Origin of the sequence: Kitasatospora sp. NPDC059673 (assembly GCF_042734215.1) — a bacterium.
Lineage (GTDB): Bacteria > Actinomycetota > Actinomycetes > Streptomycetales > Streptomycetaceae > Kitasatospora.
In genome coordinates this window covers 1-56,761 of sequence record NZ_JBHWEN010000013.1, presented here as the reverse complement: position 1 = coordinate 56,761, position 56,761 = coordinate 1, and the positions used below count along the sequence as shown (strand labels likewise).

The following is a 56,761-nucleotide window of genomic DNA, read 5'->3' as shown; positions in this document are numbered from 1 at the left end:
CGTCCTGACCTTACGCGGAAGGCGGATCCGTTGGGGCACTTTCTCGCCACAGAACCGCCAAAAGTTCATCGGAAAGCGGCAGTCCGGCGAGCGCTCCCCGCACAGCGGCCCGGTTGCGCATCAGGAGTCTCCCTCCGTCACGGGGTACCAGCAGTCTGGCCTCGCCCGCGGAGGCCGGTTCGCCCCAGCCGAGTTGGCCCTCGATGGCGGGTTGGAGGTCGAGCGGGCCGACGGCGGCGGGCGCGCCGGGCACGCCGTACTCCAGCACCCGGCCGAGCGCCCAGCTGAACGAGCCCTCCGCGCCGGGCAGTACGCCGTCACGCCCCCGCCGCCCGGCGCTCCAGCGCCCGATCCGGCCCCACAGCGGCACCCGGGAGTGGCCGAGCAGTTCGCCCGCGCCGTCCTCGCGCAGCAGCGCGGCCCAGGTGTCGCGGTCGGCGACCGCGTCCACGATCAGGAGGGTCTCCTCCTGTTCTCCGTGCACCATGGCGCTGGTGATCCAGTCCCAGGCGAGGCCGCGCCGGTAGGCGTTGTCGGGGGTGGAGCCGGCGGTGACCAGCGCGACCCGGCGCCCGCGCGGGTCGGCGATCAGCTGGCCGAGCAGGCACACCACCAGCCAGCGGGCCGGGCGCTGGGCGGCCTGGCGCAGGGCGGTGAGCAGGGTGTTGGCGTCGCCGTCGGCCGGCGGCCGGGTGACGGTGCTGCCGCGGGTGCCGGCGTCGAAGGTGCGGCCGGGCAGGGCGGCGGCGAGGGTGCGGGCGCCGTCGGCGGCGCGGGCGGAGCCGCCGTGGCCGCGTTCGGGGCCGCCGTCCGCGCCGATCACCACCAGTTCGATGCCACCGCTCACCGTGTACCCCCTCGCCTGCCATTTTCGGCCACCAGTGAGTGCTGCGGCCGGAGCCAAGGTATCGCCGAGCGGTGTCGGCGCGGAACCAAATAGGCCCGATGAGCCCCAGCTCAGGGACCATGGGCCCTGTTCGTGGGCGGTACGGGCGGGGCATCATCGGCCTCATGGACCGTGACGACCGGGTGGAGACCCTGAGCGAGGCCGAGTGCCTGCGCCTGCTCGGCGCCGTGCCGTTGGGACGGGTGGTGTACACCGAGCACGCGCTGCCGGCGGTGCTGCCCGTGGCCTTCCGGCTGGCCGAGGACGGCCGGGTGATCCTGGCGCTGCGCACCGGCACCCGGGTGGCGCGGGCCCTGGACGGGACGGTGGCGGCGTTCCAGGTGGACGATTTCGACCCGGAGGGCCGCTGCGGCTGGAGCGTGCTGGTGCACGGGCGCGCCGAGGTGGTGCGCGACGCGGAGGAACGCGCCGCACTGGAGTCGGACGGCCTGCGCCCGTGGATCCCGGAGCCGGGCCCGGAGTACGTGGCGATCACCCCGGAGCTGGTCTCCGGCCGCCGCCTGGTGCCCGACCTCGCGCTCTGACCGCACGGCCGGACCCCACTGACAGGTGACCGGCGAGTAGGCATACTCTGCGGGGCGGCCCGGACGGGCCGTCCCCTGCCCCGTCGCACCTGTGGAGCGCCCCGTGACGACCTTCGCCTCGCTCGCCGACCTGACCGCCGCCGTCGGTACCGAACTCGGTACCAGCGCCTGGCACACCGTCGACCAGGAGCGGGTGAACCTGTTCGCGGAGGCGACCGGCGACCACCAGTGGATCCATGTGGACCCGGAGCGCGCCAAGGACTCCCCGTTCGGCGGGACGATCGCGCACGGCTACCTGACGCTGTCGCTGCTGCCGGTGCTGGCGAAGGAGTGCTACGCGGTGGAGAACATCGCGATGGCTCTCAACTACGGCTCGGACAAGGTCCGTTTCCCGGCCCCGCTGCCGGTGGGCACGGCGGTCCGGGCGACGGCGGTGCTGGTGTCGGCCGACGAGGTGCCGGGCGGGGTGCAGGCGGTGGTCCGCTTCACCATCTCCAGTGAGGCGAGCACCAAGCCGCACTGCGTCGCGGAGACCATCACCCGCTTCTACCCGGCCTGATCAGCGCCTTTCCGCACTTCTCCGACGGACCGCCCCGCCTGCCGGGACGGTCCGTTCCCATGCCCCCCGACCGGCGCGCCGCCGACCCGTTCGGCTGGTTGCGTCCGGTTTGCGACGGTAATGTCCAGATTCGACACGCGTTGTCCCCGCCGGGGTCCCCGGCCGTCCGGACGGCGCCGTCCGGCCTGCCGTCGACCCGTCCGGGGCACCACCCGCGCCCCATCCCGTCCCGGCAGCGCCCCCGTTCAACTGCTCGACCGTGGAGGTGCCTTGTCTCGTCCCGTCTCCTGGCTGTTCCGCGCCGGCGAGCTGGCCGCCGAGGCCGGGCTCGCCCTGCGCGACGCGAAGCGCTCGTACCGGACGCTGCCCCGGGAGAGCTGGCACCGGATGCGCACCGAGGCGTTCGGCGCCGACCCGCAGGGCGGCCGCTGGCACCAGGTGCGCAACTCACCGCATTTCGTGGACGGTTCGTTCCGCAACCCGGTCCCGACCCGCCGGCTCAGGTACGCGCACACCCCGCTCGCGCTGATGCGCACCAAGCTGGCGGCGGACGGCGGCCGCCGCAGCCCGGCCGCCGCGGTACCGGTGCACCGGCTGCTGCCCGTCGAACTGGCCACCCCGCCCGCGTCCGGCCTGCGCCTGACCTGGCTCGGCCACGCCACCGTCCTGGCCGAACTGGACGGCGTACGGGTGCTGTTCGACCCGGTGTGGAGCGAACGCGTCTCGCCCTTCGGCTGGATCGGCCCCAAGCGGCTGCACCCGGTGCCCCTGCCGCTGGCCGAACTCGGGCCGGTGGACGTGGTGGTGATCTCGCACGACCACTACGACCACCTGGACATGACCACCATCCGCACCCTGGCCGCCGGTGACGCGGTGTTCGCGGTGCCGCTGGGCATCGGCGCGCACCTGGAGCACTGGGGTGTCGAGCCGTACCGGATCGTCGACCTCGACTGGTGGGAGTCCGCCGAACTGGACGGCCTGCGGCTGACGGCCACCCCCGCCCGCCACTACTGCTCGCGCGGCCCGCGCCCCAGCGGCAAGTTCCTCTGGTCGTCCTGGGTGGTGGAGGGCAAGCGGCACCGGCTCTTCCACAGCGGCGACACCGGCTGGTTCCCGGGCTTCGCCGACATCGGCCACCGATTCGGGCCGTTCGACGCCACCATGCTGCAGGTCGGCGCGTACTCCGAGCACTGGCCGGAGGTCCACCTGACGCCCGAGGAGGCGGTGCAGGCGCACCGCGACCTGGGCGGCCAGGTGCTGCTCCCGATGCACTGGGGCACCTTCGACCTCGCCCCGCACCCCTGGGAGGAGCCCGCCGAACGCACGCTGGCCGCCGCGCACGCCGCCGGCGTCACGTTGGTCGTCCCCCGCCCCGGCAAGCCCTTCGAACCGGCCGACCCGCCGCCCGTCAAGCTCTGGTGGCGCGCCGTCGCGGCCACCCCGTCCGGCGCCGACGTCCTCGCCCCCGAGGGCCTCACCCCGCCCACCACCGCCGCCCCGGACACCCCGGCGGTCCTCGCCCCCACTCCGCGCCCGGACGCACCGCTGGCCGACGCCAGGCCCGCCGCGAAGCCTGCCGTCAGGCCCCGCGCCACCGGGCCCCGCGCCGCCAAGTCCGCACCGCCTCCCGGCGGCCCGGACAGCGGCGAGGTCCCGCTCTTCTGAACCCGGCTCGCTCTTCCGAACCCGACCCGCGCTCAGTGCCGCAGTGCGCCCTCGATCAGGGCCACTGCGGCCCGCGGGTCCTCCACCTCGACGATCACCCGGGCGTACTGCTCGTCGGCGAGTTCGATCACCACGGCCTTCGCCGGATTCTTCACGTCCCAGAACACCAGCTCGCCGTGGCGGCGGAACCGCCCGGCCGTGATCAGCCCCGGCCACTGGGTGCCGCCGACCTTGAGCCCCTTGGGCTCCGCGGCGACTCCGGGGTCCGCGGTCGCCCCGCGAACATTGGCGAGCGGTATCTCGATCCGGCTCTTGATCGCCCAGAGCTTGTCCAGGCCCTCGATCTCCACGATCAGCGTTCCGTTGTCGACAGCCACCTTGGCCATGTCGGTGAACCCTCCCTCGTACGGTGAGAAACAGTGATGTGACGGCCGGTCAGCCGACCAGCCGGTCGGTCAGCGCACGGACCGCCAGTGCGGACGACCCCGGCCCGAGCGCCCGGTCGCGCAACCGCAGCCCGAGAACGCTCGCACCCAGCGCGCCGACCAGCGGACTGTCGGCGGGCTCGCCGAGCACCACCGCGAGCGCCCGTTCGAGCGCGTGCAGGGCCTCGGCCACCAGCGCCGCGACGTCCGGATCCTCCGGGGCCTGCTCGACCGCCGCAGACAACAACAACCCGGCCGCCGCCCCGCCGTCGAACCCGCCCGCCGCCTGACCGAGAGCCGCCGCCGGCCCACCGGCGACGGTCAGCGCGGCCACGGTCGGCAGCACCTCGTCCTGCAAGTGGTGCCGCAGCGCAGCCAGGTAGAGCCCGCGCTTGCTGCCGAACACCTTGTACAAACTGCCCCGGTGCACACCGAGCCGCTGCACCAGATCGTCGACCGAGGTGCCCTCGTACCCGCGCTCGGCAAACAACACCGCCGCCGCCCGAACCGCCTCGGCCTCGTCGAAGGCCCGTGGTCTTCCCATGACCACGACCCTAAGGATTCGAGAACGCCCAGTCAAGAACGACCGTTCCAAAACCCTGCGCGAGCACTCCGGGGCAGCGAAGGGATGACCGCTGGCGGGATCCCGAGCCCGGCGGTGGTCGTCAGACCTGGCCCCGCAGTCCGACCAGCGCCCGCGCCTCCGCAACCAGCTCGCTGCCCCCACCACTTGACGCCGCCAGCACCGCCCACGCGAGCCTCGGCGCACCCGCGTCGGCCAGTTCGGCACACGCCGCAGCCAGGCGACCCGGCCTGACCGCACCGACCCGCAACAACTTCCCGGCCTCCCGCCCGAGCAACCCCACCTCGAACGCACCCTGCGCCGCCAACGACAACAGCGCGTCAACGACCGCCGCACAGCCCTCCGCGAAGGCCGCGCCCAGCCCGCAGGCGAGGGCCTGGTGCACGGCGGACCCGGCCGGACCTCCCATCTCGGCGAGCAGCGGAAGCAGTTGGGGATTGCCCCGGACGGGCTCCGAACCGGCCACCGCCGCGCACCAGCCGGGCGAACCCGCGGGCGATCAACTCGCCCCGGTCAATGCCCCGTTCAGCGGCAAGCCGAGCGAGAACGGCGGGCCAGCGCCGAGAATCCGCCTTGGCGGCCCACGGGCCGTAGAGCTGCCCGGCAGTGTCGGCGTCGAAGATCAGCGGAGCGAGGACGGGCATGAAGCTGTCCTGCGCGAGCCGCGCGTACAGGTCGGCGCCCGGCAACCAGCAGCGCGGTCCAGGCCTCGGCCGGGGAGTGCGTGCCATCGCGCAGCTCCCGCCGCAAGGCCTTCAGCCCGGGCACCTCGCCCCGCCGCTCCTGCGCCGTCAAGGCACCGACCAGCCGGGCGACTTCGCCGAAGTCGGCACGGCGTACCGCCACCACCAGGTCCCGCTCCGACCGCGTCACTGCCGCCCCTCCCCGCCGTCATCCGCACCGCCACCATCCGGCTGCACTTCCCCCGATCGCCCCGAGCCGGTGCGGGCGCAGCGCGGAGGGCCTCGGGTACCGGAAGGTGTGGACGGCCGTGGTCATGGGGCGAACGCCAACGATCACCACCGACAGCCGACGCGGCCCCGACGCGGCCCCGACGTGACCCGTTCCACATCCGTCCTGTACTGCAACGTGTTCTAGCATGTGCCGCGTGACCGCTTCCGCCGCTCTGTCGCCAGTTTCCCTACCCGAACCGCCGTCCTTCGTCGATCTGCTCGGCATTGAGGAGCTGGACGAGAACCTGTTCCGCGGCCACTGCCACGCGGGTGCGCCACTGCGCGCGTTCGGTGGGCAGGTGGCGGCGCAGGCGCTGACGGCGGCGGGGCGGACGGTGGAGGCGGCGCGGCGGGTGCACAGCCTGCACGGGTACTTCCTGCGGCCGGGCGATCCGCGGCGGCCGATCGTCTACCAGGTGGACCGGGCCCGGGACGGGAGGTCGTACGCGACGCGGCGGGTGACGGCGGTGCAGCGCGGTGAGGCGATCTTCACCATGGCGGCCTCGTTCAAGCGCCCGGAGGCCTCGGGCGACCGCCAGCGCACCATGCCGCCGGTGCCGGGCCCGGAGGACCTGCCGGACCCGTACCCGGCCTGGCAGCGCGACGCGCCCGAGGAGTACGAACGGTCCGCGATCTTCCACGCCCTGCAGATGCGCTTCGTCCCGGCCGGCGCCCCGGGCCTGCCGCCCGAACTGCCGGGCGTGCCGCAGCAGTTCGTCTGGCTGAGGACGGCTGCCCGGCTCCCGGCGGACGACCCGCTGCTGCAGGTGTGCGCGCTCACCTACCTCTCCGACCTGACGCTGGCGTCCACCACCGCGCTGCACCTCCAGCCGCACCCGGTGCACCGGGTGGCGGAATCACGGGTGGCGCTGGCCTCGCTCGACCACGCGATGTGGTTCCACCGGCCGTTCCGCGCCGACGAGTGGCTGCTGTTCGCACAGCGCAGCCCGTCGGCGGCGGACGGGCGGGGGCTGGCGATGGGCGAGTTCTACGACCGCGACGGGGCGCTGGTGGCGTCAGCCGTCCAGGAGACCCTGCTGCGCGAGCTGCCCGCCAAACCCCAAGCCCCATCGCCCCGCTGACCCCGCCGGCCCCGCTGACCCCATCGCCCCGCTGACCCCGCCGGCCCCGTCGGCCCTGCCGCCCCCGGTGATCAACCGTCACTGAGCGGTGACCTGTCGCGTCATACCGCGGCGAGGGCCCGCCCCCTATCATGGTTCGGGTGACCAAGGTTGACCTGTCACCTCGTCCGGTGGAGGCGATGTCCCCCCGTCAGCTCGAACGCCGCGGCTCCCTCCTGTCCGCCGCCCTGGCTCTGGTGACCGAGATCGGCGTGGAGCGGCTCCAGATGAAGCAGGTGTCGGAGCGTTCGGGGGTGGCTCTCGGCACCGCCTACCGCTACTTCTCGTCCAAGGACCACCTGTTGGCCGCCGCGATGGCGGACTGGCACCGTCTGCTGCTCGCCGACCTGGTGGGCGAGGTGGGGGCGGCGCGCAGCGCCTCGCCGACCGAGCGGGCGGTGCGGTTCGTGCGCCGGGGGATGCGGGCGTACCAGCGGCAGCCCGAACTGGCCCGGCTGCGGGTGGCGGTGGCGACGTCCACCGATCCGTTCGCCAGTGAGGCCTTGCAGGGGCTGGCCCGGGCGGACCGGGCGGCGCTGGGCGCGGTGCTGCCGGAGGTTCCGCCGGCTTCCGCGGAGTTGGTGCGGCACATGGTGGGGCACGCCTGGCAGGGCGAGTTGACGGCCTGGGTGACGGGCCGGTCCACCCTGGACGACGCCCGCACCCGGCTGGAGGAGATGGTCCGCCTGGTGCTGGCGCCGTACGAGCCACCGACCGTCTGACGCCACCGCCCGCCCGGCGCCACCGACCGCCCGACGCCACCGCCCCCCGGCGCCACCGACCGCCCGACGCCACCGGCTGCCTGACGCCATCGCCCGACGCCCGGCACCCCTGCCGGCTCTCGGCGTGCCGCCCCCGGCGGTCGGACGTTTGTGGACATAGTGCCTCGTATGCCCACGCCTTCGGAGCCGTCGCCGGATCGTCAGCCGTCGCCGGACCGTCCGTCCTCGCCGAATCGTCAGTTCTCGCCGGACGGCCGGTCCGCGCCGCCGGACGCCTTCCCCGTGGACCGGGTGGTGTTCGGCATCGGCGCGGCCGCCGTACTGGGGGTGGTCGCCTGGGGGGTGTTCGCGAAGGACTCGCTGGGCCGGACGTCCAGCACCGCGCTGTCCTGGGTGCTGCACTCCTTCGGCTGGCTGTTCGTGGTGGCCGCGGACGTGTTCCTGGTGCTGGCGGTGGTGATCGCGGTGAGCCGCTTCGGCCGGGTGCCGCTGGGGCGGGACGGCGAGCGGCCGGAGTTCTCCACGCTGGCCTGGGTGGCGATGATGTTCAGCGCCGGCATGGGCATCGGCCTGCTGTTCTACGGCGTCGGCGAGCCGCTCCAGTTGTACGCGCAGCCGCAGCCGGGTTCGGACATCGCGCCGCAGACGCCGGCGGCGGCGCAGCGGGCGCTGGAGTTCTCGCTGTTCCACTGGACGCTGCACCCGTGGGCGATCTACGCGGTGGGCGGCCTGGCGCTGGCGTACACCACGTTCCGCAAGGGCCGGGGCAACCGGATGTCGGAGGCGTTCGTGCCGCTGCTGGGCGAGCGCCGGGCGCGCGGCTGGGCGGGGCGGTCGATCGACCTGCTGGCGGTGTTCGCGACGGTGTTCGGCTCGGCGACGAGTCTGGGCCTGGGCGCGATCCAGGTGGCGGGCGGTCTGGGGTACGTGACGGACATCCGGGCCACCCAGGGCGTGGAGTTGGTGGTCATCGCGGCGCTCGGCGGCGCCTTCGTGCTGTCGGCGATGTCGGGTGTGCACCGGGGCGTGAAGTGGCTGTCCACCACCAGCGTGGTGCTGGCGGCGGCGCTGATGGCCTTCGTGTTCGTGGTCGGCCCGACGGTGTTCGTGCTGGACGCGCTGCCGTCCACGGTCGGCGGCTATCTGTCGGACCTGGCGGTGCTGGCCACCCAGACGGGGGCGTTCACCAATGAGGACTGGCTGGGCTCCTGGACGATCTTCTACTGGGCGTGGTGGCTGTCCTGGGCGCCGTTCGTCGGCACGTTCATCGCCCGGATTTCGCGCGGCCGGACGGTGCGTCAGTTCCTGGTCGGGGTGCTGCTGGTGCCGAGCGGCGCGACCACGGTGTGGTTCGTGGTGATGGGCGCCTCGGCGATCCGCCTGCAGTCCACCGGTGCGGCCGACCTGGTGGCGACCATTCCGCGCGGCGCGGACGCCGGGCTGTTCGAGATGCTGAAGGCGCTGCCACTGGGCTCGCTGACCTCGGTGATCGCGGTACTGCTGGTGATGCTGTACTTCGTCACGTCCGCCGACTCGGCGTCGCTGGTGCTGGGTTCGCTCTCCTCGGGCGGCTCGCTGCACCCGCGGACCTGGCTGGTGGTGGTGTGGGGGGCGCTGATGGCGGCGGTGGCGGCGGCGCTGCTGCTGGCGGGCGGGCTGACGGCGCTGCAGAACGCGACGATCCTGGTGGCGCTGCCGTTCGTGCTGGTGATGCTGGCGCTGTGCGTGGCGCTGGTGCGCGAGCTGCGCACCGACCCGGCGGCGGGGCCCCCGCGGGCGCATGCCGCGCACGGGCTGCGCGAGGCGGTCGGCACGGCCGTCGGCGAGGAATACCACGGGCGGTCTCGCCCGCAGGAGTGAAACGGCCGCGCCGCGAGCTCCCGGCCGTGCGGCCCGGGCCCCGTGCGGCGTCTGGGCGGGGCGGCAACTCGCCTGCCTTTACCAAGAGTTCGTAATGTTCGGGGCCGCCCCCTGAGGGTGGCAAGGTGGGCCGGGTCGGACTCCACGCCGAGCGGCGGCCGGGCGGCCGTCATCCGCCCGCGCCCGCCGGAGCCGGTCCGACAGACCGCCGGCCCGCCGCAACGGCCGGTCCCTCCTCCTCCCGCGCCGCCCGAAAGCCCGACCCCCGATGCACCCACCACCCTGACCACCACCTGACCACCTGACCACCTGACCACCTGCCCGCCTCCGCCGCACCGGGCCCGCCGTCCGCGCCCACTGATCCCCCTCGCGCCCGTCCGAAAGCCCCGCCCCCATGCGCCCGTTCTGCACCGCCCTCGACCGCGCCCTGCGCCGCCGTCTCGCCACCGCCACCCTCGCCGCCTGCCTGCTCGGCGCCCTGCTGCCGGACCCGGCGGGGGCGATTCGGCACTGCCGGGCGGACGGGGTGACGGTGCCGATGCTGATGCTGCTGGCGGCGATGTTCATCGGCGGGTTCGAGACCCGCGCGGCGGACGTCGGCCGGGCGCTGCTGCGGCCGGGGCTGCTGCTGGCCGGTCTGGGGGTGGCGCTCGTGCTGCGGGCGGTGGTGCTGCTCGGCGCGGAGCGGGCCGCCGCCGGCTGCTGGCCGGACGTCGGGGAGGCGCGCTGGCTGGTGGTCGGGCTGGCGGTGACCGCCGCGATGCCGGTGGCGGGCGCCGCGCAGACCTGGGGCGCCCGGGTCGGCGGGGACGCACCGCTCGGACTCGGCCTGGTCCTGTCCACCACGCTGCTCAGCCCGCTCACCACCCCGCTCGGCCTGGCCCTCGCCGAGGGCCCGGAGAGCGGCGGCCCGCGCCGGATCCTCGACACGCTCGCCCACTCCGACGCCACCTGCCGGTTCATGGCCCTGTGGGTGGCGCTGCCCTGCCTGGCCGGCCTGCTCGCCCGCCGCATCACCCGCCGCCCGCTGCGCGGCCGCCTGCGCGCCGCGCTGCTGCCCCGGCTTCGGCTGGCGGGCCTGCTGATCGCGCTCGCCCTCACCTACCTGAACGCGGCCGGCGTGGCCCGGGAGATCGAGCTGCGGCCGGAGCCCCGGCTGGTCGCGGTCGCCGCCGGGTGCGGCGCGCTGGTCTGCGCGGGGCCGTTCCTGGCGGGCTGGCTGGCCGTCCGCCGCTCCCCCACCGCGCCGGCCGCCCGCACCACACTCACCCTCGCCTCCGGGCTGAACAACACCAGCGCGGCGGCCGCCCTGGCCGGCACCCAGTTCGGCGCTCACCCCGCCGTACTGCTGCCGATCTTCTTCTACGGCGCGGCCCAGCAGGTGCTGGCCTCCTTCCTGCCGCGCCTGCTGCGTACCCCACGTATCACCCGCCCGACCTGCGGCGATGCCGTCATGGAGGTTCCGATGCCAAGATCCCGTCGGGATTTCACCCGCGTTTCGTGACCGCGTAACGCCAAGCTGTCAGGCTCCCTGCCATGAACGCCCGCACTGCCGCGTCCGCCTCGGGTCCGCGCTTCCCCCTGCCCAAGCGCCACCGCCGGATGCTCGCCTGCGCCGCCGTCGCGGCCTCCGTCGCCCTGGGTTCCTTCGGCGTCGCCGCCACCGTGGAGACCGTCCGGCAGGGCCATGCCGTGAGCGCCGCACAGCGCTGACACTGGGCCGAACGAGTGGTGGGCCCCCGGGCCACGTCCGATACTGAGGGCGGCACTGAGGGCGACCGGCCCGAAGGGAGTCCTGCCATGGAGACCGGCACTGTGCGCTGGTTCGACATCCACCACGCCTACGGCTACATCGCCCCGGACGCCGGCGGCCCCGACGTCGCCGTCTACTACGACTCCGTCCTCGCCCCCGAGGACAACCGCTTCCTCCACGAGGGTCAGCGCGTCCAGTACGACAGCACGATCCAGGAATTCCGCCCGGTCGCCGAACACGTCCGCCCGCTGACGCCCTGACCGGCTAGACCGCCTGCCGGTCGCGGCCCTTCGCCGGGCGGGAGTGGCGGCCGGAGCCCTCGGCGGGCTGGAGTTCGGCGCGGGGGGCGTAGCGGGCGGCGGGGGCCCGGAGCAGCCAGTTGCGGCCGGCGGGGGCGGCGAGGCCCATCCGGTGGAGCAGGTCGAGCGCGTCGCGGCGGAAGGCGGCGAGGTCGGCGAGGTAACCGGCGTCCCAGCCGGCGCTCATGCCGTAGTCGTCGGTGATGTCGCCGAGGGTGCCGTCGATGAGGGCGTCGGGGATGAGGACGGCGGGCGGGGCGCCGTCGGCCTCGACCGGGCGGAGGTCCTCGACCAGGCGTTCGGCGAGGAGCAGCGCGGCCTGGGCGAGGGTGCCGGTGCCGGGGAGGGCGAGGTCGGTGAGTTCGTCGGCGGGGTCGAACAGGGCGATGCCTTCGGCGCGGATCTCGGCGGTGAGGCCGAGTACCTCGGCGAATCGTTCCGTCTCCGTGGGGGCGGCCTCGCGCAGGTGGGCGCGTTCGGCGGGCGCGAGGTCGTCGAGCAGCACGACGGGGGTTTCGGCGAGCAGCCGGCGGACGGTCAATTCGGGCCCGGCGGGTGGCAGTTCGGGTGCGGTGAGCAGGTCCGCGGCAAGTTCGGCGGGCAGCCGCCACTGGTCCAGCAGCGCCCGTACCGGCCCGGGCGGCTGGGACGGTTCCTCGCCGCGGGCGGTCGCGGCAAGCGCGTGGACGAGTGCCGCGTACCCGGCGGGGTCGAGGCCGGGCAGGCCCCGGCCGGGCAGGGCGGCCTTGTGCAGGCGGGCGTGGGCGGGGCCGAGGGTGAGCCGGTAGCCGAGCAGGGTGTGGAAGCGTTCCGCGAGGGTGCCGGCGTGACGGCGGATCAGCGGGAGCGCGGCGCCGTGCGGGCCGTCGGCGGTGACCAGGGGGTGGGCGAGCAGCAGCCGGGCGGCGATGCGCAGTTCGGTGGTGGGGCGTTCGGGTTTGCGATGTCGGCCGCCGCCGGTGGGGCGGGGGTCGGGCCGTGCGGGGGCTTCGCGCCGGATCCGGCGGTAGCCGGGCGGCCGGAACAGCGGCGAGGTGCTGTGGTGGACGCTCGGGCCGTGCCACCAGCTGGTGCCGGGCGCGGGTTCGGCCTGCTGGGGTGCGCCGCCGAGGTGCCGCGCGCCGTGCACGCCGAAGGCGGCGGAGGCCAGCAGCTCGGCCCCGGCGGGTTCGGCGGCGGCGAAGCGTTCGGCCAACTTCCGGGCGGAATCGGCGAGTTCGGTTCCGGTACCGGCGTATCCGGGGTACTGCCGTGCCGGGGCCGCAGGCCTGTTCGCCCCGCCCGTGCGTCCGATCCCCGTACCGCCGGTGGCCGCGAGGGCGCCGGTGGCTGCTTCGTGCCGCTCCATGTCGCCCCCAAGCCTAGACGCCGCCGCAAACACTACGCGTCGGTAACTACCTCTTCCGTCGCCCGCCACCGTCCCTTATGGTTCCGGGCATGCCTGACCTACCCAATGTCGTGCTCTGGTCGATACCGGCCTTTGTGCTGCTCACCGTTCTGGAGATCGTGTCCTACCGGTTCCACCCGGACGAGGACGAGCAGGGCTATGCCGCGAAGGACACCGCGACCAGCCTGTCGATGGGCGTGGGCTCGCTGCTGTTCGACGCCGGGTGGAAGATCCCGATCGTGTGGATCTACTCGTTCCTGTACGAGTTGACGCCGCTTCGAGTGCCGGTGCTGTGGTGGACGGTGCCGCTGATGGTGCTCGCCTACGACTTCTTCTACTACTGGTCGCACCGCGGCCACCACGTGATCCGGGTGCTGTGGGCCTGCCACGTGGTGCACCACTCCAGCAAGCACTACAACCTGTCGACGGCGCTGCGTCAGCCGTGGACGTCCGCCACCACCTGGATCTTCTACCTGCCGATGATCCTGGCGGGCGTGCACCCGGCGGCGGTGGCGTTCTGCGGCTCGGTGAACCTGGTGTACCAGTTCTGGATCCACACCGAGCGGATCGGCAAGCTGCCCCGCCCGATCGAGTACGTCTTCAACACCCCGTCCCACCACCGGGTGCACCACGCCTCGCAGGGCGGCTACCTGGACCGCAACTTCGGCGGCATCCTGATCGTCTTCGACCGGTGGTTCGGTTCCTTCGCGGCGGAGGCCGAGCAGCCGGTGTACGGCCTGACCAAGAACATCACCACCTACAATCCGTTGAGGGTCGCCACCCACGAGTACGCGGCGATCGCCCGGGACGTGGCCCGTGCCACCACGTGGGGCGACCGGCTGCGCCACCTGACGAAGGGCCCGGGCTGGCAGCCCGCGCCGCGTCCCGAGTCCCCCGCCGCCTCACCGGAGAGTGCCACCGCATGAGCCCCGCCCGAGACCCGCGCATCACGCGGGCCCTGCTGATCGCCTTCGTCGTCGTCTCGGTGGCGCACCTGACGGCGATCGCCGTTCACCTGCCGGTCCTGCGGTACTCCACCAAGCCGCTGCTGATGCCGCTGCTGGCGGCCTGGGTGTGGGCGTCGGCGCGGCCCGGCACGCCGAAGCTGCTGATACCGGCGCTGCTGTTCGGCGCGGGCGGGGACATCCTGCTGCAGGTCGGCGGCACCGTCGGGTTCCTGGCGGGCATGGGCTCGTTCGCGGCGGGCCACGCCTGCTACGTGACGATGTTCGTGAAGCTCGGCGCGCTCGCCGACCGCCGCCGCACCGCGATCACCGCGGCCTGCTACGCGGTGGCCTGGGCGACGCTGATCTCGCTGCTGCTGCCCGACCTGGAGGCCGGCATGCGGATCCCGATGGCCTGCTACAGCCTGCTGCTGGCCGCCACCGCGGTGACGTCCTCCCGGATCGACTGGCGGGCGGGCATCGGCGGCGCGCTGTTCCTGCTCTCGGACACCCTGATCGCCACCGACCTGGCGCACTGGAAGCTGCTGCCCGCGCACGGCTTCCTGATCATGCTCACCTACATCGTCGGCCAGTACCTGCTGACCATCGGCACCCTGGGGCGCACCGACGCCGCGCCCGCTCCGCAGACCGCGCCCGTCGCGGCCTGAGCACCCGAGAGGGCGGCTCCCACCTCGCCGGTGGAAGCCGCCCTCGGTCGTACCCGGGGCCCGCTCAGAGCTCCCGGCCGGTGCCCGCCCCGCGCCGGCGCAGCAGCCAGAACCCGGTCACGCCGGCCGCCACCAGCCCGGCCCCGGCGACCAGCCGGCCGGCGTCCATGCCGACCGAGCCGCCCACGCCGGTCTCCACCCCGCCGTGCGGGAGCTGCGCGCCCTCCCACTCGCCGCCGGTGCCGGTGCCGGTGCCGGTGCTGCTGCTGGTGCTGGTGCTGGTGCTGGTGCCGCCACCGGCCGAGGCAGCCGCGATGGCGACCGCGCCGACGAAGCTGTCCCCGTTCGGGCACTTGCCGTCGATGCCCCAGGACGAGTCGTTGCCGGTGGTCCGCTTGGCGGCGGCACCGGCCATCTCCTGCTCGGAGATGACAGTCGCGGTGCCCGAGTACTTGCCATCAGGGCCGACGCTGAGCGTGGTCGAGCCGCCCGCGAAGGCCAGCGAACTCGCGGTGACGGACTTCGTGGAACTGCCGGCGCAGCTCACGCTGACCGAGACGGACTGCCCGGGCTGCGCCTGCGCGGGGCTGACCCAGGCGGGTTGGCTGCCCTTGGCGGACGCGGGGGCGGGGACGACGGTGGCCAGGCCGAACAGGGCGGTGGTGCCGAGCAGGGCGGCGGCGGCGGTGCGCGTCGGGCGCATGCCGTACCTCCAGGGGGTCGGGGTCGGGGGCAGCGGCTGCGTGTCCGTTCCGCTACTCCTGGTCACCGACCACGCTAGGCAGCACCGCCGGGCCCGGCGACACCTCAGGGGCCGTTCGGGCGGAGATTGCTCCGGACCCGAACGGCCCCTTGGGTTCGGCCGCTACTCGTTGCGGGCGGTCTCCGGTCCGGTGATCCGGCGCAGCAGCGGCATGGTCGCTCCGATGATCGCCAGCGCGGCGGTCAGGCCGGCGATCACCGCCAGGTAGTAGCCGACGCCGAGCGCGTGCAGCGAGTACTTCAGCTGCGAGCGCAGGAACAGGTCGGCGGCGAGCAGCCCGACGCCGATCGCCACCGCGGCCATCACCAGCAGCGGCACCACCGACTCCATCGCCACCACCCGGCGCAGCGTGCCCAGCGACACGCCGGTCAGGCGCAGCAGGCTGAAGGGCCGTTTGCGTTCGCTCAGGCCGCCGGCCACGCTGACGGCCAGGCTGCATCCGGCGATCGGGAAGGTCGCCAGGATCACCACATTGGCCAGTTGCTGGTAGCCGCGCAGTTCGGCCCCGGCCAGGTTCCACGCCTCGCCCAGCGTCATCGCCTGCCGATCCGCCGGGTAGGCGGCGTCCACCATGGTGCGGGTCTGCTCGACGGCGGCGGTCGAGCCGTCGGTCTCCACGACCACGTTCAGCACGCCCGTGGTGGCGAGCTGTTCGGCTGTGAACGGGGCGGCGGGCCACTCGCTGGTGTGCTGGTCTTGCCCGCCCCACCAGAGGCTCGGGACGTAGGCGCTCTGCGCGCCGGGCACGCAGTGGCCGTAGATCCTGAGCGGTTCCAGCTCGGCGCAGGCCACGACCTGCCGGGTGGTGGCCAGGCCGTCGGCGGCCTGCACCTCCACGGACCTGTCGGCCGGGTGCGCCAGCAGCACGTTCCGCACGCCCGGAACGGCGTGCAGCCGCTCGATCAGTTCGGGCGGGGCGGGCCTGCCCGTGGAGACCGGCTTGTAGTCGTCGCGGTAGCCCTGGCTCAGCTCGTTCACCAGCACGTTGGTGAACTGCGGGCCGCCGTGCGGGTGGTCGCGTTCGTCGGTCATCGTGGTGATCACGCCGAGCGTCGCGGTCATCACCAGCAGCGCCAGCACCAGTCCGCTGACGGCCCGGAACCCGGCGGTGGGGTTGTCGGCCAGCCGGCGCACCGCGATCAGGGTGGCCGGCCGCTGGGTGCGGCGGGCGATCAGGCCGGCGCCCGTCATGGTCAGCCAGGGGCCGGACAGCACCAGGCCGATCGCGATCAGCAGGAACGAGGAGAGGTAGCCCTTGATCTGCCCGGGCACCGTCCCGGGATGCCAGATCAGGAATCCGACCAGTTCCACCAGCCCGGCCACCAGCGGGATCACCCGCCAGGCCCGGGGCGGCTTCGGCGTCACCCGGCGGGTCACCCCGAGCGGGGAGATCTGCACCCGGCGCAGCGCGATCCGCGCGGCAACGGCGGCGGCCAGCGGGACGCCCAGGGCGACAGCGGCGATCTGGAGCGGCGTCAGGGAGATGTCGGAGGTGAAGAACCTGGAGCCGGTCAGCGCCATGCCCGCGACCGGGCCGCGTACCGCCAGGAACGGCAGGAAGCCGAGTGCCACTCCGGCCGCGGCGGCGACCGCCGCCTCCACCGCGGACACCACCGACACCTGACGGGGTGTCGCGCCGACCAGTCGCATCGCGGCGAAGCGCTGCTCGCGGCGGGCGGCGTTCAGGCGGGTGGCGGTGCCGATCAGGATCAGTACGGGGAAGACCAGCCCGCCGCTCACCACGGTGAGGATCAGGTCCACGCCGTCGGACTTGATGCCCACCACGCAGTCCGCGCACTTGTCGGGCCTGGTGGTGGCGACCTTGTCCACCAGCGTGGCCCCGCTCAGCTCCGCCATCTCCTGGGGGCTCCGGCCGACCACGGCCAGCAGGCTGTCGGGCGTGGGCAGCGCCGCGTCCCCGAGGATGCCGATCCGGTGCCCGGGGAAGCGGTCCCCCAGTTGCGCGGGCGGCATCTCGTCGACCATCCGGGCCAACTCGGGCGACAGGTAGTACTCGCCGGGCCCGGGCATCCGCGGCACCCCGGGCGAGAGCGCCGCCCGCGGCCCGGTGAGTGCGACGTCGACCCGTCCGATCTCCTTGCCCTGCACGGTGTCCCGCCGGGTCGCCCACCACATCGGATCGACCCCGGAACTCGCCGCCCCGGCCGCGCTGCCGGGGGCATTCGCCGTCCCGCCCCCGCCGGAGCTCCCCGCAACCTCCCGATTCGCGGGGACCTGCTGCTTGGCGAACGGCGTGTTGAGCCAGGCGTTGCGCGCGTTCTGCGCGTGCACGCCGTTGATCGCGGCGAGCGTGGTGAGCAGCAGGCCCACGCCGATGGCGACGGCGCCCGCGGTGATGGCGAGGCGGACGAGCGCTTCGCGGCCGCCGCTGACGGCCAGCCGCAGTCCGAACCGGATCATGAGGTCAGCCGTCCGCTCATCGAGGTGGCGCGGCCGTCGCGGACGATCGCCTCGCGGTCGGCGTAGGCGGCGATCCGGGCTTCGTGGGTGACCAGGACGACGGTGGTGCCCTGTTCGCGGGCGCAGCCGACCAGCAGGTCCATCACCTGCTCGCCGGTCAGGGAGTCCAGCGCGCCGGTGGGTTCGTCGGCGAACAGGACGCGCGGTTCGGCGACCAGTCCGCGGGCGAGGGCGACGCGCTGGGCCTGACCGCCCGACAGTTCGCCGGAGCGGCGGGCCTCCAGGCCGTCCAGGCCGAGTTTCGGGAACCAGCCGCGGGCCCGCTGCAGCGCGGCGGTGCGGCGCTGCCCGCCGAGCAGCAGCGGTAGGGCGACGTTCTCCTCGGCCGTCAACTCCGGTACCAGCTGGCCGAATTGGAAGACGAAGCCGAAGCTGTCGCGGCGCAGGGTACTGCGTTCCTGCTCGTCCAGGTTGTCGATCCGGCGGCCGTCGAAGTGGATCTCGCCGCTGTCGGGGGTGAGGATGCCGGCCAGGCAGTGCAGCAGGGTGGATTTCCCGGAGCCGCTGGGGCCCATGATGGCGAGGATCTCGCCTGCTTCGACGGCGAGTTCGGCGCCGCGCAGCGCGGGGGTCTCGCCGAAGGCGAGGGTGACGTCGCGGGCGTGGATCAGGGGGTCGGTCATCGCTTGGCCACCTCTGCGGCAAGGGCGTCGAGTCGGGCGGCGGTCAGGTCGATCCAGCGCAGGTCGGACTCCAGGTGGAACAGGCCGTGGTCGGCGAGGAGTGCGTCGACCAGACTGCCGGAGCGCTTGATCTCGGTGAGTTCGCGCATCCGCTTCAGGTGGGCGGAGCGCTGGGTGTCGAGGTAGAGCTCGGCGTCGCGGCCGAGCATCAGGGCGAGCACGACCTTGCTGAACAGCACGGTCTGCAGGTGGGGTTCGGCGGCGACGGGCTCGCGCAGCCAGTCCTCGAACTCGGTCGCGCCGGTCTCGGTGATGACGTAACGCTTGCGGTCGGGCCCGTCGCCGGCCTCGGGTTCGCCGACGACGACTTTCCCGTCCCGGGCGAGCCGCCCGAGGGTCGCGTACACCTGGCCGAAGGGGAGCGGCTTGCCGCGCCCGAAGAAGGCGTCGTAGTCGCGTTTGAGGTCGTAGCCGTGGCTGGGCTCGCGTTCGAGCAGCCCGAGCAGGGTGAGTGGAACGCTCATGATCGAAAGAGTACGCCGGGGGTGCACTCCACGTCTATACACTCAGAGAATACTTGGGCAGGGATTTCCGCCCACCAGCCCTGACCTGGGGATTCGCGAACAAGCGGACGAAGCCGTGAAGTTCACGAAGAAACGGCCGGACTGCCCCGGTTCGGGCAGTCCGGCCGCCTGGGCCGACCTCGCTCAGAGGTCCAGGTCGACCACCACCGGCGCGTGGTCCGACGTCCCCTTGCCCTTGCGGGCCTCGCGGTCCACGTAGCTGTCCGAGACCGCGTCCGCGAACGCCTTGTTGGCGTAGGTGAGGTCGATCCGCATGCCCCGGTTCTTCGGGAAGGCCAGCTGGCGGTAGTCCCAGTAGGTGTACGGGTGCTCGTACTTGAGCGGGCGCGGGACCACGTCCTGGAGGCCGATCTCCTGGAGGGCCGTCAGCGCGGCGCGCTCGGGGGCGGTGACATGGGTGAGGCCCTCGAAGGCGGCGATGTCGAAGACGTCCGCGTCGGTGGGCGCGATGTTGTAGTCGCCGAGAACGGCGAACGGACGCTCCCCCGCCGCGTCCTCGCGGACGGCGTCGCGCAGCGCGGCCAGCCACTCCAGCTTGTAGCGGTAGTGCGCGTGATCGACCTCGCGGCCGTTGGGCACGTACACCGACCAGACCCGGACGGGGCCACAGGTCGCGGCGACCGCACGCGGCTCGACGACCGGGAGCATCGCGTCCTCGGCCAGGTAGCCGGGCTGGCCGGGCAGGCCACGGACCACCTCGTCCAGGCCGATCCGGGACAGCACGGCGACGCCGTTCCACCGGCCGGTGCCGTGCGCGGCGCTCTCGTACCCGAGCTCGCCGATCGCCTCGGCGGGGAACGCCTCGGTGCCGCACTTGAGTTCCTGCAGGCACAGCACGTCCGGCTTGGCGGACTCCAGCCACTCCAGCAGCTTGGGCAGCCGGGCGGTGACGGAGTTGATGTTCCAGGTGGCGATGCGGACGGTCACGGCGGCCTTCCCTCGGCGGTACGGACGGACAGGGCACGGCAGCGGGCCGGGCACCCCCTCCGAACATACCGCCCGGCACCGACAGCACCCGGCCGATCCGCCGGAGCGGACCTACCAGGGAATTCCGGGGGTGGGCAGGAGCCCGAGCTCCGTGTGGAAGAGAACCATGGCCGTCCTCTTGTCGGGGGTCGCGGGTGTGAGGTAGTTCAGGACGACGACATCGCCATGGGGGGCGACCAGAGCGACGCGCGCCCTGCCGCGGCTGTCGGGGGTGTTGACGACAACACCGGTGGACAGATCGCTGGGGTCGGTGAAGGCAGTGTCGGGGTTGATGCTCCGCAGGTCCTGGGCGAGGGTGCCCGCCAGGCCCTCGGCGCCCGGGTCGGCGGAGAAGCGCATCAGCAGGGTGTCGGCCCGGCGCCCGTCGGGGGCGGTCCAGGAGTGGCGGGCCGCCACGACGAAGCCGCGCTGGGCGAGCCGGCGCTGCATGTCGGCCTTCGCGTCCGTCCCCGACGCGCCGATCAGGACATCCACCGTGCCGTCCAGGTCGAGAACCCCGCCCGCTTGCGTCGAACCCTCCGGCCCGGCCGGGCGGTAGGGCGTCAACTTCTCACCGGCCTCGGCAACGGAGATGGTCGCGGGCGTGGAGCCGACCGGCGCCGGGGATGCCGCAGGCGTGGAGCTGGTGCAGGCCGTCAGGGCCGCGAGGAGCAGCGGGGCGGCCAGGACGTGGCCGAGGCGTCCCGGTGCGATCACCGAAGGATTCTGGCAGACACGGGAGTTCGGGTCCATCGGGTTGCCCGGACCGGCCGGCCGGTTCGGTTTGCCCCGACCGGCCGGCCGCACAGCGCCTAACGCGAGGGGCGCACCACGGCGGCCGAGCCCCCGCCGCGGCGGACGGGTTCGGCGGCGGCCAGCCAGCGGCCGTCGGGGAGACGTTCGATGCCGGTGGCGGCGCCGATCTCCGGGGTTGCGCTGAACACGTGGCCCATGGCCTGGAGTTCCGCCGCCTCGGGCGAGGCGAGGAAGGCCGGTTCGGCCTGGGTGGCGGCGGTGTTGCGCTGGCTGGCCCGGGGCGCTGCGATGGCCTGTTCCAGCGTCAGGCCTCGGTCGATCCGCCCGGTCAGGACCTGCAGCACGGTGGTGATGATGGTGGCGCCGCCGGGCGAGCCGACCGCCAGGTACGGCTTGCCGTCCTTCAGCACGACGGTCGGGGAGATCGAGGAGCGCGGACGCTTGGCGGGGCCCGGCAGGTTGGGGTCGGGGACGCCGGGGGTGAGCGGGGCGAAGTTGAAGTCGGTCAGTTCGTTGTTGAGCAGGAAGCCCCGGCCGGGCACGGTGATGCCGCTGCCGCCGGTCTGCTCGATGGTGAGTGTGTAGGCGACCACGTTGCCCCACCGGTCGGCGACCGTCAGGTGCGTGGTGCTCTGGCCCTCGTACGGCTCGACGACCGGCTGCCCGCTGCTCGCGCAGGCCGCCGGGTGATACGGGTCACCGGGGGCGAGCGGGCTGGTCAGCGCGTGCTGGGGGTCGATCAGGCAGGCCCGGGAGGCGGCGTACGCCGGGTCGAGGAGCTGACGGGTCGGCACCTGCGTGAAGCCCGGGTCGCCGACCCAGCGGTTGCGGTCGGCGAAGGCGATCCGGCTGGCCTCCAGGAACCGGTGGTCGTACTGGACGGGGTCGGCGGGGCTGCTCGTGCCGAGAATGTTCAGCGCCTCGCCGACCGTCGTCCCGCCGGAGGAGGACGGGGCGATGCCGTACACGTCCAGGCCCCGGTAGTTCACATGCGTCGGGTCCTGCTGCCGCACCTGGTAGGCCGCCAGGTCGGCGGCATCCACCTTCCCGGGCCGGGCGTTGCGGCCGGAGGCGGCATCGACGGGCGGGTGCTGAAGGGTCCGGACGATGTCGGCGCCGATCGGGCCGCGGTACAGCGCGGCGGTGCCCTTTCGTCCCAACTCGCGGTAGGTGGCGGCGAGATCGCGGTTGCGCAGGGTGGAACCGACGGCGGGCGGCTTCCCGTCCGGCAGGAACAGCGCGCGGCTGGCCGGGAAGTCCTGGAACCGGGCCTGGTTGAGGGCGGTCTGGTCCTGGAAGGTCTGATCGACGGTGAACCCGCGATCGGCGATCCGCTCGGCCGGTTTCAGCACCTCGCCAAGATCCCGGCTGCCCCACCGGCGCAGCGCCTGCTCCCAGGTGGCGGCAGTACCGGGGACGCCCACCGACAGGCCGCTGGTGACGGCGTCGGCGAAGGCCAGCGGCTTCCCGTTCTCCAGGAACAGCGAACTGTCGGCCGTCCGGGACGCGGTCTCCCGCCCGTCCAGCGTGGAGACCTTCCCGGTCCCGGCGTCGTAGTACACGAAGTACCCGCCACCACCGATCCCCGCCGAGTACGGCTCGGTCACCCCGAGCGCGGCCGCGGTGGCAACCGCGGCATCCACCGCGTTCCCGCCCCGCCGCAACACCTCCAGCCCGGCAGCGGTGGCATCGGCATCCACACTGCTCACCGCCCCACCCCACCCCACCGCCTCCGGCTGCTTCCCCGCGGCGGCGAACGGATCGGCCTGGGCGGGCGCGGCGGTACAGAGCAGTCCGGTGACAACCGCGAGCGCGGGAACGAGACGAACGAGGGTTCTCATACGATCTCCCTGGGACGGCGACGGTCTCCCGTTCTCCCACACCCACCACACACCCGACAACGCCACGTTCGGCCAACTGCCGTACACCACAAGCCTGCTGCCGCCCCGACCACCATCTCCCGGCCCGCCGACAGCGAACCCCGGCGGTGGCCCGCAGCACGTCAGCAGCAGGGCCAACCGCTCGGGGCGCACCAGCGGCTCACGCACACGACCGGCGACACGTCCCGGCCGCTGGCGGCAGCAGGCCCGCGCCAGCGGCTCACGACACCACGCCAGCAGCACCCCACCACCCATCAGCGCCACGGCAGACCCCGCGCAAGCGAAGCGCAACGCCACGCCACACCAACGGCCCCGTGCCAACTGCCCCGCACCTGCACCTCTCCGCGCCCCGCCAACGGCCCCGCGCCAGCGGCCCCCAGCACCCATCAGCGCCACGGCAGACCCCGGGTCAGCGGGTGGCTGCGCGTTCCACGCGGCGGCGTTTGACGGTGCGGAAGCGGCGGGCGACCTGGCGGGCCAGGTCCGCGGCGCCGACCAGGCCGGCTTCGTTGCCGAGGGCGGCGTGGACGATTTCGGCCTCGGGGCGGAAGCCGCGGCCGGTGAGGGTGCGGCGGAAGGCGTCCTGGGCGGGGCCGAGGAGGAGCTCGCCGGCTTCGCTGACGCCGCCGCCGATGACGAAGCGGCCGGGGTCGAGCGCGGCGGCGAGGTTGGCGATGCCGACGCCGAGCCAGCGGCCGACCTCGTAGAGCAGTTCGGTGGCGACCGGGTCGCCGTCGCGGGCGGCTTCGGTGACCAGCGGGCCGGTGATGCCGAGCGGGGTGCCGCCGGCCCTGGCGAGCAGGGGCTGGACCACCGGGGACTCCTCGGCGGCGAGTTCGCGGGCCTCGCGGACCAGCGCGTTGCCGGAGGAGTACTGCTCCCAGCAGCCGCGGTTGCCGCACGGGCAGCGGTGGCCGCCGGGCACCACCTGCATGTGGCCGAACTCTCCGGCCAGGCCGTGCTTGCCGCGGTCCACGTATCCGTCGCGGACGACGGCGCCGCCGATCCCGGTGCCGAGTGTGATCATCACCATGTGGTCCTCGCCGCGGCCGGCGCCGAAGCGCCATTCGGCCCAGGCGGCGGCGTTGGCGTCGTTCTCGACCACCACGGGGAAGCGCAGCCGGGAGCTGAGCGCCTGCTGGAGGGGTTCGTTCCGCCAGTTCAGGTGGGGGGCGAACAGCACGGTGGAGCGTTCGGAGTCGACCCAGCCGGCCGCGCCGACGCCGACCGCGTGCACGTCGTGCTTGTCGGCGAGCTGCAGGACCAGCTCGACGATGACGTCCTCGACCACCTTGGGGCTCTTGCTCTTGTGGGGTGTCTCGGTGCGCAGCCGCTCCAGGACCCGGCCCTCGCCGTCGACCACTCCGGCGACCACCTTGGTGCCGCCGATGTCCACGCCGATGGTGGGCAGCCGCAGCACTCCGGCGGGCAGGGTGCGGCGGCGGCGTTCGGCGCGCGGGCCGAGGCCCAGCAGGCTGGGCAGGGCGGGGCGGGCGGGGCCGTTGGCACTGGTCACGGAATGAATGCTCCTGGTTTCGGTAAAAGCTCCGGGCTGGTGCCGGAGGGGTCCGGACGAACTGGCAGACTAGGCCGCGAACGCACAGCGGATTCTCACGAAAACGTGATGTTCCTCTCAGGTTTCTGCGGGTGTCGCCAGCAACTGATCGTGTGTTTGACGCAGTCTGACAAGTGTGATGTGCGAACCCGGGGACCGTGCCCCGGACGGCCGGACGACCTGATTCGAGAGACCTGATGCAGCTGACAGGCACCCCTTTTCTTATTCTGACGATCATCCTGGTGCCGATCTCCATCGCGGCGGCCCTGCTGCTGTGGGGCCGGGTGCGCGGACCGAAGCCGGTCCAGATGCTGTCCCGGATCGTGATGCTGCTGTTCTGTCAGATCACCGCCGTCACCACCGTCTTCGTCATGGTCAACAACGCCAACCTGATCTACGGCAGTTGGGACGACCTGCTGGGCACCGGCAACCACGTGCGCTCGGTGCCGAACGTGGCTGCCAACGAGGGCGGCGGCGGCAGCGGGAGCAGCGACAACAAGCAACACAACAAGGTGGTCCAGCAGTTCAAGCCGGTCGGTGACCCGAAGGTGCCGAACGACGTGCAGACCACCGACCTGAAGGGCGCGGTCTCCGGCGTGGACGGCGAGGTGCTGGTCTGGCTGCCGCCGCAGTACAACGACCCGGCGTACAAGGACAAGACCTTCCCGGTGGTCGAGCTGCTGCCGGGCTGGCCGGGCTCCTCGAAGACCTGGTTCGGCACCCTGCGGGTCTCCGAGCAGCTGAAGCCGATGATGCAGAGCGGGCAGGTCGCCCCGTTCATCCTGGTCTCGCCGCGCACCAACCTGCTGGGCGACAGCACCGACACCGGCTGCGCGGACGTCCCGGGCAAGGTCAACGCCGACACCTGGCTGTCGAAGGACGTGCGGCAGATGGTGCTGGACAACTTCCGCGTCGATGCCTCGGCCGACCGCTGGGCGGTGGCCGGCTACTCGGCGGGCGGGCACTGCGCGGCCAAGCTGGCGCTGGAGCACCCGGACGCCTACCGCGCGGGAATCAGCCTGTCCGGCTACAACGACCCGGGGGCGGAGGAGAAGTCGCTGACCGCGAAGGACCCGCACCTGAAGGAGATCTCCAACCCGCTGAACATCCTGAAGTCCGCGAAGACTCCGCCGAAGACCGCGCTGTACGTCACCGGCAACAAGGGTGACGGCCTGGAGGGCGGCGAGGCGCTGAAGGCGGCTGCCAAGGCCCCGACCACGGTGACCATCCAGGAGACCACCGGCGCGCACAGCAGCGACGTCTGGAAGCCGCTGGTCCCGGGCATCTTCACCTGGCTGACCACGATCATCCCCGCCCAGCACTGACCCATCGCACGGACAAGGGCCCGGCCGCCGCAGCGGCCGGGCCCTTCGCCTGGGCAAGGTCAGGACTTCGGCAGGGTGTTGACGTACTCGGTGCCGGCGCCGTAGAAGCCGTCCACCGTCTGCTGGACGTCCGCCGGGGAGAGCGCCTGGTCGGCCTTGTAGTAGAACCAGTTGACCTTCATGTCCCAGCTGCGCTGCCCACTGATCGAGGGCAGCAGGTCGATGAACCAGTTGCTGAAGTGGATGTCCATCCGCTCGCGCGCGACGTACTTGTCGGAGCTGGTGAACATCTCCTTGCCGTCCAGCGAGTAGGTGACCTTCCCGTCCATGGCGGTGATCATCAGGGTGTGCCAGCCCTCGAGGCGCTGCTTGGCGGCGCGGGTGACGCGGTCCGGCGGGTCGGCCTTGAACCAGCTGGTGGTGTCGAGCTTCGGGCCCGGCGCGCCCCAGCCGCCGTTCGGCAGGTACTCGAAGTCGAGTTCGCTGTAGTTCGCCGAGGAGTCCTCGGGCGAGATCGGGAAGAAGGTCTGCACGACATGGTCGCCGGTGCGGCCGGTCGAGGGCTTCTCGCCGAAGTGGATCCGGGCGGCGAAGGTGCCGTGGAACAGGTTGGCGGCGGTGCTCTGCACCTCGACCTGCTGGGTGCCCTGCTTGGTGCCGTCGGTGGTGGAGCGCAGTTGCAGCACCCGGCCGCCCTGGGCGGTCGGGTCCTCGGGGAAGGCGGCGCCCGCGGCGGTCCAGGTGTCCTTGATGCCGGGGCCGCCCCCGCCCTCCCGGACCTGCCAGCCGTGCGCGGCAAACGCGGGGTCGCCAGGGCCGGTGTAGTGGAAGGTGTCGAACATCGTTCCCGGCGGCCCGGACGGCGTCGGCGAGGCGCTGGAGGACCCGTGCTTCGCGGCGGTGTCCCCACCGGCGGCTGGGTCGCCGTTGCACGCGGCCAGCGTGCACAGCAGGGTCGGCAGCGCGATCACGCTCCACGCGCGACGGCAGGAAAGGCGGCGGGACTGGCGCACACAAGCTCCTTGGGGCGCAGCGGCGGTAGTTGGGACACGCCCCTCTGCGCGGGGATCGACGACCGGTCGGAGGCGGTCATCCTAACGGGGCTCACAGGTGGCGGCGGCGCCGGGACGGTTCGCGTCCACCGAGGTCGAACGGTCTGTGCACGGGTTAAACATGTACGCGCCGGTAGGGATCTCGATCCGATCACAACCCTGACCGAGAACGCGTCGAAACTGGGCATCAGGCCCAATTCGGCCCAGGACGGCCCAGGTCGGTGCACTAGCGTTCGATCCACGCTCCCGCGGTCTTCCTGTCCTGCCCTCCCTGCCCTGAAAGGCCTCGCCCGGTGCGCCCTGTCATGACGTCGTCCGGTTTCGGACCGGCGCACCCGGCACCGCCCGGCGGGCCCGGCCCGGATCTTCCGGAGGTCGAAGAGCCGCTGCCCGAACCGGTGTTCGTCGACGAGTCCGGGCTGCGCGGGCGACTGCTGCGCGGTCTCGGCTGGCCGGTCTCGGTGGTGGGCGCGGTGCTGGCGGTCGCGATGGGCGGCAGCCTGATCGGCGTGCAGGCGGACGCCCCGCCGATGGTGATCCCCCAGCAGCCGGCCCCGGCGGCCGCGCCCTCGGTGTCGCCGTCGGCCTCGCCCTCGGCCTCGCCGTCCGCGTCCTCCTCCTCGTCCGGGGCGCCTTCCCGCTCCACCTCGCCCAAGCCGGGCAGCTCGGCCGCCGGTTCGAAGCCCACCACCGGGGCGACGCCCTCGGGCGGCAAGTCGAGCAAGCACCCCTGATCCTTCGCACCACGCATCTCCAGGAGCGCCCTTTGTCCCGCCACCAGCGCCGCCGGCATTCCCTGCTGAGGCCGCGCCGACTGGCCGCGCCGCCGCTGCGCTTCGTCATGCCGCTGTCCCTGCTGGCGTGTCTGCTGGCGCTGTTGGTGCTGCGCGGACTGGCCACCAACGAGGTGTTCCACGACACCCGGATCGCGACCTCGGTGGACAAGGACACCGTGCCGGAGAACCTGCTCAACGGCGGCCCGGTGATCGACGCGCGCGGCGACAAGAAGGCGAACCCGGTCAGCTACCGCATCCCCGACAAGACGGTGGTGCTGAGCTTCGACGACGGCCCCTCGCCGGAGTGGACGCCGAAGATTCTGGACGTGCTGAAGGCCCACGACGTCCGCGCGGACTTCTTCGTGACCGGCGCGATGACCACCCGCAACCCGGATCTGATCCGGAAGATCGTCGCGGGCGGCCACGAGATCGGCCTGCACACCTTCACCCACCCCGACCTGGTGTACCAGTCGCACTCCCGGGTCGGCTGGGAGCTGGCGCAGACCCAGCTGGCACTGGCCGGCGTCGCGGGCGTGCACAGTTCGCTGTTCCGGCCGCCGTACTCCTCGGAGGCCGCGGCGATGGACGACTGGAACTACCCGGTCATCCAGTACGTGGGCGCGCACGGCTACCTGACCGCGTTCATCGACCGCGACACCGACGACTGGAAGCGCCCCGGCGTCGAGGAGATCGTGAAGGCCGCGATGCCGGCCAAGCCGGGCGCGGGCGAGCTGATCCTGCTGCACGACGCGGGTGGTGACCGCGCCGAGACGGTCGCCGCGCTGGAGCAGATCATCGTCAAGCTCCAGGCCGAGGGCTACCGCTTCACCACCATCTCCGACGCGCTCGGCGCCTCCAGCGCGATGGTGCCGGTGCACGGCTTCCAGCTGTGGGCGGGCAAGGGGTTCATCTGGGCCACCCAGGTCGCCGTGTACACCCTGCCGGTGCTGGTCGGGCTGCTGGCGCTGGTCGGCTTCCTCAACTTCGGCCGGTTCGCGCTGATGATCGTCCTCGCCCCGGTGCACGCCCGCCGCTCCAAGCGGAAGGACGCCTGGGGGCCGCCCGTCACCGAGCCGGTCACCGTGCTCGTCCCCGCGTACAACGAGCTCGAGTGCATCGCGAACACCCTGAACTCGCTGGCCGCCAGCGACTATCCGATCGAAGTGATCGTGATCGACGACGGCTCCACCGACGGCACCGCGGACATCGTCGAGGCGATGGACCTGCCGTTCGTCCGGCTGATCCGCAAGGTCAACGGCGGCAAGCCCAGCGCGCTCAACGCCGGCATCGCGGCCGCCTCGTACGACATCGTGGTGATGATGGACGGCGACACCGTGTTCGAGCCGTCCACGGTGCGGGAGCTGGTCCAGCCGTTCGCCGATCCGCGGATCGGGGCCGTCGCGGGCAACGCCAAGGTCGGCAACCGGGACAGCCTGATCGGCGCCTGGCAGCACATCGAGTACGTCCTCGGCCACAACCTGGACCGCCGGATGTACGACGTGCTGAACGTCATCCCGACCATCCCCGGCGCGGTCGGTGCCTTCCGCAAGGAGGCGCTGCGGCAGGTCGGCGGGATGAGCGACGACACCCTCGCCGAGGACACCGACATCACCATCGCGGTGCTCTGCGAGGGCTGGCGGGTCGTCTACGCCGAGCGCGCCCGCGCCTGGACCGAGGCGCCCGCGAGCCTCCAGCAGCTCTGGTCGCAGCGCTACCGCTGGAGCTACGGCTCCATGCAGGCGATGTGGAAGCACCGCCGCGCCGTGATCTCCCGCGGCCCGGCCGGGCGCTTCGGCCGGATCGGGCTGCCGATGGTGGTGCTGTTCGGCGTGGTCGCGCCGCTGCTGGCACCGCTGGTGGACCTGTTCCTGCTGTACGGCGTGCTGTTCACGGACGCCCCGATCACGCTGGCCAGCTGGGGCGGGTTCATCGCGCTCCAGGGCCTGCTGTCCTGGTACGCCTTCCGGCTCGACCGCGAGAAGCCCTGGCACCTGATCAGCCTGCCGCTGCAACAGGTGGTGTACCGGCAGCTGATGTACATCGTCCTGCTGCAGTCCACGATCACCGCGCTCACGGGTGGCCGGCTGCGCTGGCACAAGCTCCGGCGCACCGGCGAGGTCGCTGTCCCCGTGGAGGCCTGACCATGAGCGACACCATCCGGCTGCGGATCCCCGAGCAGCTGCGCCGCGAAGCCGCCCCGGACACGCTCGTCTCGTCCGTGCGCAAGGCCGGCCGGGACCGCTACCTCGACCTGCTGCGCGCGATGGCGCTGGTCCGCGTGGTGCTCTACCACCACTTCGAGTGGTTCTGGCTGCCGCTGGTGTTCCCGTCGATGGGCGTGATGTTCGCGCTGGCGGGCTCGCTGATGACGCGTTCGCTGAGCCGCCCCGCCCTCGGCGTGATCCGCGGCCGGCTGCGCCGCCTGCTGCCGCCGATGTGGCTGTTCGGCGCCGTCGTGGTCACCCTCCAGGTCCTCGACGGCGGCGGCCCGGGCTCCGACGGCCACCCCACCTGGTGGTGGGCGAAGCTGGCGTTCTGGGTGCTGCCGCTGAGCACTCCCCCGTACGCGACGGAGCTGCACGGCTTCGGCGGCCACCTGGAGACCGGCTGGGCCTCCCAGCTGGTGGTGCCGCTGTGGTACCTGCGGGCCTATCTCTGGTACGTGCTGCTGTCGCCGCTGATGCTCAGGGCCCTGCGCCGCTTCCCGGTGGTGACGCTGTTCGCTCCGCTGGCGCTGGTGATCGTCATGAACGCGTTCTTCACCGGCCAGGACTTCCCCTACGGGCGCGTCTGGGAGACCGTCAACGACTTCGCGGTGTTCGGCTCCTGTTGGATCCTCGGCATGGCCCACCAGGAGGGGCTGCTGCGGCGGATCCCGCAGTACGTGCTGCCGTCGATCGCGCCGCTGATCATGGTGGCGGGCTTCTGGTACCTGCAGACCCGGCCGGTCGATCCGACCCAGCCGACCGACATCGAGGTCTGGCCGATCGCCCAGGCCCTGTGGTCCTTCGGCTTCGTCGCGCTGCTGCTGCACATCAGCCCGTCCTGGGAGCAGTGGCCGCCGCGGCTGGAGCGCTGGAACGGCCTGATCAGCCTGCTCAACTCGCGCGCCGTCACGGTCTACCTGTGGCACGTGCCGGCGCTGGTGCTGGCCTTCCCGCTGATCGACCCGCTGTGGAACATCGACTTCTTCTACCAGCACCTGCGGTGGCTGCTGACCAGCCAGTGGTTCAGCCTGCTGGTGGCGATCCCGCTGCTCGCCGTGCTGGTGACGGCCCTCGGCTGGGTCGAGGACGTGGCGGCCAAGCGCAGGCCGCGGCTGTTCCCGTACCCGCGCCGCCCGCGCGGCCGGCGCCGGAACGCCGCCTGACGTCCCGTCAGGCGAGTTCCAGCGCCAGGTAGAAGTCCACCCGGTCCTCCAGCCGGGACAGGTCGCGGCCGGTGAGTTCCTCGATCCGGCCGATCCGGTAGCGCAGTGTGTTGACGTGCACGTGCAGCTGGGCGGCGCAGCGCGTCCAGGAGCCGTCGGAGCGCAGGAACGCGGCCAGGGTGTGCAGCAGGTCGGCCTGGTGCTCCTGGTCGTAGGCGGTCACCGGGTCGAGCAGCCGGGCCCGGAAGGCGCGCCGGACCTCGTCGGGGACGGCGGCCAGCAGCAGGACGTGCGAGGCGAGTTCCTCGGCGCCGGCGACCCGGATCCGCCCGGCCCGGGCGGCGGCGATCCGGCGGGCGTGCCGGGCCTCCTCCAGGGCGCCGCGCAGGCCGCCGGGCTCGGCGGCGGGGGCGCACACGCCGACGGTGATCCGCCCGTCGGCGCCGAGTCCGGCCTCCAGCGGGGCCAGCAGCGCGCGCACCGCGTCGGCGGGGACGGCGGCGTCGGGGGCGGGCAGGACGGCGACGGCGCCGGTCCGGCCGCGGGCGGCGACCAGGGCCGTACCGGGCAGCGCCTCTTCGAGGACCGGGCGCAGCGCGCCGTCGGGCAGGCCGGTGGCGTCGGCGGACAGCACCAGCCACTGCGGGTGGCCCGCGCCGTCGGTGGTGGAGGCGCGCAGGGCGCGGACGGTCTCGGCGGGGTCGGTGCCGTGCCGGAGCAGGTCGAGGAGTTCCTCGGCGAGCCGGCGGCGCAGTCGGCGGCCTTCGTCGCGGCGGGTGCGTTCGGCGGCGACCAGGCGGGCCAGGTTCTCGGCGAGCTGGCGGCGTTTGGCGGGCCATTCGGTGAGGTCGCCCGCGACGGCGAGGATCCAGTCGGCCAGCGGGGTGCCGCCGGCGTCTTCGGCGGCGGGCAGCAACGAGTAGGCGCCGTCGGCGAGTTGGACCCGGTGCGGGGGCCGGTGGCCGCGCTGCTGGGCGGTGAGGTGGGCGCGGGCGAGGCGGTCGCGGTCGGCGGGGGCGAGGCGGTCGGCCGGTCCGGCGATGACCTGGCCGGTGGGGGTGAGCACCCAGCAGTCCAGGTCGAGGTCGCCGCCGAGCAGGTCGAGGACGGCGTCCAGGCCGCCCGCCCCGGCCGCGGAGACCAGCAGCCGGTGCCGGTCGACCAGGGCGGCGAGGTCGGCGGCCCGCCCGGCGGAGACGTGCCGGCCGACGTACTCGGTGACGGTGCCGAAGGCGATGTCGTCGGGGACGGCGAGCAGCGGCAGCCGGTGCCGGCGGCAGGCCTCGACCAGGTCGCCGGGGACGGGCCCGACCTCCACCTCGCCGGCGCCGAGCGCGGCGGCGCCCCCGGCCACCAGGGTCCGCACGAAGCGCGCGGAGTCGGCGGGGGTGGTGCGCCACAGCATGCCGGTGAGCACCAGCTCACCGCCGTGCAGGAACCGGCCCGGGTCCTGCAGGTCGGTGGTCATCACGCCGGTGACCTGCCGGTCGAGCTCCTCCTCGCCGGCGAGCAGGCGCAGCCGGGGTGCGCCGGGGGCGAGCAGGTCGCGGACGCGCATGGACGGGGCCCTTCGTGACGGTGCGGCGGGTGCTGCGGGTGCTGCGGGTGATTCGTGGGGGTGATTCCGGGGCGAGGACGGCCCAGGGTGACCCGGGTGGGCTGGAGGATCGTCCACATTGGACGAACGTACAGGACAGCGCGGCAGGTCACCGTCGGCCCTCATGCCATCGGTGACTGCCCGTGGTCCCGGTGACGGCGGTTCACTGGCCTGCACGCCACCGGGCACCCGGCCAGGGCGCCGGGCTCTCGTCCGTCGGCGAAGAGAGGAGGCACCGCATGGAGTTCCTTCGACCCGCGAGCTGGGGAGAGGCCCTCGCGGCGATGGCCGGTCACCCGGGGGCGCTGCCGGTCTCCGGCGGCACCGACGTCATGGTCGAGCTGAACTTCGACCTGCGCCGGCCGTCCGCGATCCTCGACCTGAACCGGATCACCGAACTGACCGAGTGGAGCAGTGACGGGGCGTCGGTGCGCCTGGGCGCGGCGGTGCCGTACGCCCGGATCATCGAGGAGCTGTCCGGCCCGCTGCCGGGGCTGGCGCTGGCGGCGCGGACGGTGGGTTCGCCGCAGATCCGCAACCGGGGAAGTGTCGGCGGCAACCTGGGCGCGGCCTCGCCGGCCGGCGACGCCCATCCGGCCCTGCTGGCCGCCGGGCGGGGGGTGCGGGTGGAGGCGCATTCGGTGCGCGGGGTGCGGCTGATCCCGATCGACGAGTTCTACCTCGGGGTGAAGCGGCACTGCCTGGCCCCGGACGAGCTGATCCGCGCGGTGCGGATCCCGGTCGCCGACGGCCCGCAGCAGTTCTCCAAGGTCGGCACCCGCAACGCGATGGTGATCGCGGTGTGCGCGTTCGCTCTCGCGCTGCACCCGAAGGACGGCACGGTCGGCACCGGCCTGGGTTCGGCCGCGCCGACGCCGCGCCGCGCGGAGCAGGCCGAGGCGTACCTGGCGGCCGTCCTGGACTGGGCGTCCGGCGACCCGCCGGCCCCGCGGGTGGTGCGGCGCTTCGGCGAGCTGGTCGCGGCCGCGGCCGATCCGATCGACGACGTCCGGGGCACGGCCGCGTACCGGCGCCACGCCCTGGCCGTGCTGGCCCGGCGCACCCTGACCTGGTGCTGGGACGACTACCGCGAGCAGTTGGGGAGGGCGGCATGAGGGTGGTGTTCACCGCGAACGGGCGGCCGGTGGAGGCCGAGGACGTGTGGGAGGGCGAGTCGCTGCTGTACGTGCTGCGCGAGCGGGTCGGCCTGCCGGGCTCGAAGAACGCCTGCGAGCAGGGCGAGTGCGGCTCCTGCACCGTGTACCTGGACGACGTCCCGGTCTGCGCCTGCCTGGTGGCGGCCGGCCAGGTGCAGGGCCGCGAGGTGCGCACCGTGGAGGGCCTGACCGGCCCGGACGGCGAACTCGGCGCCGTCCAGCAGGCGTTCCTGGACGCGGGCGCCGTGCAGTGCGGCTTCTGCACGCCCGGCCTGCTGGTGCAGACCGACGCCCTGCTGGCCCGGGACCCGCGGCCGTCCGACGCCGACATCCGCGAGGCGCTGTCGGGCAACCTGTGCCGCTGCACCGGCTACGAGAAGATCATGGACGCGGTGCGGCTGGCCTCGGCCCGCATCGCGGGGGCGGAGGGCGGGGAATGACGACCCGTTCGATCCAGGCCGAGAAGAACCTGCAGAAGATCAACCAGGCCTCCCGGGACGGCATCGGGCAGTCCCCGCTGCGCCCCGACGGCACCTTGAAGGTGAAGGGCGAGTTCGCCTACTCCTCCGACCTGTGGCACGAGGACATGCTGTGGGGCACGGCGCTGCGCTCCCCGCACCCGCGCGCCACCATTCGCTCCGTCGACATCTCCGCCGCCCTCGCCGTCCCCGGGGTGCACGCGGTGCTCACCCACGAGGACATCCCGGGCAGCAAGTTCTACGGCCTGGACATCGCCGATCAGCCGGCCCTGGCGATCGACAAGGTCCGCTACCAGGGCGAGCCGGTCGCGCTGGTGGCCGCCGACCATCCGGAGACGGCCCGCCGGGCGGCGAAGAAGATCGCCGTCGAGTACGAGGTGCTCGCCCCGATCACCACCGAGCGGCAGTGTCTCGATCCGCAGACCTACGGCTACGTCCACGAGCCGCACGAGTACAAGGCCGGCGCGCACGGCAACCTCTGCCACGAGCAGCGGCTGGTGGCGGGCCGGGGCGTCACCGACGAGGTGCGGGCGCTGGCGGACGTGATCGTGGCGGGCGAGTACGAGGTCGGCATGCAGGACCAGGCGTTCCTGGGCCCGGAGTCGGGCCTGGCGGTGCCCGCCGAGGACGGCGGCGTGGACCTGTACATCGCCACCCAGTGGCTGCACGTGGACCGGCAGCAGATGGCGCCGGTGCTGGCCCTGCCGGAGGAGAAGGTCCGCCTCACGCTGGCCGGGGTGGGCGGCGCGTTCGGCGGCCGCGAGGACCTGTCGATGCAGATCCACGCCTGCCTGCTGGCGCTGCACACCCGACGGCCCGTCAAGATCGTGTACTCCCGCGACGAGTCGTTCTTCGGACACGTGCACCGCCACCCGGCCCGGATGCGCTACGAGCACGGCGCCACCCGCGACGGCAGGCTGGTGTTCGCGGACTGCCGGATCGTGCTGGACGGCGGCGCGTACGCCTCCACCTCCCCCGCCGTGGCGGGCAACGCCGCCTCGCTCGGCCACGGCCCGTACGTCATCCCGAACGTACGGATGCACGCCCTGGCGCTGTACTCCAACAACCCGCCGTGCGGGGCGATGCGCGGCTTCGGCGCGGTGCAGGCCGCGTTCGGCTACGAGTCGCAGATGGACCGGCTGGCCGAGGCGCTCGGCATGGACCCGGTGGAGCTGCGGCAGCTGAACGCCCTCGCGCAGGGCGACCTGATGCCGACCGGGCAGCAGATCGACGCGCCCGCGCCGGTCGCCGAGCTGCTCCAGCGGGTCAAGGAGCGACCGCTGCCGCCGCCGCTCGACCCGTCCGACCAGCGCGCACTGCCGGGGGCGCTGTCCAACACCTCGCACGGCGAGGGTGTGGTGCGCGGCGTCGGCTACTCGGTGGGCATCAAGAACGTCGGCTTCTCCGAGGGCTTCGACGACTACTCCACCGCCCGGGTACGGCTGGAGCTGATCGGCGGCGAGCCGGTCGCCCTGGTGCACACCGCGGCGGCCGAGGTCGGCCAGGGCGGCGTCACCGTGCACGCCCAGATCGCCCGCACCGAACTGGGCGTCGAGCACGTCACCATCCACCCCGCCAACACCGAGATCGGCTCGGCCGGTTCCACCTCCGCCTCCCGGCAGACCTACATGACCGGCGGCGCGGTCAAGCTCGCCGCCGAGGCGGTCCGCGAGGAACTGCTGGAACGGGGCCGGCGCCGCCACGGCTGGACGCACCCCGACCTGGCGCTGGTCGGCGGCCAGGTGGTCTCCGCCTCCGCCGGGGTGCTGGCCCCGCTGGCCGCGCTGCTCGGCGACGAGCCCGTCGAACAGACCCGGGTGCACCGCCACCGGCCCACCGTGCCGCTGCACCCGGAGACCGGCCAGGGCTTCGGCCACGTCCAGTACTCCTTCTGCGCGAACCGCGCCGTGGTGGACGTGGACGTGGAGCTGGGACTGGTCAAGGTGGTCGAGTTGACGGCCGTTCAGGACGTCGGCCGGGCGCTCAACCCGCTCGCCGTGGTCGGCCAGATCCAGGGCGCCTGCACGCAGGCGCTGGGCCTGGCGGTGATGGAGGAGATCGTGCTCGCCGACGGCAAGGTCCGCAACGCCTCCTTCACCGACTACCTGATCCCGACCGTCCTCGACACCCCGCCGATCCCGGTGGACCTTCTCGAACTCCCCGACCCGCACGCCCCGTACGGGCTGCGCGGTGTCGGCGAGGCCCCCACCGTCTCGGCGACCCCTTCGATCGTGGCGGCGATCCGACAGGCCACCGGGAAAGCCCTCACCCGCATCCCGGTCCGACCGGAGCACCTCACCGACACGCCCTGACCCTTGGGACACGACATGGCACAGACCCCTGCGGAGCCCGGCCCCACCTCGCGCGGCGCGCTGGACAGGTACTTCAAACTCTCGGCGCGCGGATCCACCGTGGGCACCGAACTGCGCGGGGGCCTCACCACCTTCATGGCGATGGCCTACATCATCCTGCTCAACCCGGTCATCCTGAGCGGCGCCGACATCACCGGTCACCGGCTGAACCACGCCCAGGTGACCACCGCCACCGCGCTCGCCGCCGCCGTCACCACGATCGTGATGGGCGTGGTCGGCAATGTGCCGCTCGCGCTCGCCGCCGGCCTGTCCGTCTCCGGCGTGATCTCCGCGCTGGTGGTGCCGCACAGCACCTGGCCGCAGGCGATGGGCCTGTGCGTGATCTACGGCCTGCTGATCGTGCTGCTGGTGGTCTCCGGCCTGCGCGAGCGGATCATGCACGGCATTCCGCTGCCGCTGAAGTTCGCGATCACCATCGGCATCGGCCTGTTCATCTCGATCGTCGGCTTCGTCAAGGCCGGATTCGTGCACACCGGCGGGCCCACCCCGCTCTCCCTCGGCCCGGCCGGCGAACTCGAGGGCTGGCCGGTGCTGCTCTTCTGCCTCACCCTGCTCACCATCTTCGTGCTGCTGGCCCGGCGCGTGCGCGGCGCGATCCTGCTCGGCCTCGCGCTCGGCACCGCGGCCGCGATGATCGTCAACCAGGTCGCCGACCTGACCGCCGAGGACTGGGGCGGCTCCGCGCCGGTCTGGCCCGGATCGCCGGTCGCCGCACCCGACTTCGGACTCTTCGGCCACGTCGACCTGTTCGGCGCCTTCGGGGCGCACAGCATGGGCGCGATCAGCGCCTCCGTCGCGGTGTTCACCCTGGTGCTGGCCGGGTTCTTCGACGCGATGGCCACCATCATCGGCGTCGGCACCGAAGCCGGACTCACCGACTCCAAGGGACGGATGCCGGGCCTGTCGAAGGCGCTGTTCATCGACGGCGCGGGCGGCGCGATCGGCGGCGTCGCCGGGGCGTCCGGGCAGACCGTCTTCCTGGAGTCCGCGACCGGCGTCGGCGACGGCGCCCGCACCGGACTGGCCTCGATCGTCACCGGCGGCGTGTTCACCCTGATGCTGTTCTTCTCGCCCGTCGCCGCCGTGGTGCCCGTGCAGGTCGCCGCCGCCGCACTGGTGGTGATCGGCTCGCTGATGATGAGCCAGGCCCGGCTCATCGACTGGTCGGACAGCGAGATCGCCGTCCCCGCCTTCCTCACCAGCGTGGTCATGCCGTTCACCTACAGCATCACCGCGGGCGTCGGCGCCGGCGTCATCTCCTACACCGTGGTCAAGGCCGGCACCGGCAAGTGGCGCGAGCCCGGGGCGCTGATGTGGATCCTCACCTTCGTGTTCGTCGTCTACTTCGCGCTCGCCCCGATCAAGACCTGGCTCGGCGTCCACTAGGGAGCACTCGTGCAGGACATCGCCGCGCAACTCCACACCTGGCACACCACCGGACGCCCGTTCGCCGTGGCCACCGTCGTCCGTGCCTCGGGCAGCGCCCCGCGCGGGCCGGGCGCGGCGCTCGCCGTGGACGCGTACGGCGAGGCGGTCGGCTCGATCTCCGGGGGCTGCGTGGAAGCCGCCGTGTACGAGGCCTGCCAGGAAGCGCTGGCCTCCGGCACCCCGGTCCTCCAGCACTTCGGCTACAGCGACGAGGACGCCTTCGCCGTCGGACTGACCTGCGGCGGCTCCCTCGACGTCTTCGTCCACCCCGTCGTCCCGGGCTCCTCCCCCGGCCTGGACGCCGCCTTCCCCCTGGTCCTATCCGGCACACCCGTGGCGGTGGCCCGGATCGTCGACGGGCCGTCAGCCCTCCTCGGCGCCACCCTCACCGTCACCCCCTCGGACCAGTACGGCTCCCTCCCCCTGGCAGCGCCGATGGTCGCCGAGACCCGCGAGATGCTCTCCGCCGGCCGCACCGGCCTCCTGCGAGTCGGCTCCGCCACCCTGTTCGTCGAGTCCTACGTCCCACCGCCACGCCTGCTGATCTTCGGCGCCATGGACTTCGCCACCGCCCTGGCCCGGATCGGCAAGTTCCTCGGCTACCACGTGACGGTCTGCGACGCGCGGCCGGTCTTCGCCACCCGCCGCCGCTTCCCCGACGCGGACGAGATCGTCGTGGACTGGCCGCACCGCTACCTCGACGCCCAGGCCCCCCACCTCGACGCCCGCACCGCCCTGTGCGTCCTCACCCACGACGCCAAGTTCGACCTGCCCCTGCTGGAACGGGCCCTGCGCCTCCCCGTCGCCTACATCGGCGCGATGGGCTCCCGCCGCACCCACACCGACCGCCTCACCCACCTCCGCGAAGCCGGCCTCACCGAAGCCGAGCTGGCCCGCCTCCACTCCCCCATCGGCCTCGATCTCGGCGCCCGCACCCCGGAGGAGACCGCCATCTCCATCGCCGCCGAACTCGTCGCCCACACCCGAGGCGGCACCCACCTCCCGCTCACCACGACGACGGGGCCGATCCACCACGACCCCGCCGCCGGCCGCGCCCCGCACACCGGCCGCCCCACGACCTGGTGACCGCGTTTTCACAGCGTCGCTCCCAGTGGCCGGTCCGGGTGGGAGCCCGGGAGGACCCAGGCCACTGCTGACGCGTTGTGGGTGAGGAAGGGGTTGAGGGCGTCGTTCTCGGCGAGGCGGTTCTGGACGCGGGTGAAGAGGGCGGGGTCGCGCATGAAGGCGCAGAAGAGGAGGCCGCGGTCGTCGGGGGCGTCGTCGTAGGAGTAGCCGCGGCGGAGCATGCGGGCGCCGCCGTCGAGGCGGGGGCTGCTGAGGCGGACGTGGGCGGTGGCGGGGATGACGTAGGAGCCGTCGGGGTGCTTGATGTAGATGTCGGGGTCGTCGTGCTCGGCGGCGCCGCTGAGGGGGGCGCCGGAGGTGAGGTGGCGGCCCATGGCGAGTTCTTGACGGTCTGTCGGGAGGGCGGCGAAGGCGGCGGTGTCCATGCGTATCCGGCGGTAGACCAGGATGGTGCCGTCGGCGTTCCACAGGCCGGGGTCGGCGGGGTCGGGGTTGGCGCTGCCGTCCTTGAAGCCGAACAGGTTGCGCGGGGTCTCCCCGTCGGGGACGGACGGCAGGAACCCGGCCTGGTTCCAGCGGAGGGTTGCCCCGGAGGGCTTGGCGGCGGCGAGCAGATGTTCCGTCAGGACGCCGGTGGTCCACGGGTGTTCGGCCGAGACCTGGAGGAGGAGGTCACCGCCGCTGCGCTTGGCGTCGAGCTGATCGCCGGCGAACGAAGGCAGTTCGGCGAGTTCGGCGGGCACGGGGAGCTTCAGCCGGGCGGCCGGCGCCGGGCCGATCGCGGCCAGCGAGGAGATCGGGGTGGCGGACAGCCGCGGGTCGGCGAGGCTGCCGTCGGAGGCGGCCGCGAGCACCTTGTCGAGCCCGGCGAGCAGGCCGCGCAGCGCCTCGCGGTCGGCGGAGGCGGGGAGGTCGAGCGCGAGCAGCCTGGTGGCGGGGAGTTGACGGTACGTCAGGCCGGACTGTCGCGCGCCGTGGTGGGGGACGGCGGCGGGTGGCGGAGCGGTGGCAGGCCCACGGCCCGGGTCACGGCCGAGGGCGGTGGCGGCGGCCGCGCCCGCTCCGGCGGCCAGCACGGCGCCGGCCGAGAGCAGTGCCCGGCGGCCGATCCGGGGCCGAGCAGACGCGGTGGTGTCCTGCGGGTTCCCCGATTCGATGTGCATGGGCGCTATTGGAGACGATAGAACACGTTTCATGCAACTCCTCCATGGTTTCCACCTGTTGGTACGCCGACGGACCGGTCCGCGCCGGTTCCGGACCGGCCTGATGGCGCTGGGGCTGCTGCTTCCGGCGCTCGCCGCCTGTTCCTCCTCGGCGTCGCCGTCCGCCGACCGTCACCCGCCGGGCACGGTGATCCAGGTGCCCGAGGACGTCCCGACGGTGCAGCGCGCGGTGGATGTCGCCAACCCCGGTGACCTGGTGCTGGTGCACCCGGGCGTGTACAAGGAGAGCGTGCGGATCACCAAGCCCCGTATCGTGCTTCGCGGTTCGGACCGCAACACGGTGATCTTCGACGGCGATCTGAAGCTGATCAACGGGATCACCGCGACCGGCGCGGGCACCGTGGTCGAGAACCTCACCGTGCGCGGCTTCCTGGCCAACGGCGTGCTGTTCACCGGCGTCACGGACGAGAAGCTCCAGCGTCACGGCGCGGGCGGTTCCGCGTACGACCCGCTGGACACCACCCGCTTTCCCGCGGTGCAGGGCTTCCGGGCGAGCAAGGTGACCTCGTACGGGAACGCCCTGTACGGCATTTACGCGTTCGACGCGCGCGACGGGATCATCGAGGAGTCCTACGCCTCGGGGCAGGCCGACTCGGGGATCTACGTCGGGCAGTGCAGGCCGTGCAACACGCTGGTGCGGGGCAACACGGTGGAGCGCAACGCGGTCGGCATCGAGATCACCAACGCCTCGGAGAACCTGACGGTGGTGGGCAACCGGGCGGTCAACAACCGGGTCGGCGTGACCATCAACTCCAACGACCTGGAGTCGCTGGCCCCGCAGCACGCCGCGGTGATCGCCGGCAACGTGGTCGCGAACAACAACTCGGCGGACTCGCCGCAGCAGGCCGACGGCGGTTTCGGCATCGGGATCGGTATCGGCGGCGGCACCGACAACCGGGTCGAACGCAACCTCGTCCAGGGCAACCGGGCGGCGGGCGTGGTGGTGACCGACCCGCCGGGGCATCCCGCCTCCAACAACCGGGTGACCGGGAACAAGGCCACCGGCAACGGTGTGGACCTGGTCAGTTCGGCCGCCGACCCGGGCAACTGCTTCTCCGACAACAGCCCGGGCACCCAGAGCCCCGCCGAGCTGGAGCGGCTGGCCGCGTGCGGGGCGAGCGGCGGCGGCAAGGTCCCGGCGGGCCGGGCCGCCGGGGTGCAGGCGCCGCCGGGGATGCCGTTCAACGCCGTGCCGGTGCCGCCCGCGCAGCCGTCGATGGCCGACCCGAACGCGCCCGCCGTTCCCGCCGTCGATCTGCCGGGCAAGGTCGATCCGGACAGCTACCCGCTGCCGACGGCCGTCTGACGGCAGCTCAGCCGGCCGTCGCCCAGGGCGCTTCCGGGAGTTTGGCCCCGGCGTCCTGACCGCCGAGTTCCAGGGTGGTCGGGGTGCCGAGGCCGGCCATCCGCATGGTGACCCGGCGCAGGCCGCCGTCGGAGTCGATCCAGTAGGTGATCGGCGAGGTGGCGCCGCTGTCCTTGTCGGCGGCGTCGCGCGGGCGCGGGCCCGCGATCCGGTCGTAGTCGCGGCCGTCGATCCGGTCCCGGCCGAGCCAACGCGGGCCTGCCTGGGCCAGCAGCAGGGGGTTGTCGGGCCGGTCCGCGCCCAGCTGGATCAGCATCTGGAGCCCGGCGTCCAGCGGGTCGGTGCCGTAGCTGCGCGAGGTCCAGCCGGTGCGCGGCACGTGCTCGGCCTGCTCCCAGGCCGAACCGTCCACCCCTGCGGGCGCCTTGGCCAGGCCCAGCCCGCCGGCGTCCCACACCACCAGCCCCTGGTCGAGGGTGCTGCCCTTCTTGGTGACGGTGTAGCTGCCCGCCGCGTGCTTGCTGCGGTAGTCCACCACGCCCTGCACCTCGACCACCATGCCGTCGCCCTCCTGTGCCTTCAGCGTCACCCGCAGCGGGCTGGCCTGATAGACCTTCAGCCGGGAGAGCGCCAGCCGGGACGCCTCCTCGGTGGACAGCGGACGGCTCTCCTCCTGACCGCCCACCAGCTGCCAGGCCGTCACGCCGCCGCCCGCAAGCATGGCCGCCGCCACGGCGGTGACGATCAGCGTGCGCCGGGACGGGCGCTTCTTGTCGGATGCCATCGGGTCGTCTCGCTCCTCGGTGCGGGAAGTTCTGTGGGAAGGGCCCCGGGAGAGTATCCCGGGGCCCCGTTCACCGCTGTCGCTGCTGTCGCGGCGTCAGCTGTTGTGGCGTCAGCTGTCGCGGCGCTTGCGGACGGCGATCAGCAGTCCGGCGCCGACCACCAGCAGGATCGCTCCGCCGACCAGGGCGTAGGTCAGCACGGTGTCGTTCGTGCCGGTGTACGCGAGGCCGCCCGAGGGCTGTGACGACGGCTCCGGGGTGGGCGTGGGCGCCGGGGTGCTGGGCGGCGGCGGGATCAGCCGGTTGACGGCGGTGGTGGTGATGCCGTCCTCCAGGTGCTCGTCGTCCAGCACGACCGGGCCGAGGACCGGCTGCTCCGGGGCCTGGTAGCCCTTGGGCGGGGTGACTTCCTGCCAGTAGTAGGTGCCCTTGTCGGCGGTGCTGGCGCAGCTGCCGTCGTCGCCGGTGGTGCACGGGTCGCCGACCTTGGTGTCCGCCTTGTCGCCGTCGGCCTGGAGGCCGTCGGTGCCGTTGGTCTCGCGCCACAGCTGGAACACCGCGCCGGGCAGCGGCTTGCCGTCCTGGTCGTGCTTGACCAGGCGCAGCGCGCCCTGCTGCTGCATGAAGCCGAAGTCGAAGCTGTGGTCGTTCTGGCCCGGGCCGCCGGTGGTCAGGGCGCGCTCGACGTAGGTGCCGCCCTTGGGGACGGTGCCGTCGGAGTCGAGCAGGCGGCTGTCGCCGACGTTGTCCTTGGTCGGGACCCAGTGGTACAGCGGGCCACCCTTGGCGTAGTCGGCGGGGTTGTCGAGGCGGATGGTGTACTTGGTGTTCGGCTTCAGCCCGCCGGTGACGTTGCTGTTGTCGAAGTAGTACTCGCCGCGCGGGGTGGTCTTGGTGGTGCCGACCTTCTTGCCGTCCGCGTCGTACAGGTTGACGGTCGCGCCCGGAACCGGCTTCTGCTGCGGCAGTTGGAGGCCGGAGCGCTCCGGGTCGTACCAGACCCGGTTGCCGATCTGCAGCGGCGCCCGGTCGCAGAGCACTTCGAGGTCGGCCATCGCCGCGCCCTTGCCGAAGCGCGAGCGGCCGTCGGAGAGTTCGTTGCCGAAGCCGGGGTCGATCCCGCCGGTGCGCAGGGTGAACATGGTGCCGGCGGTGACGACGTTGTTGGAGACGTCGTAGCCCGAGGTGGCGATGGAGTTCTCGACCTTTGACAGCGCCATGCCCGCGAAGGACGCGTACGGATGGCCGGCCGGGGCGGGGCGGTTCAGGTTGAAGAAGCCCTTGCCCTTGGTGGTGATCCCACAGCCGAGATTGATGTCCATCACGTAGGTGTCGCCGGACTTGCAGGCCTTGTTGAGGTCGGCCGAGGCGAGCACGTAGACGAAGCCGTTCGGCAGCGGGCCCTCGGGCGGGGCGGCGGCGGCCTGGTCGGCGTACCGGTCGCGGAACGAGAGCAGCATGGAACCGTCGGTCTCGAAGCCGATCTCGCCGAGTTCGGGCTCCGGGTTGAGCCCGCAGACGTCGCCGTTCGGCGTCCTCGGCACGGTGTCCTGCCACGGGTACCAGAAGTAGGCGTTGCAGCCGGCCGGCGTGCCGTGGTAGTCGAGCGGCTGGTTGAGGACGGCGGCGCCGAACTTCCCGGTGGCCGGGTCGAAGGGCAGCACGATCGCCCGCAGATCGCCGATCTTCTGGGTGGACTGGCCGGAGCAGACGCCACCGACGTAGCCGACGCCGTCCTGCATGCCGAGGCCGAAGGGCCGCCAGTCGTCCGCCGACGGGCAGTCGGCGGGGGTGGGGATGCTGTACACGGCCTTGGGCGCGGAGGCGGTCTTCGCCGTGGCGTCGTAGCGGTACAGCTTGCGGTCGTGGAGGTTGACCACGTACAGGTCGCGGCCGTCCTCGGTGAGCTTCAGCCCGCCGAGGCTCTCCTTGCCGACCGGGGCCACGAAGGCGTCGTCCTGGGCGTTGCCGGCGTGCGTGGTGCTGCCGGCGTCGGGGACGGTGGCGAACAGCGAAGTCGCCTTCGTCGCCGGGTCGGTGACGTAGATCGCGCCCGGTCCGCCGGGGCCGTACACGGTGGCGCGCTTGGCCTGGGCGGAGCTGAACAGGCGCCGGTCGTCCCGGTTCCAGGCGATGCCGAAGACGTTGCCGGTGTCACCGGTGGTGCTGATGTCGGTGACGTCCTTGTTCACGCCGCGGGAGCGGTACGGGAAGGTCAGCAGGGTGCGCTTGCCCGCCGGGTCGAGGGAGGCCGGCTGGCAGGCGGTGGCCAGGGGCGCGTTCTGCTGGCAGTAGTCGGCGGGGTTCCAGAAGCCGGTGGTGAGCTTGGCCTGCTTGCCGGCCGAGAGGTCGACGAACTCCTCGTTGCTGCTGAGCTTGTCCGGCGCGCCGGTCAGGCCCTCGCGGGAGGCGAAGGCCGGGAACAGCACGCCCGGCTTCGGATTGACCACCTGGACGCGGTGCTTGCCGCCGGCGGTCGACTTGGACGGCTTGAGCGTGACCGTGCCGTCGGCGGCGGTCACGGCGGCGCTGACCGCGCCGTCCTCGCCGGTCAGGGTGACCGTCACTCCGGCCATGCCCGGCTCCAGCGCCGGGCCCGACCACGTTCCGCTCTCGTCGACCGTCCGCACCACCTGCACCGTCACCGAACCGTCGGCGGTCTGGGGCGAGGCGGAGGGGGCGGCGACAGCGGTGGCGGCGGCGAGGGCCGCCACCACGGCGGCGGCCCGCTCGGCCGTCCGCCGGCCCGCGCGGGGCGCGGACGCTCGGGTTTCCTGTTCTGTGTGGGTCATGCCCTGCTCTCGTCGTCAGGAAGGCACGCCGAACCCCCGCAGTAAGATCACCGATTCGGTCCCGCGCGCCCCTCGTTTGGCCGAATAGTAAGCGGAATGGACACATCATGCTTACCAGGCCACCAAATTGACGTCCCGTCATGGAGCACGAGCGATCGGTTCCGTGCGCTCCCCACGCCCCGGCAACCCGGCCGCGCGCCCTGTCTCACGCCCTCGGGCCGAGCCCCGGCACCTCGCCGACGTGCGCTTTCCGGCCACCGCCCCCAGGTGGCCGCACCTGTGGCCCTGGACTCCCGACCAGGGCGCGCACCGCCCCTGCCGCGCCCTCCCCCGATTCCCGCACGCCCGGCGCACGGCCGGAAATCCCCCGCCGCCGAATTCCCGGGGACGCCGGGCGTGCACGACCGCAGATCATCACGGTCCGGCCGGGCCGCTGTCAAAGAGTGGCATCCTCGCCAAGTCGACTTTGCGCCAAGCACTCCGGTGTTCCGGCGGCCGGCCGACCGGCGGCCGACCGATCGGCTCGCCACTGGTTCGGGGACATTCCGTAGGTCTCCCGGAACGCACGGCTGAAGTGCGAGGCGCTGGCGAAGCCCCAGTGCGCGGCGACCGCGGCGATCGTCCGGCCCGGCGCGTCGGGGCGGGCCAACTCCCGCTGCGCCCCTGCCAGTCGGCGCCCCCGGATCCACCCGCCGACCGTCTCGCCCCGGCGCTGGAACAGCTGGTGCAGGTAGCGCAGCGAGACGCCGTGCCGGTCGGCGATCGACTGCGGGGACAACTCGGGATCCCCCAGCGAGGCCTCCACCGAGGCGGTGATCCGCTCGAACAGCGAGGGCGCGGCGAACCGCCCGTCCGGGCCGGTCCGGGCCGCGTGGTCGGCGGCCAGCGCGGCCAGCAACTCGGCCACGGCGCGCGCCATCTGCTCCTGCACCGCGAACGACGCTCCGCCGAGCGCCGCCCCCGCGTTGGCCAGCAACGGCAGCAGCAGGGCCCCGGCACTCCCCTCGGCCGAATCGACCGGCGTCGCGGTGAACCGGCGCAGTGCGCTCTCCTCCAGTCCGAGGACGGACCTCGGCACCAGCAGGGTCCTGGCCCGCTGGAGCGGCGGGAGGACGAGCCGGAAGGGCCGGCTCAGGTCGAGGAAGGTGAGCGAGCACGGCGGCAGCTCGACCACCCGGCCGTCCTGGAACACCCGCGCGGTGCCGTCGAGTTGCAGCCGGGCGGCGACGTCCCCGCACGGGTCGGCCGCGACGGCCGCCGCGTCCCGCAGGACGGTGGCCGGCCCGGAGCTCTCCTCGGACATTTGCAGGCTGCCCAGGCGCACGGTGGCCAGCGAGCCCGTCCAGGCCGGGTCGTGCACGGCCACCTCGACCCGGGCGAAGGCCCGCGACAGCGCCAGCTGCCAGGCGGCCGCCCGCCGCGCCGGGTCGGGGGCCGTCACCGGAGCTCCCCGGTCGCGCGGCGGTGGCGTTCGGTCAGCAGCCAGTCGGTCGGCGACTGGCCGTAGGCGCTGCGGAAGGCCCGGCTCAGCTGCGCGCCGCTGGTGAAGCCCCAGCGGCGGGCGATGCGTCCCAGGTCGACCGAGTCGGCCGGGGCGGTGGCGAGCGCCCGGCGGCACTCCTCCAGGCGCTGTCCGCGGATCCACTGGCACAGCGTCCGGCCCTCGCCCTCGAAGAGCCGGTGCAGGTACCGCACGGAGATGCCGTGCGCCCGGGCGATGGCCGCCGGGGTCAGTCCGGGGTCGGCCAGGTGCCAGCGGACGTACTGCTGCACGCGCAGCAGAACGGCGTTGTGCGCGCCGGGCAGGTCCTGCACGGGCCGGCCGAGTTGCTGGGCGGCGGTGGCGGCGATCAGGTCGATGGCGCCCCGGGCCAGTTTCTCGGCCAGCGGCGCGGCGTGGGCGTCCGCGGTGTCGGCCAGCCGTTCGAGGAACGGCGAGAGCAGCCGGCCCAGGGCGTGGCCGCTGTGCAGCGGCCGGGCCGTGAGCCGGCGCAGGTCGCCCTCGTCCTGGCAGAGCAGGGCGCGCGGCAGGGTGAAGAGCTTGAGCCGGAAGCGCTCGGGGTAGCGGCTGCGGAAGGGCCGGATGGTCTCGAAGAAGCCGATGTCGCCGGCCCTCAACTCGTCGGTGCGGCCGTCCTGTTCGACCTGGGCGATGCCGGTGCTCTGGAGCGCGACGAACACGTACTGTCCGTCTCCGCGCGCGATGGAACGCGGCGAGCGGCGGACGTCCGCGGGGTCGCATTCGAGGGTGCTGATCCGCAGGTCGCCGACCGTCCGGTTGTGCATGGCGGCGTCGTAGCTGTGGCCGTCGGTGCGGATGTCCATGCCGACCAGGCTGGCGAGCACCGCGTCGTGCCAGTACTCCAGGCTCTCGGCCGCCGGGACCGAACGGGTCGTCAGCAGCCGGGCGGGCGCGGTCGGGGAGGTGGGAGCTGGCATGCGGCCAGCATGCCGGGGCAGTGGGCTCCGGCGCATGAGTCGGACGACTGGTCTGCCGGGGTGGTGCTGCTCAGGCGAGGTGCGCGCGCAGGAAGTCGCAGCCCTGCTGGACGGCCGCCAGCGTCGGGGGGCTGTCGCGCAGCGCGTTCAGCGAGACGAAGTCGTGGACGGTGCCGAGGAAGCGCACGGCGGTGGTGGGCACACCGGCGGCGCGCAGGCGGGCGGCGTACTCCTCACCCTCGTCCCGGACGACGTCCGCCTCGGCGGTGACGACCAGGGCCGGCGGCAGTGCGGCAAGCAGGTCGGGGCCGGCCCGCAGCGGGCTGGCCGTCGGCCGGTCGCCGTCCTCGGGCGAGCCGAGGTACTCCTGCCAGTAGCGGCGCATGCCCTGGCGGCTGAGCAGGTAGCCGGCGCCGAAGCGGCGCTGCGCGGCGCTGCCGCAGGCGGGGTCCACCAGCGGGTAGTAGAGGAGTTGGGCGCGCAGGGCGGGGCCGCCGCGGGTGGTGGCGAGCATCGCGACGGCGGTGGCCAGGGTGGCTCCGGCGCAGTCGCCCGCGACGGCGATGCGGTCGGCGGTGATGCCCAGCGGTTCGGGGCGGGCGGCGATCCACCGGAGCAGGGCGTAGCACTCCTCCAGCGCGACGGGGTAGCGGGCCTCGGGGGTCCTGCTGTACTCGGGGACGACGGCGACCGCGCCGCTGCCGTTGACCAGGTCGGTGATCAGGCGGGCGTGGGTCTGGGCGTCGCCGAGCATCCAGCGTCCGCCGTGGACGTAGAGCACGGCGGGCAGCGGGCCCTCGGCGCCGAGCGGGCGGAAGGTCCAGAAGCCGACCAGTCCGCAGGGCCCGACGGGTGCGACCCGGAATTCGGCGTCCACCTCGCAGTCCTCGATCAGGTCGCCCTGGGACTCCAGCAGGGCCTGACGGCCGGTCACCGGCCCGAGCTCGTCGAGCCCGGGCGGGACGGCCGAGGCCGCGACCAGCCGCGCCACCGCCGGGTCCAGCACGATCCGGGAAGGCCGCAGAAGGTCCTCCTCCGGCCACGCGTCGGGCTCCACGCCACCTCATCTCTCGTTCTGCTGTGCCACCGCGGTCGGTGCGCCGTGTCCGGCGTCGCCGGGTGACACCGTAGCCGTGCCCACGGTGAACGACCAGGGGCTGCTCAGGCGCTGGGGAGCAGGTCGCGCAGTTGGTGGCGGCTGCTGACGCCGAGTTTGGGATAGACGTTGTACAGGTGGGTGCCCACGGTGCGCGGGGAGAGGAAGAGCTGTTCGCCGATCTCGCGGTTGGACAGGCCCCGGGCGGCCATCCGGACGATCTGCTGCTGCTGGGCGGTGAGCCCGCCCAGCGCCGCGCCGGAGCCGGTGGCCGTGGCGACGCCGGTGGCGCGCAGTTCGTGGCGGATCGCCTCGGCGAGCGGCCGGGAGCCGAGGGTCTCGGCGGTTTCGAGCGCCGCGACGAGTTGCTGCCGAGCCTCCGAGGGCCGCCGGTCGCGGCGCAGCCGGATCGCGTAGCTGAGCCGGGCCTGGGCGCGTTCGAGCGGCCAGCGTTCGCCGTCCGCGTTCACCAGGGCGAGGCGGAAGTGGTGTTCCGGGTCGGGGCCGGGATCGAGCAGCGCGGTGGCGTGGTGCAGCAGGAGCGTCATCCGGGTGGTCGGCCGTTCCTCGTGAGCGTCTCGCACCCGGTGCAGGACCGGTGCCGCCCGGTCGGCGAGGCCGGCCCGGTGGGCGGCCAGGGCGAGGTCGGCCAGGCAGCGCGAGGAGAGGAAGGGGTGGCGGGGGGTGCCGTCCTCGGCGAACAGGGTGCGCAGCCGGCGGTAGGCGTCGGCCCATTCGCCGTGGGCCATCGCGACCTGGGCGCGGGCCCGCACCGCCCGGACCTGGGTGGCGAGGTTCTCGTGCACGTCGAGCGGGACGGCCGGTCGCAGGGGCGCGTCGGCGGGTGCGGTGCCGCGCAGGGCGCGCAGCGACAGGTCGAGGGCCTCCAGGTCGGCGCGGATCCGGGTCAGGCGCAGCACGGCCGCCCGGTCCTTGGCCTCGTCCAGCAGGGCGGCTGCCTCCGGCCACTGACCGGTGGCCAGCAGGGTGTCCAGCAGGGGCGCCGCGTACCAGGCGCGGAGGCCGAAGGCGCGGCGGCCGCGCAGGTGGCTGTCGGCGGCGCGGAAGTGTGCCAGGCAGTCGTCGGGTTCGTCGGAGAGGTAGGCGACGGATGCGACGGCGAGGCGGCGGATCAGCGGTTCCGGGCTGCCGATCGCGGGGGTGCTGCCGATCGCGGGGGTGCTGCGGCGGGCGGGGGCTCGGCGGGCGCCTGCGGGCCGGGTGGTCAGGGCCTGCACGAAGCCCGCGAGCACGCCGGGCTCCTCGGTGCCGGGCCGCGCCTCCGGTCCGGGTGCGCGGAGGGCGGCGAGCAGCTCGGCGAGCCGGTTGCGGTGCTCCGGCAGGCCCGACTGGTCGGCGATGGCCGCTGCCAGGGCGGCCAGTTTCGTGTCGTGCGCGGTGTCGAGTGCGGTGTCGGCCGTGGGCTCGGCCGTGGGCTCGGCCGTGGCGTCCAGTAGCAGGTCGAACGCCTCTTTCTGCCGGGAGGTGTGCGAGAGCGCGGCCGCCGCGGCGACGGCGGCCCGGCGGGCGAGCCGGGGGTCGCTGTTGACGCTGCGGAAGCGGGTGTGCAGGTTGCGGACCCAGTCCGGGTCGCCGACGGCGGCGGCCGCGGCCATGGCCTCGGTGAGCAGGCGGGCCTGTTCGTCGGGGTCGGTGCTGACCCGGGCGGCGTCCTCCAGGGCCTGGGCGAGGGTGAACTCGTCCGTGGCGCGTTCGACGGCGGGCCGCAGGTTCTCGGTGAACGCGGCGTCCGGGCCGACGGTGGCGGCGACCAGGTGGCGGACCCGGTCGAGCGGGCGGGCGGAGGCCCGCTCGGCGAGGGCCCGGTGGGCCCGGGTGAGCAGGACGGCGGGCTGGCCGCCGACGGCGGCGACCCGGGCCAGCGGGTGCCGGAAGACGAGCCGGCCGTCGGTCAGGGCGAGGATCCCGGCTTCCTCGGCGGGGGCCCAGATCCCCAGGTCGGTGGTGCCCAGGGCGGCCATCACGGCCGAGGCGTCGTCACCGGGCAGCGCGAGCGCGGCGTGGAGGAGGGCGTGGCGGGTCGGTGCGGGCAGCCGGCCGAGCAGGGTGTCGAACCTGGTCCGGACGGTGTGCAGGCGGGGTGTGCGCGGACGGGCGGCGGCCGGGTCGGTCCGAAAGGACCGTCGGCGGCAGAGTTCCAGCAGGGCGGAGGGGTTGCCCTCGGCCTCCTCCAGCACCTCCAGGCGGGTGCGTCCGACGGGTGCGCCGGGTACCGCGTCCAGCAGTTCGGCGCAGGCGCTCGGCGGGAGCGGGTCCAGGTGCAGCACGGCGGTGTCGGCGGGCAGCGTCCGCAGCGCCTCCTGGTCGCGGGCGGCCAGCAGCACCGAGATGCGGCCGCCGGGGCGGCGGACCAGCGAGCCCAGCAGTTCCAGGGTGGGGCGGTCGCAGGCGTGTGCGTCGTCCACGGCGATCAGCACCGGTGCGCCGTCCAGCAGGGCGGCGACGGCGGCCGCCGGCTCGGGCCCGGCCGGCGTGCCGGCGTCGAGTGCGGCCGGGGCCTGGATCCGCTCCGGCGAGGACGCGAGCAGCTGCCGGAGCAGCCCGTAGGGCACCTCGCGCTCGGGTGCCCAGCCCTGGGCGGTGAGCACCGACTGCCCTGCCTGCGCGGCCTGTTCGCAGGCGGAGCGCAGCAGCCGGGACTTGCCGATGCCCTCCTCGCCGAGCAGCACCAGCGCCCGGGGCGCGCCGGGTTCGTGCCGGACCCAGCGGCGCAGCGCCGCCAGTTCGGCGCCGCGTCCGACCAGCCGGTCGATGCCGTGGGTGGGGGCGTGGGTGGAGTGGGTGGAGGCCGCCCGGTCGCCGAAGTCCTCGGGGTTGTCCCGGTGCGTCCCGGTGCTCGTCATGTCCACTCCGCTGTGCCCGCCGTGGTCGTCACGGCACTTCTCCCCCCTCCCTGCCGATGCTGTCCGGGGCCCGGCCGGTCGCGCTTCTGTCAAATGACCGGTCGTCGTCCGGACACCGGTCTCCGGGCCCGTCCCGGGGGCTGACAGGATGGCCGCACCGCGTCGGGGTATCAGGGCCCTGACCTGGCAGGACGGGACGAGATGGTGCACACGGGCGGGAACGGGCCGGCCGCGCCGGCGATCTTCGGGCGGGCGTCGGAGCTGGCCCGGATCGATGGCCTGCTCGATGCCGTGCGGGGCGAGGGCACCCATGTGCTGGTGCTGACCGGGGAGCCGGGTGCGGGGAAGAGCACGCTGGTCGACTGGGCCGCCGGGCAGGGCGCCGCCCGGGGGTTGCAGACGCTGCGGGTGCGCGGCAGCGAGGCGGAGAGCGGGCTGGCGCTGGCGGGGCTGCACCAGCTGCTCCGTCCGCTGCTGGCGGGTCTGGACGACCTGCCGGAGCGTCAGCGTGCGGCGCTGCGGTGCGCGTTCGGGCTGGCCGGCGAGGACGCGGGGCCCGCCGATCCGCTGCACCTGTGCGTGGGGGTGACCACGCTGATCACCGAGGCGGCCGCCCGGCAGCCGCTGCTGCTGCTGGTGGACGACCTCCAGTGGCTGGACCTCGGCTCGCTGGACATCCTGGCGTTCGTCGCCCGCCGCTTGGACGGGGAGGCCGCGGTGATGCTGCTGGCCGCGCGCGAGGCGGGCGTGCCGGGTCGGTTCGACCGCGACTTCCCGCACCTGACGGCCGGTCCGCTGGCCAGGGCGGACGCGGGGCTGCTGCTGAACGCCCAGCCTGTCCCGCCGACCGGGCGGGCCCGGTCGCAGGTGCTCCAGGAGGCGGCGGGCAACCCGCTGGCGCTGATCGAGCTGTCCCGGGCCGTCGCCCGGGGGGCGGGCCGGCCGGGGGCGGCGCAGACCCTGCCGCTGACCCGCCGGCTGGAGGACCTGTTCGCCGCCGAGCTCCCCGGTCTGCCGCCGAAGACCCGCGCCGCGCTGCTGCTGGTCGCGGCCGCCGGAACCACCGGGCTCGGGGACATCGTGAACGCGTCCGCCGGGAGCGACGTGGTCGGGGCGCTGCTGCCCGCCGAGGAGGCGGGGCTGCTGCGGCTGGAAGGCGGGCAGGTGCTGCTGCGTCATCCGCTGGTGCGCTCCGCCGTCTACCAGGCGGCGAGCTTCGCCGAGCGCCGGGCGGCGCACCTGGCGCTGGCCGACGCGGCCGGCGCCGAGCCCGACCGGCGGGCCTGGCACCTGGCCGCCGGGACGGTCGGCCAGGACGCGGCCGTGGCGCAGGCGCTCGCCGAGACCGCCGAGCGGGCCCGTGCCCGGGGCGGCTTCGCGGCCGCGGCGGCCGCGCTGGAGCGGGCCGCCGAGCTCACCCCGGACCCGGAGCTGCACGCGCGGCGCCTGCTGGCCGCGGGTACCGCGGCGATGCTCGCGGGGCACCCGCAGTGGGCGGGCGACCTCACCGCCCGGATCGGCGGCCTGACCGCGGACCCGGTCGCCCGGGCCGAGGGCGAGCTGATGCGGGGGTGGGCGCTGGGTCTGACGCTGCGCCACCAGGAGTCGCTGGCGGCGTCGCTGCACGTCGCCGAGTCGATGGTCGAACTGGAGCCGTCGCTCGGCGTCGGCGCCCTGGCCACCGCCGCGACCTCGGCGTACAACACGGGCGACCCGTTCTACGGCAACGAGCTGCTGCGGATCGGCCGGCTGATCCCGCAGGAGGCGAACCCGGCCGAGCGGGTCTGGTCGGCGACCGCCGTGCGGCCGTTCGGCGACCGCCGGCAGGCGCTTTGGCAGTTCCGTCGCGCCTTGGCGCTGGCGGCCCCGGACTCGCTCGCCGATCTGGGTTTCCTCGGTGCCACGGCCTGGGTGCTGGACGAGACGGACGAGGCGGTCCGGATCCTGTGCCACGCGACGGACCTGCTGCGCCGGGCCGGTACGGCCGGCTCGAACGCCACGTTCACCCAGGCGCTGGCCCTCGCCGAGGGCGAGTCGGGGGCCTGGGCGGCGGCGCAGGCCGCGGCCGAGGACGCGTACTGGATGGCCGCCGAGGCCGGGGCGGACAACGTCACCTTCGGCTCGCTGATCCTCCAGGCCACCCTCGGCGCGTTCCGGGGCGACCACCAGGGCGCCTGCGCCCGCGCGCAGGAAGCCCTGTGCGGGGTGGATCTGCGCAACTCCCGCAGCCTGCGGGCCCGTTACCACTACGCGCTGGGCATGGCGAAGGTGGTCGAGGGCGACCACGAGAGCGCCTACGTGGAGCTCCGCAACACCTTCACCCACGACTACCGGCCCGCCCCGGTGCACTACCACACCTCGCTCTACTACCTGGCCGACCTCGCCGCCGCCGCTGTCCGCGCGGGGCGGACCGAGGACGCCCGGGATGTGCTGGCCGCGGCGGAGCGCACCCTCGGCGACGGAATCTCGCCGCGCCTGCACGCCGTCACGCAGCGCGCGGCGGCCCTGGTCGGGGAGAGCGACGAGGCCGCCGAGCGGCACTTCCGTTCCGCGCTGGCCGATCCCGCCGGCGGCCGGTGGCCCTTCGAACGGGCCCTCGCCCAGCTCGACTTCGGCGAGTGGCTGCGCCGCCGGCGGCGCTCGGCCGAGGCCCGCGGGCTGCTGATCACCGCGCTGGAGACGTTCCGGCGGCTCGACGCCCGGCCGTGGACCGAGCGCGCCGCGGCGGAGCTGCGCGCGGCGGGCGCCGCCGTCCCGCAGGGCCCGGAGCCTGCGGCGAAGGCCGAACTGACGCCGCAGGAGTTCCAGATAGCGGAGCTGGCGGCGCAGGGGCTCACCAACCGGGACATCGCCTCCCGGCTGTACCTCTCGCCGCGCACCGTCGGCTACCACCTGCACAAGATCTTCCCGAAGCTGGGCATCAAGTCCCGGGCCCAACTCCGGGACGCCCTCTCGGGGTGACCCTCCGTCGGCGGGCGGCCACGGGCGGTCGAGAACGCCACCGCCCGCATGCCTGAGCGCGCACAGCACCGTGCACGCCGTGCCCGGCCGGACCCGCGACGGCCGGGCGGGCGGATCGGCCGGGGGACGCTGGGTGGCGAACGAGGACCGCGCCCCGCAGCCGTGGGCGTCCGGTCAGGCAACGACGGAAGGTGGGGACACCCATGACCCTCGTCCTGGACACCCGCGATTTCCCCGAGGACACCCGCCACGAGGTGTGGAGCGAGGCGCTGTCCCGCGCGCTCGTCCCGGTCAGGGTGACGGCCGGCGCGCCGGGCGGGCCGCGCGGCCGGGTCCGCTCCCATCGCCTGGGCCACCTGCGCACCGTGTCGCTGGACGCCGGTCCGCAGCGGATCAGCCGCCCGCCGAGCCTGTGCCGCCCGGAACCCGCCGAGCGCTTCGCGCTGGCCCTGTGCCTGCGGGGCGAGGCGGTCTTCTCGCAGTCCGGGCCCTCGCTGCGGCCCGGGCCGGAGGAGATCATGGTGGTGGACCTGGCCCGCCCGTTCGCCCTCCACTTCCCCGAGCCGTTCCGGCTCCACCTGATCCACCTGCCGCAGCGCACCCTCAGCGGCCCGCGGACGCTGTCGCGGCTGGCGGGCTCGACGCTCCGGCCGGACGACGGGGCGGTGACGATGCTCGGCCTGCTGCTGACCCATGTGCTGAGCGACGCCGCGCAGTTCGGTCCGACCGCGGCCGCACGGCTGGCCGGGCACGTCGCGGACCTGGTGGACGCGATCGCCTTCGACGAGGAACGGGAACCGGCCACCGCCCGCGAACTCCTGGTGGCCCGGGCGCTGGCCCACGTCGATGCCCACCTCGGCCGCCCGGACCTGGGCCCGGAGTCGGTGGCCCGGGCGCTGCGGATCTCCGTCCGCTACCTCCACCGCCTGTTCGAGGACGAGGAGTTGACCGTCACCCGGCTGATCCAGCAGCGCCGCGTCGAGGCCTGCGCGCGGGCCCTGGAACGGCACGGCCCGTACGGCCCGACCCTCGCCGAGGTGGCCCGGCGGCACGGCTTCGCCAGCGCCTCGCACTTCAGCCGCGCCTTCCGGGCCGCGTACGGTGTCACCCCGAGCGAGTGGCGCAGCCGGCGCGGCCGGCTCGCCGCCCTGCCCGACAGCGGCGCCGCCTGACCCGCGCCGGAGCGGGTGATCTCAACCTGTCCTGGTCACCTGCCGGTCGGCCTCGGTGAGTCCGCCCCAGATGCCGAAGTCCTGGCGGGTGCGGACGGCGAAGGACGCGCAGGCCAGGCGGACGGGGCAGGCGCCGCAGACGGACCGGGCCCGGCGCTCGCGACTGCGGCGGGCCTCGCCCTGTTCGCCGCAGGGCGAGAAGAACACGGCGGTGTCCATGCCCCGGCAGGCCGCCCGGGCCTGCCAGCCCCACTCGCTCAGCAGCGGCGCGGTGATCGGCGGCTTCATCGCGGCCTCACCCCTGGTGCAGGGCGTCGCGCAGGACCTGCACGGCCAGCCCGATCGCGGCCCCGGCGGCCCGGGTCGGGCGCAGCGCGTTCAGCATCACGAAGTCGTGGATGACGCCCTGGAACCGCACCGCCGTGACCTGGACGCCCGCCTCGCGGAGTTTCGCCGCGTACGCCTCGCCCTCGTCGCGCAGCACGTCGGCCTCGGCGGTGACGACCAGCGCGGGCGGCAGGCCCTTCAGGTCCTCGACGGTGGCGCGCAGCGGGGAGGCGGTGATCTCGGCGCGCTGGGTGAGGTCGGCGGTGTACTGGTCCCAGAACCACTGCATGGCGTCGCGGCGCAGGAAGTACCCGGTCGCGAAGCCGCGGTACGACGGGGTGTCGAACGACGCGTCGGTGACGGGGTGGAACAGCACCTGGTGCACCAGCGGGACGCCGCCGCGCTTCTTCGCCATCAGGGTCAGCGCGGCGGCCAGGTTGCCGCCCGCGCTGTCGCCCGCGACGGCGATCCGCTCGGCGTCCAGCCCCTTGCCGCGGCCGTCCGTGACCACCCAGCGGGCCACCGTCCAGCTCTGCTCGATCGCGACGGGGTAGCGGGCCTCGGGCGAGCGGGCGTACTCGGGGAAGACCACGGCGGCGTGGGCGCCGACGGCGAGTTCGCGGACCAGCCGGTCGTGGGTGTGCGCGTTGCCGAACACCCAGCCCGCGCCGTGGAGGTACAGCACGACGGGCAGCGGGCCGCTCGCGCCGGCGGGCCTGACGACGCGCACCTCGACGGCGCCGGTCGGGCCGCCCGGGACGGTGAGCCACTCCTCGTCCACCGCCGGCTTGGCGATCTCCCCGGACTGGGCCTCGTCCACCACCCGGCGGCCCTCGGCCGGCGTCAGCTGGAACAGGTACGGCGGGTTCGCCGTCGCCTCCGCGAAAGCCTGCGCCTGCGGTTCCAGGACCGGCCGCCGGCCGACCGCGTTCGTGTCGGTCACGGCGCGCTCCCTCGAAGTTGGGCTTGGATCTCGCCCCACCCTAGGAACGCCACGCACCCCCACTTGCCCGACGACGCACCCGCCCCGCACGGTCCGTGCACACCTGTCGCGGGCCCGGGCCTTTCCCGGCGGCCTAGCTGTATTGACCACAAGCGTTGTTGACGGTGCAGGGCTTGATCAAAGTGAAGACCTCCGGTGTGGTGGAGGTGTCTAGGCTCCACACCACACACGGA

General features: G+C 73.7%; 47 protein-coding genes. 23 read left to right on the top strand and 24 right to left on the bottom strand.

The window, feature by feature from the left end; genetic code table 11:
* Positions 1–10 precede the first annotated feature (10 nt).
* The gene (locus ACFV18_RS17155) at positions 11–847 is read right to left on the bottom strand and encodes a hypothetical protein (protein ID WP_380483898.1); all 837 of its coding nucleotides are present in this window, start codon (positions 845–847) and stop codon (positions 11–13) included.
* A 164-nt stretch (positions 848–1,011) separates the two neighbouring features.
* On the opposite strand from ACFV18_RS17155, the gene ACFV18_RS17150 reads away from it, so the two are divergent.
* The 3 genes from ACFV18_RS17150 (at position 1,012) to ACFV18_RS17140 (ending at position 3,655) form a co-directional block, all read left to right on the top strand.
* Positions 1,012–1,431 (top strand): pyridoxamine 5'-phosphate oxidase family protein, encoded by a 420-nt coding sequence (locus tag ACFV18_RS17150; protein ID WP_380483896.1) that lies wholly within the window; start codon positions 1,012–1,014, stop codon positions 1,429–1,431.
* 103 nt (positions 1,432–1,534) lie between these two features.
* Positions 1,535–1,990 (top strand): MaoC family dehydratase, encoded by a 456-nt coding sequence (locus ACFV18_RS17145; protein ID WP_380483894.1) that lies wholly within the window; start codon positions 1,535–1,537, stop codon positions 1,988–1,990.
* Between the two features lie 387 nt (positions 1,991–2,377).
* On the top strand, positions 2,378–3,655 hold the full coding sequence (locus ACFV18_RS17140; protein ID WP_380484134.1) for an MBL fold metallo-hydrolase: 1,278 nt from the start codon (positions 2,378–2,380) through the stop codon (positions 3,653–3,655).
* 32 nt (positions 3,656–3,687) lie between these two features.
* Here the strand turns inward: ACFV18_RS17140 and ACFV18_RS17135 are convergent, their stop codons facing one another.
* The 3 genes from ACFV18_RS17135 to ACFV18_RS17125 all read right to left on the bottom strand — a co-directional run bounded on the left by ACFV18_RS17135 (position 3,688) and on the right by ACFV18_RS17125 (position 5,129).
* Positions 3,688–4,041, bottom strand: coding sequence for a hypothetical protein (locus ACFV18_RS17135; protein WP_380483892.1), 354 nt, complete (start codon positions 4,039–4,041; stop codon positions 3,688–3,690).
* Positions 4,042–4,090: 49 nt separating this feature from the next.
* The gene (locus ACFV18_RS17130) at positions 4,091–4,624 is read right to left on the bottom strand and encodes a TetR/AcrR family transcriptional regulator (RefSeq protein ID WP_380483890.1); all 534 of its coding nucleotides are present in this window, start codon (positions 4,622–4,624) and stop codon (positions 4,091–4,093) included.
* Between the two features lie 121 nt (positions 4,625–4,745).
* Positions 4,746–5,129 carry a hypothetical protein gene (locus ACFV18_RS17125; protein WP_380483889.1) on the bottom strand — a complete coding sequence of 128 codons (384 nt, stop codon included), beginning with the start codon at positions 5,127–5,129 and terminating at the stop codon, positions 4,746–4,748.
* A 633-nt stretch (positions 5,130–5,762) separates the two neighbouring features.
* Between ACFV18_RS17125 and ACFV18_RS17120 the strand changes: the two genes are divergently transcribed.
* From ACFV18_RS17120 to ACFV18_RS17095, 6 genes are all read left to right on the top strand, one after another.
* The gene (locus ACFV18_RS17120; protein WP_380483887.1) at positions 5,763–6,698 is read left to right on the top strand and encodes an acyl-CoA thioesterase; all 936 of its coding nucleotides are present in this window, start codon (positions 5,763–5,765) and stop codon (positions 6,696–6,698) included.
* Between the two features lie 140 nt (positions 6,699–6,838).
* The gene (locus ACFV18_RS17115; protein ID WP_380483885.1) at positions 6,839–7,459 is read left to right on the top strand and encodes a TetR/AcrR family transcriptional regulator; all 621 of its coding nucleotides are present in this window, start codon (positions 6,839–6,841) and stop codon (positions 7,457–7,459) included.
* Between the two features lie 168 nt (positions 7,460–7,627).
* Positions 7,628–9,319: a BCCT family transporter gene (locus ACFV18_RS17110; RefSeq protein WP_380483883.1), complete on the top strand. Its 1,692-nt coding sequence runs from the start codon at positions 7,628–7,630 to the stop codon at positions 9,317–9,319.
* Positions 9,320–9,713: 394 nt separating this feature from the next.
* The gene (locus tag ACFV18_RS17105) at positions 9,714–10,823 is read left to right on the top strand and encodes a hypothetical protein (protein WP_380483881.1); all 1,110 of its coding nucleotides are present in this window, start codon (positions 9,714–9,716) and stop codon (positions 10,821–10,823) included.
* Between the two features lie 32 nt (positions 10,824–10,855).
* A complete protein-coding gene (locus ACFV18_RS17100; RefSeq protein ID WP_380483879.1) occupies positions 10,856–11,032 on the top strand; it encodes a hypothetical protein in 177 nt (58 codons plus the stop codon).
* 87 nt (positions 11,033–11,119) lie between these two features.
* Complete coding sequence (locus tag ACFV18_RS17095) at positions 11,120–11,332, top strand: cold-shock protein (RefSeq protein ID WP_380483877.1); 213 nt, start codon at positions 11,120–11,122, stop codon at positions 11,330–11,332.
* A gap of 4 nt (positions 11,333–11,336) precedes the next feature.
* Here ACFV18_RS17095 and ACFV18_RS17090 read toward each other — a convergent pair whose 3' ends face one another.
* Positions 11,337–12,719 (bottom strand): DUF2398 family protein, encoded by a 1,383-nt coding sequence (locus ACFV18_RS17090; protein WP_380483876.1) that lies wholly within the window; start codon positions 12,717–12,719, stop codon positions 11,337–11,339.
* 89 nt (positions 12,720–12,808) lie between these two features.
* Here ACFV18_RS17090 and ACFV18_RS17085 point away from each other — a divergent pair, with 89 nt between their 5' ends.
* Both ACFV18_RS17085 and ACFV18_RS17080 read left to right on the top strand, forming a co-directional pair.
* Positions 12,809–13,684: a sterol desaturase family protein gene (locus ACFV18_RS17085; RefSeq protein WP_380483874.1), complete on the top strand. Its 876-nt coding sequence runs from the start codon at positions 12,809–12,811 to the stop codon at positions 13,682–13,684.
* Positions 13,681–14,370: a lysoplasmalogenase gene (locus ACFV18_RS17080; RefSeq protein WP_380483872.1), complete on the top strand. Its 690-nt coding sequence runs from the start codon at positions 13,681–13,683 to the stop codon at positions 14,368–14,370. The genes ACFV18_RS17085 and ACFV18_RS17080 overlap by 4 nt, the downstream gene beginning before the upstream one ends.
* 64 nt (positions 14,371–14,434) lie before the next feature.
* On the opposite strand, the gene ACFV18_RS17075 is transcribed toward ACFV18_RS17080, so the two are convergent.
* The 8 genes from ACFV18_RS17075 to ACFV18_RS17040 form a co-directional block, all read right to left on the bottom strand.
* Positions 14,435–15,073, bottom strand: coding sequence for a hypothetical protein (locus ACFV18_RS17075; protein ID WP_380483870.1), 639 nt, complete (start codon positions 15,071–15,073; stop codon positions 14,435–14,437).
* 162 nt (positions 15,074–15,235) lie between these two features.
* Positions 15,236–17,554: an FtsX-like permease family protein gene (locus ACFV18_RS17070; protein ID WP_380483868.1), complete on the bottom strand. Its 2,319-nt coding sequence runs from the start codon at positions 17,552–17,554 to the stop codon at positions 15,236–15,238.
* The gene (locus tag ACFV18_RS17065; protein WP_380483866.1) at positions 17,551–18,237 is read right to left on the bottom strand and encodes an ABC transporter ATP-binding protein; all 687 of its coding nucleotides are present in this window, start codon (positions 18,235–18,237) and stop codon (positions 17,551–17,553) included. The genes ACFV18_RS17070 and ACFV18_RS17065 overlap by 4 nt, the downstream gene beginning before the upstream one ends.
* A complete protein-coding gene (locus ACFV18_RS17060) occupies positions 18,234–18,761 on the bottom strand; it encodes a helix-turn-helix transcriptional regulator (RefSeq protein WP_380483864.1) in 528 nt (175 codons plus the stop codon). Before ACFV18_RS17060 ends, ACFV18_RS17065 begins: the two co-directional genes overlap by 4 nt.
* 183 nt (positions 18,762–18,944) lie before the next feature.
* Positions 18,945–19,748, bottom strand: coding sequence for an exodeoxyribonuclease III (locus tag ACFV18_RS17055; protein WP_380483862.1), 804 nt, complete (start codon positions 19,746–19,748; stop codon positions 18,945–18,947).
* 111 nt (positions 19,749–19,859) lie between these two features.
* Positions 19,860–20,504 (bottom strand): hypothetical protein, encoded by a 645-nt coding sequence (locus ACFV18_RS17050; protein ID WP_380483860.1) that lies wholly within the window; start codon positions 20,502–20,504, stop codon positions 19,860–19,862.
* 95 nt (positions 20,505–20,599) lie between these two features.
* Complete coding sequence (gene ggt, locus ACFV18_RS17045) at positions 20,600–22,384, bottom strand: gamma-glutamyltransferase (protein ID WP_380483858.1); 1,785 nt, start codon at positions 22,382–22,384, stop codon at positions 20,600–20,602.
* 448 nt (positions 22,385–22,832) lie between these two features.
* Positions 22,833–23,897 carry an ROK family glucokinase gene (locus tag ACFV18_RS17040; protein ID WP_380484132.1) on the bottom strand — a complete coding sequence of 355 codons (1,065 nt, stop codon included), beginning with the start codon at positions 23,895–23,897 and terminating at the stop codon, positions 22,833–22,835.
* 323 nt (positions 23,898–24,220) lie between these two features.
* Between ACFV18_RS17040 and ACFV18_RS17035 the strand changes: the two genes are divergently transcribed.
* Positions 24,221–25,303, top strand: a complete 1,083-nt coding sequence (locus ACFV18_RS17035) for an alpha/beta hydrolase (protein WP_380483856.1) — start codon at positions 24,221–24,223, stop codon at positions 25,301–25,303.
* Positions 25,304–25,362: 59 nt separating this feature from the next.
* Here ACFV18_RS17035 and ACFV18_RS17030 read toward each other — a convergent pair whose 3' ends face one another.
* Positions 25,363–26,316 (bottom strand): glycoside hydrolase family 16 protein, encoded by a 954-nt coding sequence (locus ACFV18_RS17030; RefSeq protein ID WP_380483854.1) that lies wholly within the window; start codon positions 26,314–26,316, stop codon positions 25,363–25,365.
* A gap of 344 nt (positions 26,317–26,660) precedes the next feature.
* Here ACFV18_RS17030 and ACFV18_RS17025 point away from each other — a divergent pair, with 344 nt between their 5' ends.
* The 3 genes from ACFV18_RS17025 to ACFV18_RS17015 all read left to right on the top strand — a co-directional run bounded on the left by ACFV18_RS17025 (position 26,661) and on the right by ACFV18_RS17015 (position 30,501).
* On the top strand, positions 26,661–27,089 hold the full coding sequence (locus ACFV18_RS17025) for a hypothetical protein (RefSeq protein ID WP_380483852.1): 429 nt from the start codon (positions 26,661–26,663) through the stop codon (positions 27,087–27,089).
* A gap of 95 nt (positions 27,090–27,184) precedes the next feature.
* Complete coding sequence (locus tag ACFV18_RS17020; RefSeq protein ID WP_380484130.1) at positions 27,185–29,272, top strand: bifunctional polysaccharide deacetylase/glycosyltransferase family 2 protein; 2,088 nt, start codon at positions 27,185–27,187, stop codon at positions 29,270–29,272.
* Positions 29,273–29,274: 2 nt separating this feature from the next.
* Positions 29,275–30,501, top strand: coding sequence for an acyltransferase (locus ACFV18_RS17015; protein ID WP_380483850.1), 1,227 nt, complete (start codon positions 29,275–29,277; stop codon positions 30,499–30,501).
* A gap of 7 nt (positions 30,502–30,508) precedes the next feature.
* On the opposite strand, the gene ACFV18_RS17010 is transcribed toward ACFV18_RS17015, so the two are convergent.
* Positions 30,509–32,059: a PucR family transcriptional regulator gene (locus ACFV18_RS17010; RefSeq protein ID WP_380483848.1), complete on the bottom strand. Its 1,551-nt coding sequence runs from the start codon at positions 32,057–32,059 to the stop codon at positions 30,509–30,511.
* 278 nt (positions 32,060–32,337) lie between these two features.
* On the opposite strand from ACFV18_RS17010, the gene ACFV18_RS17005 reads away from it, so the two are divergent.
* From ACFV18_RS17005 to ACFV18_RS16985, 5 genes are read left to right on the top strand one after another with little or no spacing between them, the layout of a single operon-like run.
* Positions 32,338–33,213 carry an FAD binding domain-containing protein gene (locus tag ACFV18_RS17005; RefSeq protein ID WP_380483846.1) on the top strand — a complete coding sequence of 292 codons (876 nt, stop codon included), beginning with the start codon at positions 32,338–32,340 and terminating at the stop codon, positions 33,211–33,213.
* Positions 33,210–33,695, top strand: coding sequence for a (2Fe-2S)-binding protein (locus ACFV18_RS17000; protein ID WP_380483844.1), 486 nt, complete (start codon positions 33,210–33,212; stop codon positions 33,693–33,695). Before ACFV18_RS17005 ends, ACFV18_RS17000 begins: the two co-directional genes overlap by 4 nt.
* Positions 33,692–36,046, top strand: coding sequence for a xanthine dehydrogenase subunit D (gene pucD / locus ACFV18_RS16995; protein WP_380483842.1), 2,355 nt, complete (start codon positions 33,692–33,694; stop codon positions 36,044–36,046). Before ACFV18_RS17000 ends, pucD begins: the two co-directional genes overlap by 4 nt.
* Positions 36,047–36,061: 15 nt before the next feature.
* Positions 36,062–37,492 carry an NCS2 family permease gene (locus tag ACFV18_RS16990; RefSeq protein ID WP_380483840.1) on the top strand — a complete coding sequence of 477 codons (1,431 nt, stop codon included), beginning with the start codon at positions 36,062–36,064 and terminating at the stop codon, positions 37,490–37,492.
* Between the two features lie 9 nt (positions 37,493–37,501).
* On the top strand, positions 37,502–38,620 hold the full coding sequence (locus ACFV18_RS16985) for an XdhC family protein (RefSeq protein WP_380483838.1): 1,119 nt from the start codon (positions 37,502–37,504) through the stop codon (positions 38,618–38,620).
* Positions 38,621–38,628: 8 nt separating this feature from the next.
* Here ACFV18_RS16985 and ACFV18_RS16980 read toward each other — a convergent pair whose 3' ends face one another.
* A complete protein-coding gene (locus tag ACFV18_RS16980; protein ID WP_380483836.1) occupies positions 38,629–39,783 on the bottom strand; it encodes a Dyp-type peroxidase in 1,155 nt (384 codons plus the stop codon).
* Between the two features lie 31 nt (positions 39,784–39,814).
* Here ACFV18_RS16980 and ACFV18_RS16975 point away from each other — a divergent pair, with 31 nt between their 5' ends.
* Complete coding sequence (locus tag ACFV18_RS16975; protein WP_380483835.1) at positions 39,815–41,149, top strand: right-handed parallel beta-helix repeat-containing protein; 1,335 nt, start codon at positions 39,815–39,817, stop codon at positions 41,147–41,149.
* 7 nt (positions 41,150–41,156) lie between these two features.
* On the opposite strand, the gene ACFV18_RS16970 is transcribed toward ACFV18_RS16975, so the two are convergent.
* From ACFV18_RS16970 to ACFV18_RS16945, 6 genes are all read right to left on the bottom strand, one after another.
* On the bottom strand, positions 41,157–41,933 hold the full coding sequence (locus ACFV18_RS16970; protein WP_380483833.1) for a hypothetical protein: 777 nt from the start codon (positions 41,931–41,933) through the stop codon (positions 41,157–41,159).
* 111 nt (positions 41,934–42,044) lie between these two features.
* Positions 42,045–44,726, bottom strand: coding sequence for an SdrD B-like domain-containing protein (locus ACFV18_RS16965; RefSeq protein ID WP_380483831.1), 2,682 nt, complete (start codon positions 44,724–44,726; stop codon positions 42,045–42,047).
* Positions 44,727–45,162: 436 nt separating this feature from the next.
* A complete protein-coding gene (locus ACFV18_RS16960; protein ID WP_380483829.1) occupies positions 45,163–46,167 on the bottom strand; it encodes a helix-turn-helix domain-containing protein in 1,005 nt (334 codons plus the stop codon).
* Positions 46,164–47,165: a helix-turn-helix domain-containing protein gene (locus ACFV18_RS16955; protein ID WP_380483828.1), complete on the bottom strand. Its 1,002-nt coding sequence runs from the start codon at positions 47,163–47,165 to the stop codon at positions 46,164–46,166. The genes ACFV18_RS16960 and ACFV18_RS16955 overlap by 4 nt, the downstream gene beginning before the upstream one ends.
* A 70-nt stretch (positions 47,166–47,235) precedes the next feature.
* A complete protein-coding gene (locus ACFV18_RS16950) occupies positions 47,236–48,222 on the bottom strand; it encodes an alpha/beta hydrolase (protein ID WP_380483826.1) in 987 nt (328 codons plus the stop codon).
* A 104-nt stretch (positions 48,223–48,326) separates the two neighbouring features.
* Positions 48,327–51,125: an AAA family ATPase gene (locus ACFV18_RS16945; protein WP_380483824.1), complete on the bottom strand. Its 2,799-nt coding sequence runs from the start codon at positions 51,123–51,125 to the stop codon at positions 48,327–48,329.
* A 201-nt stretch (positions 51,126–51,326) separates the two neighbouring features.
* Between ACFV18_RS16945 and ACFV18_RS16940 the strand changes: the two genes are divergently transcribed.
* Together ACFV18_RS16940 and ACFV18_RS16935 are read left to right on the top strand one after the other, a co-directional pair.
* Positions 51,327–54,086: an AAA family ATPase gene (locus ACFV18_RS16940; protein ID WP_380483821.1), complete on the top strand. Its 2,760-nt coding sequence runs from the start codon at positions 51,327–51,329 to the stop codon at positions 54,084–54,086.
* Positions 54,087–54,289: 203 nt separating this feature from the next.
* Positions 54,290–55,258: a helix-turn-helix domain-containing protein gene (locus ACFV18_RS16935; RefSeq protein ID WP_380483819.1), complete on the top strand. Its 969-nt coding sequence runs from the start codon at positions 54,290–54,292 to the stop codon at positions 55,256–55,258.
* Between the two features lie 21 nt (positions 55,259–55,279).
* Here ACFV18_RS16935 and ACFV18_RS16930 read toward each other — a convergent pair whose 3' ends face one another.
* Together ACFV18_RS16930 and ACFV18_RS16925 are read right to left on the bottom strand one after the other, a co-directional pair.
* A complete protein-coding gene (locus ACFV18_RS16930; protein WP_380483817.1) occupies positions 55,280–55,546 on the bottom strand; it encodes a WhiB family transcriptional regulator in 267 nt (88 codons plus the stop codon).
* A 7-nt stretch (positions 55,547–55,553) separates the two neighbouring features.
* Positions 55,554–56,528: an alpha/beta hydrolase gene (locus ACFV18_RS16925; RefSeq protein WP_380483815.1), complete on the bottom strand. Its 975-nt coding sequence runs from the start codon at positions 56,526–56,528 to the stop codon at positions 55,554–55,556.
* Positions 56,529–56,761 lie beyond the last annotated feature (233 nt).

Bases quoted from the DNA above. Each gene is read 5' to 3' on its own strand.
- ACFV18_RS17150 (WP_380483896.1), top strand. From the start codon at position 1,012: ATGGACCGTGACGACCGGGTGGAGACCCTGAGCGAGGCCGAGTGCCTG.
- ACFV18_RS17140 (WP_380484134.1), top strand. From the start codon at position 2,378: ATGCGCACCGAGGCGTTCGGCGCCGACCCGCAGGGCGGCCGCTGGCAC.
- ACFV18_RS17135 (WP_380483892.1), bottom strand. From the start codon at position 4,041: ATGGCCAAGGTGGCTGTCGACAACGGAACGCTGATCGTGGAGATCGAG.
- ACFV18_RS17130 (WP_380483890.1), bottom strand. From the start codon at position 4,624: ATGGGAAGACCACGGGCCTTCGACGAGGCCGAGGCGGTTCGGGCGGCG.
- ACFV18_RS17120 (WP_380483887.1), top strand. From the start codon at position 5,763: ATGTGCCGCGTGACCGCTTCCGCCGCTCTGTCGCCAGTTTCCCTACCC.
- ACFV18_RS17110 (WP_380483883.1), top strand. From the start codon at position 7,628: ATGCCCACGCCTTCGGAGCCGTCGCCGGATCGTCAGCCGTCGCCGGAC.
- ACFV18_RS17105 (WP_380483881.1), top strand. From the start codon at position 9,714: ATGCGCCCGTTCTGCACCGCCCTCGACCGCGCCCTGCGCCGCCGTCTC.
- ACFV18_RS17100 (WP_380483879.1), top strand. From the start codon at position 10,856: ATGAACGCCCGCACTGCCGCGTCCGCCTCGGGTCCGCGCTTCCCCCTG.
- ACFV18_RS17095 (WP_380483877.1), top strand. From the start codon at position 11,120: ATGGAGACCGGCACTGTGCGCTGGTTCGACATCCACCACGCCTACGGC.
- ACFV18_RS17090 (WP_380483876.1), bottom strand. From the start codon at position 12,719: ATGGAGCGGCACGAAGCAGCCACCGGCGCCCTCGCGGCCACCGGCGGT.
- ACFV18_RS17085 (WP_380483874.1), top strand. From the start codon at position 12,809: ATGCCTGACCTACCCAATGTCGTGCTCTGGTCGATACCGGCCTTTGTG.
- ACFV18_RS17080 (WP_380483872.1), top strand. From the start codon at position 13,681: ATGAGCCCCGCCCGAGACCCGCGCATCACGCGGGCCCTGCTGATCGCC.
- ACFV18_RS17075 (WP_380483870.1), bottom strand. From the start codon at position 15,073: ATGCGCCCGACGCGCACCGCCGCCGCCGCCCTGCTCGGCACCACCGCC.
- ACFV18_RS17070 (WP_380483868.1), bottom strand. From the start codon at position 17,554: ATGATCCGGTTCGGACTGCGGCTGGCCGTCAGCGGCGGCCGCGAAGCG.
- ACFV18_RS17065 (WP_380483866.1), bottom strand. From the start codon at position 18,237: ATGACCGACCCCCTGATCCACGCCCGCGACGTCACCCTCGCCTTCGGC.
- ACFV18_RS17060 (WP_380483864.1), bottom strand. From the start codon at position 18,761: ATGAGCGTTCCACTCACCCTGCTCGGGCTGCTCGAACGCGAGCCCAGC.
- ggt (WP_380483858.1), bottom strand. From the start codon at position 22,384: ATGAGAACCCTCGTTCGTCTCGTTCCCGCGCTCGCGGTTGTCACCGGA.
- ACFV18_RS17025 (WP_380483852.1), top strand. From the start codon at position 26,661: ATGACGTCGTCCGGTTTCGGACCGGCGCACCCGGCACCGCCCGGCGGG.
- ACFV18_RS17015 (WP_380483850.1), top strand. From the start codon at position 29,275: ATGAGCGACACCATCCGGCTGCGGATCCCCGAGCAGCTGCGCCGCGAA.
- ACFV18_RS17010 (WP_380483848.1), bottom strand. From the start codon at position 32,059: ATGCGCGTCCGCGACCTGCTCGCCCCCGGCGCACCCCGGCTGCGCCTG.
- ACFV18_RS17005 (WP_380483846.1), top strand. From the start codon at position 32,338: ATGGAGTTCCTTCGACCCGCGAGCTGGGGAGAGGCCCTCGCGGCGATG.
- ACFV18_RS17000 (WP_380483844.1), top strand. From the start codon at position 33,210: ATGAGGGTGGTGTTCACCGCGAACGGGCGGCCGGTGGAGGCCGAGGAC.
- pucD (WP_380483842.1), top strand. From the start codon at position 33,692: ATGACGACCCGTTCGATCCAGGCCGAGAAGAACCTGCAGAAGATCAAC.
- ACFV18_RS16990 (WP_380483840.1), top strand. From the start codon at position 36,062: ATGGCACAGACCCCTGCGGAGCCCGGCCCCACCTCGCGCGGCGCGCTG.
- ACFV18_RS16980 (WP_380483836.1), bottom strand. From the start codon at position 39,783: ATGCACATCGAATCGGGGAACCCGCAGGACACCACCGCGTCTGCTCGG.
- ACFV18_RS16975 (WP_380483835.1), top strand. From the start codon at position 39,815: ATGCAACTCCTCCATGGTTTCCACCTGTTGGTACGCCGACGGACCGGT.
- ACFV18_RS16970 (WP_380483833.1), bottom strand. From the start codon at position 41,933: ATGGCATCCGACAAGAAGCGCCCGTCCCGGCGCACGCTGATCGTCACC.
- ACFV18_RS16965 (WP_380483831.1), bottom strand. From the start codon at position 44,726: ATGACCCACACAGAACAGGAAACCCGAGCGTCCGCGCCCCGCGCGGGC.
- ACFV18_RS16955 (WP_380483828.1), bottom strand. From the start codon at position 47,165: ATGCCAGCTCCCACCTCCCCGACCGCGCCCGCCCGGCTGCTGACGACC.
- ACFV18_RS16945 (WP_380483824.1), bottom strand. From the start codon at position 51,125: ATGACGAGCACCGGGACGCACCGGGACAACCCCGAGGACTTCGGCGAC.
- ACFV18_RS16940 (WP_380483821.1), top strand. From the start codon at position 51,327: ATGGTGCACACGGGCGGGAACGGGCCGGCCGCGCCGGCGATCTTCGGG.
- ACFV18_RS16935 (WP_380483819.1), top strand. From the start codon at position 54,290: ATGACCCTCGTCCTGGACACCCGCGATTTCCCCGAGGACACCCGCCAC.
- ACFV18_RS16930 (WP_380483817.1), bottom strand. From the start codon at position 55,546: ATGAAGCCGCCGATCACCGCGCCGCTGCTGAGCGAGTGGGGCTGGCAG.